General features: G+C 67.6%; 49 protein-coding genes, 2 rRNA genes and 5 pseudogenes (1 of these 56 cut by a window edge). 30 read left to right on the top strand and 26 right to left on the bottom strand.

Going from position 1 to position 55000, the window contains the following annotated elements; genetic code table 11:
- A 23S ribosomal RNA gene (locus F1643_RS07085) occupies positions 1-2043 on the top strand; it begins 720 nt to the left of the window's first position.
- Positions 2044-2184: 141 nt separating this feature from the next.
- Positions 2185-2300: ribosomal RNA gene (rrf, locus tag F1643_RS07080) — 5S ribosomal RNA — on the top strand.
- A 116-nt stretch (positions 2301-2416) separates the two neighbouring features.
- Here rrf and F1643_RS07075 read toward each other — a convergent pair.
- From F1643_RS07075 to F1643_RS22495, 4 genes and pseudogenes are all read right to left on the bottom strand, one after another.
- Positions 2417-3988 (bottom strand): GMC family oxidoreductase, encoded by a 1572-nt coding sequence (locus tag F1643_RS07075; RefSeq protein ID WP_255542500.1) that lies wholly within the window; start codon positions 3986-3988, stop codon positions 2417-2419.
- Positions 3989-4042: 54 nt separating this feature from the next.
- A complete protein-coding gene (locus tag F1643_RS07070) occupies positions 4043-4597 on the bottom strand; it encodes a twin-arginine translocation signal domain-containing protein (protein ID WP_194912221.1) in 555 nt (184 codons plus the stop codon).
- Between the two features lie 44 nt (positions 4598-4641).
- Positions 4642-5039, bottom strand: a pseudogene (locus F1643_RS07065) (VOC family protein).
- Between the two features lie 32 nt (positions 5040-5071).
- Positions 5072-5326, bottom strand: a complete 255-nt coding sequence (locus F1643_RS22495) for a cytochrome c family protein (RefSeq protein WP_255542499.1) — start codon at positions 5324-5326, stop codon at positions 5072-5074.
- 776 nt (positions 5327-6102) lie between these two features.
- Here F1643_RS22495 and F1643_RS22490 point away from each other — a divergent pair.
- The 10 genes and pseudogenes from F1643_RS22490 to F1643_RS07025 form a co-directional block, all read left to right on the top strand.
- A pseudogene (locus tag F1643_RS22490) lies at positions 6103-6270 on the top strand (methane monooxygenase); the annotation flags it as partial.
- Positions 6271-6331: 61 nt separating this feature from the next.
- Entirely contained in the window at positions 6332-6973 is a 642-nt protein-coding gene (locus F1643_RS22485) for a hypothetical protein (protein ID WP_255542498.1), read from the top strand.
- Positions 6970-7656, top strand: a complete 687-nt coding sequence (locus F1643_RS22480; RefSeq protein WP_255542497.1) for a hypothetical protein — start codon at positions 6970-6972, stop codon at positions 7654-7656. Before F1643_RS22485 ends, F1643_RS22480 begins: the two co-directional genes overlap by 4 nt.
- A 119-nt stretch (positions 7657-7775) precedes the next feature.
- Entirely contained in the window at positions 7776-8834 is a 1059-nt protein-coding gene (locus tag F1643_RS07050; protein WP_194912220.1) for an NADH:ubiquinone reductase (Na(+)-transporting) subunit F, read from the top strand.
- Positions 8835-8866: 32 nt separating this feature from the next.
- Positions 8867-10000 (top strand): aromatic/alkene monooxygenase hydroxylase subunit beta, encoded by a 1134-nt coding sequence (locus F1643_RS07045; RefSeq protein WP_194912218.1) that lies wholly within the window; start codon positions 8867-8869, stop codon positions 9998-10000.
- A gap of 36 nt (positions 10001-10036) precedes the next feature.
- Positions 10037-10393, top strand: a complete 357-nt coding sequence (locus F1643_RS07040; RefSeq protein WP_085086548.1) for an MmoB/DmpM family protein — start codon at positions 10037-10039, stop codon at positions 10391-10393.
- A gap of 185 nt (positions 10394-10578) precedes the next feature.
- A pseudogene (gene groEL, locus F1643_RS07035) lies at positions 10579-11805 on the top strand (chaperonin GroEL); the annotation flags it as partial.
- A 127-nt stretch (positions 11806-11932) separates the two neighbouring features.
- Positions 11933-12235, top strand: coding sequence for a TCP-1/cpn60 chaperonin family protein (locus F1643_RS22475; protein WP_255542519.1), 303 nt, complete (start codon positions 11933-11935; stop codon positions 12233-12235).
- Between the two features lie 223 nt (positions 12236-12458).
- Positions 12459-14573 (top strand): sigma-54-dependent Fis family transcriptional regulator, encoded by a 2115-nt coding sequence (locus F1643_RS07030; protein WP_194912216.1) that lies wholly within the window; start codon positions 12459-12461, stop codon positions 14571-14573.
- 47 nt (positions 14574-14620) lie between these two features.
- Positions 14621-14992 (top strand): ribbon-helix-helix domain-containing protein, encoded by a 372-nt coding sequence (locus tag F1643_RS07025; RefSeq protein ID WP_194912214.1) that lies wholly within the window; start codon positions 14621-14623, stop codon positions 14990-14992.
- 20 nt (positions 14993-15012) lie between these two features.
- On the opposite strand, the gene F1643_RS22470 is transcribed toward F1643_RS07025, so the two are convergent.
- On the bottom strand, positions 15013-15624 hold the full coding sequence (locus F1643_RS22470) for a LysR substrate-binding domain-containing protein (RefSeq protein WP_255542496.1): 612 nt from the start codon (positions 15622-15624) through the stop codon (positions 15013-15015).
- 196 nt (positions 15625-15820) lie between these two features.
- A pseudogene (locus F1643_RS22465) lies at positions 15821-15973 on the bottom strand (LysR family transcriptional regulator); the annotation flags it as partial.
- Between the two features lie 216 nt (positions 15974-16189).
- Between F1643_RS22465 and F1643_RS24530 the strand changes: the two are divergent.
- The 11 genes and pseudogenes from F1643_RS24530 to F1643_RS22445 all read left to right on the top strand — a co-directional run bounded on the left by F1643_RS24530 (position 16190) and on the right by F1643_RS22445 (position 29765).
- A pseudogene (locus F1643_RS24530) lies at positions 16190-17579 on the top strand (form I ribulose bisphosphate carboxylase large subunit).
- A gap of 13 nt (positions 17580-17592) precedes the next feature.
- Positions 17593-18033 carry a ribulose bisphosphate carboxylase small subunit gene (locus F1643_RS07010; RefSeq protein WP_149228359.1) on the top strand — a complete coding sequence of 147 codons (441 nt, stop codon included), beginning with the start codon at positions 17593-17595 and terminating at the stop codon, positions 18031-18033.
- Positions 18023-18745, top strand: coding sequence for a ribulose-phosphate 3-epimerase (gene rpe, locus F1643_RS07005; RefSeq protein ID WP_194912211.1), 723 nt, complete (start codon positions 18023-18025; stop codon positions 18743-18745). The genes F1643_RS07010 and rpe overlap by 11 nt, the downstream gene beginning before the upstream one ends.
- Positions 18742-19674, top strand: a complete 933-nt coding sequence (gene cbbX, locus F1643_RS07000) for a CbbX protein (protein WP_194912210.1) — start codon at positions 18742-18744, stop codon at positions 19672-19674. Before rpe ends, cbbX begins: the two co-directional genes overlap by 4 nt.
- Positions 19675-19719: 45 nt before the next feature.
- Positions 19720-20832, top strand: a complete 1113-nt coding sequence (locus tag F1643_RS06995; protein ID WP_194912208.1) for a class 1 fructose-bisphosphatase — start codon at positions 19720-19722, stop codon at positions 20830-20832.
- Between the two features lie 14 nt (positions 20833-20846).
- Entirely contained in the window at positions 20847-21722 is an 876-nt protein-coding gene (locus F1643_RS06990) for a phosphoribulokinase (RefSeq protein ID WP_194912205.1), read from the top strand.
- 165 nt (positions 21723-21887) lie between these two features.
- Positions 21888-23951, top strand: coding sequence for a transketolase (gene tkt / locus F1643_RS06985; protein WP_206692385.1), 2064 nt, complete (start codon positions 21888-21890; stop codon positions 23949-23951).
- A 31-nt stretch (positions 23952-23982) separates the two neighbouring features.
- Complete coding sequence (fba, locus tag F1643_RS06980; RefSeq protein WP_194912203.1) at positions 23983-25020, top strand: class II fructose-bisphosphate aldolase; 1038 nt, start codon at positions 23983-23985, stop codon at positions 25018-25020.
- 176 nt (positions 25021-25196) lie between these two features.
- Positions 25197-26984: an NAD(P)H-dependent oxidoreductase subunit E gene (locus F1643_RS06975; protein ID WP_370540505.1), complete on the top strand. Its 1788-nt coding sequence runs from the start codon at positions 25197-25199 to the stop codon at positions 26982-26984.
- Between the two features lie 10 nt (positions 26985-26994).
- Positions 26995-28134: a 2Fe-2S iron-sulfur cluster-binding protein gene (locus F1643_RS22450; RefSeq protein WP_255542492.1), complete on the top strand. Its 1140-nt coding sequence runs from the start codon at positions 26995-26997 to the stop codon at positions 28132-28134.
- On the top strand, positions 28044-29765 hold the full coding sequence (locus tag F1643_RS22445; protein WP_255542518.1) for a molybdopterin oxidoreductase family protein: 1722 nt from the start codon (positions 28044-28046) through the stop codon (positions 29763-29765). Before F1643_RS22450 ends, F1643_RS22445 begins: the two co-directional genes overlap by 91 nt.
- On the opposite strand, the gene F1643_RS06965 is transcribed toward F1643_RS22445, so the two are convergent.
- The 6 genes from F1643_RS06965 to F1643_RS06940 are packed head-to-tail and all read right to left on the bottom strand — an operon-like array spanning position 29725 to position 34041.
- The gene (locus F1643_RS06965) at positions 29725-30462 is read right to left on the bottom strand and encodes a (5-formylfuran-3-yl)methyl phosphate synthase (RefSeq protein ID WP_194912202.1); all 738 of its coding nucleotides are present in this window, start codon (positions 30460-30462) and stop codon (positions 29725-29727) included. The two genes, F1643_RS22445 and F1643_RS06965, sit on opposite strands and share 41 nt — an antisense overlap.
- Complete coding sequence (locus F1643_RS06960) at positions 30459-31043, bottom strand: DUF447 domain-containing protein (RefSeq protein WP_194912200.1); 585 nt, start codon at positions 31041-31043, stop codon at positions 30459-30461. The genes F1643_RS06965 and F1643_RS06960 overlap by 4 nt, the downstream gene beginning before the upstream one ends.
- A gap of 3 nt (positions 31044-31046) precedes the next feature.
- Positions 31047-32432: a DUF6513 domain-containing protein gene (locus F1643_RS06955; protein ID WP_194912199.1), complete on the bottom strand. Its 1386-nt coding sequence runs from the start codon at positions 32430-32432 to the stop codon at positions 31047-31049.
- On the bottom strand, positions 32408-33070 hold the full coding sequence (locus tag F1643_RS06950) for an aspartate/glutamate/uridylate kinase (RefSeq protein ID WP_194912196.1): 663 nt from the start codon (positions 33068-33070) through the stop codon (positions 32408-32410). The genes F1643_RS06955 and F1643_RS06950 overlap by 25 nt, the downstream gene beginning before the upstream one ends.
- Positions 33067-33507: a dihydroneopterin aldolase gene (locus F1643_RS06945; RefSeq protein WP_194912194.1), complete on the bottom strand. Its 441-nt coding sequence runs from the start codon at positions 33505-33507 to the stop codon at positions 33067-33069. The genes F1643_RS06950 and F1643_RS06945 overlap by 4 nt, the downstream gene beginning before the upstream one ends.
- Positions 33508-33552: 45 nt before the next feature.
- A complete protein-coding gene (locus F1643_RS06940; RefSeq protein ID WP_194912192.1) occupies positions 33553-34041 on the bottom strand; it encodes a DUF3280 domain-containing protein in 489 nt (162 codons plus the stop codon).
- A gap of 99 nt (positions 34042-34140) precedes the next feature.
- On the opposite strand from F1643_RS06940, the gene F1643_RS06935 reads away from it, so the two are divergent.
- Positions 34141-34779 (top strand): hypothetical protein, encoded by a 639-nt coding sequence (locus F1643_RS06935; protein WP_255542491.1) that lies wholly within the window; start codon positions 34141-34143, stop codon positions 34777-34779.
- Positions 34780-34787: 8 nt separating this feature from the next.
- Here the strand turns inward: F1643_RS06935 and F1643_RS06930 are convergent, their stop codons facing one another.
- From F1643_RS06930 to F1643_RS06910, 5 genes are all read right to left on the bottom strand, one after another.
- The gene (locus tag F1643_RS06930) at positions 34788-36194 is read right to left on the bottom strand and encodes a quinoprotein dehydrogenase-associated putative ABC transporter substrate-binding protein (RefSeq protein ID WP_194912189.1); all 1407 of its coding nucleotides are present in this window, start codon (positions 36192-36194) and stop codon (positions 34788-34790) included.
- Between the two features lie 7 nt (positions 36195-36201).
- A complete protein-coding gene (locus F1643_RS06925; protein WP_194912186.1) occupies positions 36202-36753 on the bottom strand; it encodes a c-type cytochrome in 552 nt (183 codons plus the stop codon).
- A 99-nt stretch (positions 36754-36852) separates the two neighbouring features.
- Positions 36853-38679, bottom strand: coding sequence for a methanol/ethanol family PQQ-dependent dehydrogenase (locus F1643_RS06920; RefSeq protein WP_194912184.1), 1827 nt, complete (start codon positions 38677-38679; stop codon positions 36853-36855).
- A gap of 409 nt (positions 38680-39088) precedes the next feature.
- Positions 39089-39904 (bottom strand): ABC transporter permease, encoded by an 816-nt coding sequence (locus tag F1643_RS06915; protein WP_194912183.1) that lies wholly within the window; start codon positions 39902-39904, stop codon positions 39089-39091.
- Positions 39901-40704: an ABC transporter ATP-binding protein gene (locus F1643_RS06910; RefSeq protein ID WP_194912181.1), complete on the bottom strand. Its 804-nt coding sequence runs from the start codon at positions 40702-40704 to the stop codon at positions 39901-39903. Before F1643_RS06910 ends, F1643_RS06915 begins: the two co-directional genes overlap by 4 nt.
- Positions 40705-40895: 191 nt before the next feature.
- Here F1643_RS06910 and F1643_RS06905 point away from each other — a divergent pair, with 191 nt between their 5' ends.
- From F1643_RS06905 to F1643_RS06895, 3 genes are read left to right on the top strand one after another with little or no spacing between them, the layout of a single operon-like run.
- A complete protein-coding gene (locus F1643_RS06905) occupies positions 40896-42035 on the top strand; it encodes an ATP-grasp domain-containing protein (RefSeq protein WP_370540510.1) in 1140 nt (379 codons plus the stop codon).
- Positions 42032-42940 carry a RimK family alpha-L-glutamate ligase gene (locus F1643_RS06900; RefSeq protein ID WP_194912178.1) on the top strand — a complete coding sequence of 303 codons (909 nt, stop codon included), beginning with the start codon at positions 42032-42034 and terminating at the stop codon, positions 42938-42940. The genes F1643_RS06905 and F1643_RS06900 overlap by 4 nt, the downstream gene beginning before the upstream one ends.
- Positions 42937-43773 carry a dihydrofolate reductase family protein gene (locus tag F1643_RS06895; RefSeq protein WP_194912176.1) on the top strand — a complete coding sequence of 279 codons (837 nt, stop codon included), beginning with the start codon at positions 42937-42939 and terminating at the stop codon, positions 43771-43773. The genes F1643_RS06900 and F1643_RS06895 overlap by 4 nt, the downstream gene beginning before the upstream one ends.
- Before the next feature lie 47 nt (positions 43774-43820).
- Here the strand turns inward: F1643_RS06895 and pqqA are convergent, their stop codons facing one another.
- From pqqA to F1643_RS06850, 9 genes are all read right to left on the bottom strand, one after another.
- Complete coding sequence (gene pqqA / locus F1643_RS06890) at positions 43821-43901, bottom strand: pyrroloquinoline quinone precursor peptide PqqA (protein WP_111068801.1); 81 nt, start codon at positions 43899-43901, stop codon at positions 43821-43823.
- A gap of 445 nt (positions 43902-44346) precedes the next feature.
- A complete protein-coding gene (gene fae / locus F1643_RS06885; RefSeq protein ID WP_310116912.1) occupies positions 44347-44874 on the bottom strand; it encodes a formaldehyde-activating enzyme in 528 nt (175 codons plus the stop codon).
- 308 nt (positions 44875-45182) lie between these two features.
- Positions 45183-45605 carry a hypothetical protein gene (locus tag F1643_RS06880; RefSeq protein ID WP_194912174.1) on the bottom strand — a complete coding sequence of 141 codons (423 nt, stop codon included), beginning with the start codon at positions 45603-45605 and terminating at the stop codon, positions 45183-45185.
- A gap of 108 nt (positions 45606-45713) precedes the next feature.
- Positions 45714-46685 carry a PQQ-dependent catabolism-associated beta-propeller protein gene (locus F1643_RS06875; protein ID WP_194912172.1) on the bottom strand — a complete coding sequence of 324 codons (972 nt, stop codon included), beginning with the start codon at positions 46683-46685 and terminating at the stop codon, positions 45714-45716.
- A gap of 16 nt (positions 46686-46701) precedes the next feature.
- On the bottom strand, positions 46702-47862 hold the full coding sequence (locus F1643_RS06870) for an ABC transporter substrate-binding protein (RefSeq protein ID WP_255542489.1): 1161 nt from the start codon (positions 47860-47862) through the stop codon (positions 46702-46704).
- Positions 47863-47938: 76 nt separating this feature from the next.
- Positions 47939-48694 carry a formylmethanofuran dehydrogenase subunit C gene (locus F1643_RS06865; protein WP_194912167.1) on the bottom strand — a complete coding sequence of 252 codons (756 nt, stop codon included), beginning with the start codon at positions 48692-48694 and terminating at the stop codon, positions 47939-47941.
- Positions 48691-49602, bottom strand: coding sequence for a formylmethanofuran--tetrahydromethanopterin N-formyltransferase (gene fhcD / locus F1643_RS06860; RefSeq protein ID WP_194912165.1), 912 nt, complete (start codon positions 49600-49602; stop codon positions 48691-48693). The genes F1643_RS06865 and fhcD overlap by 4 nt, the downstream gene beginning before the upstream one ends.
- Positions 49602-51269 carry a formylmethanofuran dehydrogenase subunit A gene (locus tag F1643_RS06855; protein ID WP_194912163.1) on the bottom strand — a complete coding sequence of 556 codons (1668 nt, stop codon included), beginning with the start codon at positions 51267-51269 and terminating at the stop codon, positions 49602-49604. The genes fhcD and F1643_RS06855 overlap by 1 nt, the downstream gene beginning before the upstream one ends.
- Positions 51263-52531 (bottom strand): formylmethanofuran dehydrogenase, encoded by a 1269-nt coding sequence (locus tag F1643_RS06850; RefSeq protein WP_194912160.1) that lies wholly within the window; start codon positions 52529-52531, stop codon positions 51263-51265. The genes F1643_RS06855 and F1643_RS06850 overlap by 7 nt, the downstream gene beginning before the upstream one ends.
- Before the next feature lie 340 nt (positions 52532-52871).
- On the opposite strand from F1643_RS06850, the gene F1643_RS22440 reads away from it, so the two are divergent.
- The 3 genes from F1643_RS22440 to F1643_RS06840 are packed head-to-tail and all read left to right on the top strand — an operon-like array spanning position 52872 to position 54824.
- Positions 52872-53354, top strand: a complete 483-nt coding sequence (locus F1643_RS22440; protein ID WP_255542488.1) for a hypothetical protein — start codon at positions 52872-52874, stop codon at positions 53352-53354.
- Entirely contained in the window at positions 53306-53887 is a 582-nt protein-coding gene (locus F1643_RS22435; RefSeq protein WP_370540504.1) for a hypothetical protein, read from the top strand. Before F1643_RS22440 ends, F1643_RS22435 begins: the two co-directional genes overlap by 49 nt.
- A gap of 31 nt (positions 53888-53918) precedes the next feature.
- Positions 53919-54824, top strand: coding sequence for an NAD(P)-dependent methylenetetrahydromethanopterin dehydrogenase (locus F1643_RS06840; protein ID WP_194912158.1), 906 nt, complete (start codon positions 53919-53921; stop codon positions 54822-54824).
- Positions 54825-55000 lie beyond the last annotated feature (176 nt).

Here is a 55000-nt window from a genome sequence, read left to right as displayed (position 1 = left end):
CGCACTGGAGGACCGAACTCACGCCTGTTGAAAAAGTCGGAGATGACCTGTGGCTAGGGGTGAAAGGCCAATCAAATCAGGAAATAGCTGGTTCTCCGCGAAAGCTATTTAGGTAGCGCGTCGGATATCACCTGCGGGGGTAGAGCACTGGATGGGCTAGGGGGGCGCGAGCCTTACCAAACCTAACCAAACTCCGAATACCGCAGAGTGCAGTCCGGCAGACAGACGGTGGGTGCTAAGGTCCATCGTCGAGAGGGAAACAGCCCAGACCGCCAGCTAAGGTCCCCAAATCACGGCTAAGTGGGAAAGGATGTGGGAAGGCCATGACAACCAGGAGGTTGGCTTAGAAGCAGCCATCCTTTAAAGAAAGCGTAATAGCTCACTGGTCTAGTTAAGCCGGCCTGCGCCGAAAATGTATCGGGGCTCAAGCCGTGTACCGAAGCTGCGGATGCGATCCTTGTGATCGCGTGGTAGCGGAGCGTTCCGTAAGCCTGCGAAGGGTGTCCGTGAGGCCGCCTGGAGGTATCGGAAGTGAGAATGCTGACATGAGTAGCGACAAACAGTGTGAGAAACACTGTCGCCGAAAGTCCAAGGGTTCCTGCGCAAGGTTAATCCACGCAGGGTGAGCCGGCCCCTAAGGCGAGGCCGAAAGGCGTAGTCGATGGGAACCACGTTAATAGTCGTGGGCCTGGCGGAGGTGACGGATCGGAAAGCGTGTATGTCCTTATCGGATTGGACATGCTGTGGACCGGTTCCAGGAAACAGCCCCGCCGTATAGACCGTACCCCAAACCGACACAGGTGGACTGGTAGAGTATACCCAGGCGCTTGAGAGAATGGTGTTGAAGGAACTCGGCAAATTGCCCTCGTAACTTCGGAAGAAGAGGGCCCTATGGGTGGGCAACCACCTGTGGGGGGCACAGACCAGGGGGTAGCGACTGTTTACTAAAAACACAGGGCTCTGCGAAGCCACACAAGGCGACGTATAGGGTCTGACGCCTGCCCGGTGCCGGAAGGTTAAGAGGAGAGGTGCAAGCCTTGAATTGAAGCCCCGGTAAACGGCGGCCGTAACTATAACGGTCCTAAGGTAGCGAAATTCCTTGTCGGGTAAGTTCCGACCTGCACGAATGGCGTAACGACTTCCCCGCTGTCTCCAACACCAACTCAGCGAAATTGAACTCTCCGTGAAGATGCGGAGTTCCCGCGGTCAGACGGAAAGACCCCGTGCACCTTTACTACAGCTTTGCAGTGGTGCTAGGGACTTCATGTGTAGGATAGGTGGGAGGCTTGGAAGCCCGGGCGCCAGCCCGGGTGGAGCCAACCTTGAAATACCACCCTTGAAGTCTCTGGCATCTAACCGTGGCCCGTGATCCGGGTCCGGGACCCTGCATGGCGGGTAGTTTGACTGGGGCGGTCGCCTCCCAAAGTGTAACGGAGGCGCGCGATGGTGGGCTCAGAGCGGTCGGAAATCGCTCGTCGAGTGCAATGGCATAAGCCCGCCTGACTGCAAGACTGACAAGTCGAGCAGAGACGAAAGTCGGCCATAGTGATCCGGTGGCTCCACGTGGACGGGCCATCGCTCAACGGATAAAAGGTACGCCGGGGATAACAGGCTGATGACTCCCAAGAGTCCATATCGACGGAGTCGTTTGGCACCTCGATGTCGGCTCATCACATCCTGGGGCTGGAGCAGGTCCCAAGGGTTCGGCTGTTCGCCGATTAAAGTGGTACGTGAGCTGGGTTTAGAACGTCGTGAGACAGTTCGGTCCCTATCTGCCGTGGGTGTCGGAGTTTTGCGAGGATCTGTCCCTAGTACGAGAGGACCGGGATGGACATACCTCTGGTGCACCGGTTGTCACGCCAGTGCATGGCCGGGTAGCTAAGTATGGACGGGATAACCGCTGAAAGCATCTAAGCGGGAAACCCACCTCTAAACCAGAGCTCCCTTGAGAGCCGTGACAGACCATCACGTCGATAGGAGGCATGTGGACGGGCAGCAATGCCTGAAGCTAAGCCTTACTAATCGCTCGATCGGCTTGATCTCGACCCCACAAACCGCGCCATGCGCAGCAGCAAGCCTGCTAAGGCACTGCTTGACGCAACGCCGCCGGTTCGATACATCCTCAATCACTTGCACTGAACAGCGATACGCTTCGGAAGAGCGTCGGTCTTTGAGCCTTGGTGACCTGGTGGTCATGGCGAGGTGTCAAACACCCGATCCCATCCCGAACTCGGCCGTGAAAAGCCTCCGCGCCAATGGTACTGCGTCTTAAGACGTGGGAGAGTAGGTCGCCGCCAGGTCACTCAGGCTCAAGAGACGCTCAAACCGAAGCTCAAATCGCCGGCATCTTCGCACATATCGGAAAACGCCCCGCCTCACATGAGACGAGGCGTTTTTTGTGTTTGCACCGTCTTCTTCAGATCTCCCGCTTCGTCATCTGATCGGCGATGTACTCCGCCTGCCGGATCGCCAGCGCGACGATGGTGAGGGTCGGGTTCTCCGAGGCTCCGCTGGTGAACTGGCTGCCGTCCGACACGAACAGGTTCTTGATGTCGTGTGCCTGTCCCCACTTGTTGACCACACCGTCCCGCGCATTCGCGCTCATCCGGTTGGTGCCGAGATTGTGGGTGGACGGGTAGGGCGGGGTATGGATGGTCCGGACAGCACCCACTGCGTCATAGACCGCCGCGCCGCGCCCATAGGCATGGGTGCGCATGGCGATGTCGTTGGGTGGTCGTCGAAATGCACGTTGGGAATGGGCAGGCCGAACTTGTCCTTTTCGGTCGCATGCAGGCTGACGCGGTTGGTCTCGCGGGGCATGTCCTCCCCCACCAGCCACATGCCGGCGATATGGTCGTAGGCGTCCATCGCCGAACTGAAATCGCGGGCCCCAGGCGCCGGGATCGAGAAAGGCGGCCATGAAGGGCACGCCGAGCGACAGGGTTTCCATCTCGTAGCCGCCGACGAAACCACGCCGTGGGTCAAAACGGGATTCGTCCTTGATGATGCCGGCCATGGTGGTGCCGCGGTACATGTGTACCGGCCGGTCGAACACCGCATAGACCGAACCGGTCATGTGCCGCATGTAGTTGCGCCCGACCTGACCGGAGGAGTTCGCCAGCCCGTCCGGGAACATCGTCGAGGCCGAATTCAGCAGCAGGCGCGGGCTTTCGATCGAGTTGCCGGCCACCGCGACGATGCGGGCCTTCTGCCGCTGGATGGCGCCGGTGCCGTCGGCATAGAGCACGGCGTTGACCCGACCCTTGGCGTCATGTTCCACCTTCAGGACCTGGGCGTTCGGCCGGACCTCCAGATTGCCGGTGGCCTCGCCCTTGGGGATCTCGGTGTAGAGGGTCGACCATTTCGCACCCGACTTGCAGCCCTGGAAACAGAAGCCGATCTGCTGGCAGGGTCCGCGGCCGTCGCGCGGCTTGCTGTTGATCGACATGTTGCCGGTGTGGAAATCGGTGTAGCCCAGCTTCTTGGCGCCGGCCGCCAGCACCTTGTAATTGTTGTTGCCGGGCAGGCGCGGGATGCCGTTGGTGCCGGGTCGTGCCATCTTGAACTCGGCCTTGGCGTAGTAGGGCTCCATCTCCGCCAGCGTCACCGGCCAGTCGAGCAGGTTGGCCCCCTCCACCTCGCCATAGGTCGTGCGCGCCTTGAACTCGTGCTCCTGGAAGCGGAGCGAAGCGCCGGCCCAATGGACGGTGGAGCCGCCGACCGCCTTGACGATCCAGGCCGGCAGGTTGGGAAAGTCCTTCGCCACCCGCCAGGCACCGGACGTGGTGCGCTTGTCCAGCCAGGAGATCTGCGAAAAGCTCTTCCACTCGTCGTTCACGAAATCCTGGATCTCGTGGCGTCCGCCGGCCTCCAGGCAGACGACCTTGATCCCCTTCTGGGCCAGTTCGTTCGACAGCGTGCCGCCGCCGGCACCCGATCCGATCACCACCACGACGCCGTCGTCGTCCAATGAGAATTTCGCAGCCATGTCTCGATCCTCCCCGTTGCGGGCTTTTGTGGGCGTTCATTGAGGCTGGTCGCGTCAGGCGTCCTTGATCCAATCGAGATCGTCGAACCCGCGGTGGATGTAGCCGCCATATTCGGCGGATGCCCCTTCGTAGCCGAGCTTCGCCCACACCTCCGGCTGGTTGTAGAGAGCGACAACCATGTCGCCGCGGACCTTGCGGAAGAACGGGGTGGTTTCGATGGATTTGAGCACCGTGACGCGGTCCGCCTCGGCCGGAATGGCGGCGTAGGAGGCGTTGTGCAGCTTGCGCGCGGCGGCATCGAGTGCCACGGCGCCTTCATTGAGCTGGCCGGCCAGCGTAGCGTCCTTGGCAGCCTCCTGGTCCATGGAGGCAAGCGCCTTCTCGTAATAGGCGTCGCCCAGCCGGTCGTGCGGATAGAGGTCGCGCACCATCACCAGAAGCGTTCTGGCCGCGTCGGGCTTGATCGCCGTGAGCGCATCGGCCCAGGCCGGCGCTGCCGCGATGGACACGACACCGCTGGAGACCGCGCCCGCCGCCGCCACCGAAGCGGCCGAGGTTTTGAGGAAATTCCGCCTGTTGAACCGTATCCGTTTGTCGAGAACGCGCATGATCGACGTCTCCTTCCCAAGGGGTTTGTTCTTGTCGTCAAAACTCAGCGGTAGCGGCCGTGGCGTTGCAGGACCTCGGTCTTGTAGCCGTCCGGATCGGTGACGAAGAAAAAAGCGGGCGAGCAGCGCGCCGCCGGGGGCGAACTCCTTCACCGGTGTTACCGGAAAGCCCAAGGCCGACAGCCGGGCATGCTCCCGCTCCAGATCGCCCACCGCGACCGCCATGTGGCCGTAGCCGTCGCCATGGGTGTAGGGGGGTGGTGCGGTCGTGGTTGACGGTCAATTCCAGTTCGAAATCGTTCTCCGCATTGCGCAGGTAGATCAGCGTGAAGCCGTCGAAGGCCAGCCGCTCGGCCGGCTCCAGCCCGAAGGCCTTCGCGTAGAAGTCCAGCGACCGCTGTTCGTCGAGGACGCGCACCATCATGTGGATGATCTTGGCCATGATGCTTCCTGCGATGTCGTTGTAGGGCCGGGTCAGCGGGTTGCGCTGGCTTCCAGGAAATTGACGATGCTCTTGCGGACGCTGCCGTCGTCCTGCCTGTAATTCATGTAGCTGCCGGGGAGGAACTCGTTCGAGTTCGCCAGCCAGCGCTCCAGATGGCCGGCGTCCCAGGCGAAGCCGGCGCCGCGCAGCGCGTCGGAATACTCGAAGCCGGCCGCCGAGCCGGCCTTGCGGCCGATGACGCCAAACAGCGGCGGCCCGGCGCGCGGTCCGTCGCCCTTCTTCACCGTTATGGCAGGCTCCGGCATTGCTGCCGGAACAGCGTCTCGCCTTCCGCCGCGCGGATTTCCGCGTGAAGGGAGAGACCGGTATGGACAGCAGGAGCAGCAGCATCACCCAGCGGTGCGGCGACAGTTTCGCGTGCATCGCATGCCTCATCTTTCAAAAACCCTCCCGATGCGTGGGAGGCGCCTACGCTTGTCTTTGCCGGACCAAGTGGCCGGGGCGGCGCCGTTGACTGGGAACAGCAAGCGTCATGCCATCTTGCGGGCGGTTGCCGGGAGCTTGGTGGCCGGACGTTTTCCCGGGGGGTGCCGGGTATCGAGTGTCCCGACTGTTTCGTTTTGAGACACCTGCCGCGACAGATCGTCTCATGATGGGACAGTGCGCTATACGAACGTTCTTTAAAATCGGTTTGCCGCCGCCGATTGCCGGCTTGGCATGGCCGTTGCTTTATAGGGTCGACGGTGCAGCCGCCCCCGTTCGGCGGACACAATCGGCCTGAAGCCGGACGATCTCGGAAATCACGCCATCGGCATCCCGTAGGCCGGCCGGCACGACTTTGCCCGGCAGCCATTCGCCCGGCACCGGCGAACGACGCGATCCTTCAGGCCCGATCCTTTAGCCAGACCATCGGAACACCATCATCAAAATCATGGGAGAGACGACATGCCGGATGGATTGACGCTGAACAAGATCACCGCCCAGAAAGGCATCGGCATCGGCGAGGCGGCGCGCCGCGTCGCCGAATCTCGGCTGGACGCCGTCCTACGTCAAGGAGGCGATGGCCTTCCCGACCGACTACAAGATTTCCAAGGCGCCGCGCGACCCGATGAAGCAGGTCCTGCGCTCCTACTTCCCGATGCAGGAGGAGAAGGACAACCGCGTCTACGGCGCGCTGGATGCTGCGCTGCGCGGCGACATGTTCCGCAATGTGGAGCCGCGCTGGATCGAGTGGATGAAGCTGTTCCTGGCGATCATTCCCTTCCCGGAAATCTCGGCGGGCGCGGTCGATGGCGACGCTGGGCCAGCTGGCGCCGGGCGACGACCTGCGCACCGGCTTCACCATGCAGATGATCGACGAATTCCGGCACTCGACGATCCAGATGAACCTCAAGAAATGGTACATGGAGAACTACATCGACCCGGCCGGCTTCGACATCACCGAGAAAGCCTTCGGCAAATGCTACGCCACCACCATCGGCCGGCAGTTCGGTGAGGCTTTCCTGACCGGCGACGCCATCACAGCGTCGAACATCTATTTGCAGGTGGTGGCCGAGACCGCCTTCACCAACACGCTGTTCGTCGCCATGCCGTCTGAGGCGGCGCGCAACGGCGACTATGCCCTGCCCACCGTGTTCCTGTCGGTGCAGAGCGACGAATCCCGCCACATCGGCAACGGCCATTCCCATGCTGATGTCGGTGCTGAAGGAGCCGGACAACCATCTGCTGCTGGAACGCGACATCCGCTATTCCTTCTGGCAGAACCACATGATCGTCGATGCCGCAATCGGCACGATCATCGAATACGGCACCAAGAATCGCGACAAGAACAAGGAATCCTACGCCGAGCTGTGGCACCGCTGGATATTCGAGGATTACTACCGCACCTACATGCTGCCGCTGGAGAAGTACGGGATCAAGATCCACCATGACGACGTTCACGAGGCCTTTCGACAGCATCGTCAAGAAAAATTACGTCCACAAGATCGCCCAGTTCTTCTCGGCCGGCTGGTGGGCCAATTTCTGGCGCATCGAGGCGATGACCGAGCGCGACTTCGAATGGTTCGAGAGCAAGTATCCGGGCTGGTACGACGAGTTCGGCGTCTGGTGGGAAAATTACGCCAAGCTCAGCAAGCCCGGCAGCGTGCCGATCACCTTCGCCGACACCGGCTACGTCTATCCGCACCGCTGCTGGTCGAGCCTGGTGCCCTGCGTGATCCGCGAGGATTTCCAGGTCGATGAGGTCGACGGCGAGCTTTACACCTACGCCTCCGAGGTCGACCGCTGGACCCACAAGGAGGCGTTCGCCGCCGAATACCAGGGTCGCCCGACCCCGGCGATGGGCCGTTTCTCCGGCCGGCGCCAGTGGGAGGAGGTCTATGACGGCTGGGACCTCGCCGACGCCATCCAGGACATGGGCTTCGTCCGCCCCGACGGGAAGACGCTGGTCGCCCAGCCGCATCTGTCCTTCGAGGAGAAGGACATGTGGACGCTGGACCATGTGCGCGGCCATACCATCCGCAGCCCGCTGCTGGCGCTGCGCGAGATGACGCCGCAACAGCGTCAGACGCATGTCGAGGACTACCGCAAGGGCTTCAAGATCCGCCGGGTCTGATCCCCCGCCCATTCACTCGGGCCTGCCCCCCTTTCCGGCCCCCCTTTCCGGGTGGAGAGGGGGAACGGGGATCCCCTGCGGACATCACAGGCGGACATCACCGCGGAGATCGACAGACCATGACCGCACAAGCGCTGCACAACAGTCCGGCCGTCCACACGGTGCGGCTGGAGCCGGTCGGCATCGAAATGGAGGTCGCGGAGGGGGAAACCATCCTCGACGCGGCCTTTCGCCAGGGCGTCTCGCTGATGCATGGCTGCAAGGAGGGGCAATGCTCCGCCTGCAAATGCCTGCTGATCGACGGCGACGTGGAGATGCTGAAATACTCCACTTTCGCGCTCTCCGATCCGGAGCGCGACAGCAACCACATCCTGCTCTGCCGTTCGCTGGCCTACAGCGACGTGGCGGTGGAACTGCTGAACTACGACGAGGATCTGCTGTCCCGCTCCATCCCGGTGAAGGACTTCAACGCGCGGCTGGCGGCGGTGGAGCCGCTGACCCACGACATCGTTGCCATCGCGCTGGAACTGGACCAGCCGATGAAGTTCTGGGCCGGGCAATATGCCGACATCACGCTGCCCGGGATCGGCCTCACCCGGTCCTTCTCGATGGGCAACCCGCCGGCGGACGGCAGCCGGCTGGAGTTCATCATCAAGAAATACCCGGACGGCGCCTTCTCGCGCCAGCTGGACGGCGGCCTGTCGGTCGGCGACCGGGTGAGCGTCCGCGGTCCCTACGGCACCTGCTTCCGCCGCGAGGGGCGGGACGGGCCGATGATCCTGGTCGGCGGCGGGTCGGGAATGGCGCCGCTGCTGTCGATCCTGCGCGATCAGGCGGCCAGCGGCGAGACGCGGCCGGTGCGCCTCTTCTACGGCGCCCGCAGCCGCCGGGACCTGTTCCACCTCGACCAGTTCGAGGAGTTCGCCCGCAGCCTGCCGGACTTCGCCTTCATCCCCGCCCTGTCCCATGCGGAGGAGGGCGACGGTTGGACCGGCGAGACCGGCTTCATCCACGAGGTGCTGCGCCGGCATCTGTCCGAGATGGCGGAGGTGGAGGAGGCGGATGTCTTCTCCTGCGGGCCGCCGCCGATGATCGACGCGGTGCTGCCGGTCCTGCAGATGGCCGGCGTCGATTCCGCGCGCGTCTATTTCGACAAATTCACCCCCGCCACCCGCTGAGCCGGGATTTCGCAAATACGGGAGGAAAGACGATGACCATGCAGGAAACCGAAACGAAATCCGCCGCCGCCGGGGCCAAGGCCTTTCCGGGTTCCGACAGCCGCCGCTACAACTACTTCGAGCCGAAGGGCCGCAAGGCGACCCATTACGAGGACGTGACGGTCGACGTCCAGCCCGATCCGGAGCGCTATCTGCTCCAGAACTGGATCATCTCCTTCGGCGACGGCACGCCCACATATTCCAAGGACTGGACGGTGCTGAAATGCACGGACTGGCACGGCTTCCGCGCGCCCGACCAGGAATGGGAACGCACCCATTACCAGCGCCAGTCCACCATCGTCGGCATGATCCAGAACGTGGTGGAGAATGCGCGCCGCGCCGGTGCGCCCCAGCGCTTCGACAAGGCCTGGGTCGCCGTACTGCAGAACCATGTCGGTGCCTTCAAGCATGCCGAATATGGGCTGGGCACCGCGCTGATGCGGGCGCAGCGCTACGGCTACACCCAGATGGTCAACAACGCCATCCTGACCAACGCCTCCTACAAGCTGCGCTTCGCCCAGGACCTGACGCTCTATCTGGCCGAGGTCGGCAGCGACATCGGAGGATTCGATCTCGACGCCGGCAAGGCGCACTGGCTGGACGACCCGATCTGGCAGCCCTGCCGCGAGGCGGTGGAGCATATCCGCGCCGCCACCGACTTCCTGGAGCAGTATTTCGCCGTCAATCTCGTCTTCGAACCGCTGGTGGGCGAGCTGTTCCGCAGCGGCTTCGTCATGCAGGTGGCCGCGGCGCAGAACGATTTCTCGACCCCGTCGGTCATTTCGGCGGCGGAGGCCGACTATGAACGCAACCTTGCCAACGCGGTGGAGCTGTTCGCCCTGCTGCTGCGCGACGCGGCGCACGGGCAGGACAACCGGACCATGCTGCAGAGCTGGTTCACCCATCATGCCGGCCTGGCGGTGAAGGCGGCGCTGCAGCTTCAGCCGCTGTGGTCGCTGCCGCGGGTCAAGGCGGCGAGCTTCGCGGATGCCTTCGAGCGGGCGCGCAACCGCGTCGCCGTCATCGGGCGCGAGATCGGCATCGACGCCGACCTGCCGGCCCTGCCGCCGGTCGAGGTCGGGCAGCCCGCCGCCCCGGCCGCGGTTTCTGATGCCGCGGCCGAGTGATCCTTCCCGCATCTCCGCCACAAGAGGATGAAAACCATGAGCGTCACCACCGTGCAGCAGCTTTTCAAGCCGCTGAAGGACATCACCCAGGACGGCACCATCTCGCACCAGTGCGGCGTGACGATGAACGACAGCGTCGAGGCGCGCTGCATCGCCGAGGTGATGGAGAGCAAGCCCGGCATCACCGTCACCTACCTGCCGGCGATGATCCGGATCGACGGCGAGGGCAAGATCGAGTTCAAGATGAGCGAGATCGGTGAAGCGCTCGGCCGCGAGATGACCCCGCATATCTTCGAAATTTCCACCTCCACCCACTATGGCCGCATGGTCATGATCGACGAGGACACCGTCGTCCTCTTCGGCAACATGGATGACGCGCTGGCGTACGAGTGATTTCTCCCTCTCCCGTCCCGGGAGAGGGAAGGGGCCCACCGCGAAGCGGTGGGAAGGGTGAGGGGTCAGGCACGAAGCCATGCGCTTCCGGTTCCTTGGATCACCCCTCACCCTCCCCACTGCGTGGGTCCCCTCCCTCTCCGGGGCGGGAGAGGGCGTTTTTATCCAAATCCGCAAAATCAAGAATGGGAGGAAAAGAGACCATGCCGAAGATGATGCTGCACCGTGCCGAGGCGCGGGCCGCGCTTGCCCGTGGGGTGGGCAAGCTGGCGCTGGCGGTGCGCGGCACGCTGGGGCCGAAGGGGACGAACGCGATCATCGACCGCCCCATCGGCACGCCGATGATCTCCCGCGACGGCGTCAGCATCGCCGCCGAGATCGAGTTGCCCTGCCGCTTCGAGAACATGGGCGCACAGGTGGTGCGCGAGGTGTCGAAGCAGACCAACGACGTGGCCGGCGACGGCACAACCACCGCCACCGTGCTGGCCGACGCGCTGATCCAGGACGGCGTCGCCGTGCTGGCTGACGGCCATGGTTCGGTGGAATTGGTGGAGGGGATGGAGCGCGCCTGCGGCTTCGTCGTCGACCGGCTGCGCGGCATGGCCCGGCCGCTGGAGGACCATGCCCAGCTGGAGCAGGTGGCGACGGTCGCGGCGACCGACCCGGCGCTCGGCCGGCTGGTGGCGGACGCCTTGCGCCGGGTGGGGGTTGAGGGGGTGATCGACATCGAATATGGCCAGCCCGGCGCGCCGACCGCGCTGCATGTGCTGGAGGGCATGGTGCTGGACCGCGGATTCCTGTCGCACCACATGGCGACCGAGCCCACCGGCCAGACCGCGGTGCTGGAACGGCCCTACATCCTGATCACCGACCACAAGATCACCGATCCGGAGCCGGTCCTGCGCCTGGTCGACCGCATCGCCGCCGGGCATCGCCCGCTGCTGATCATGGCCGACAGCGTGGCGCCGGAGGTGGTGGCTGCCCTGATGGAACTGCGCCGCGACGTCCGCGCCACGGTGGTGGCGATCAATCCGCCGGAATTCGGCCATTGGCGCACGGCGACGATGGAGGACATCGCGATCCTGACCGGTGGGCGCGTGATTGCCCGTGACCTCGGCGGGCGCCTCGACAGCGTGACGGTGGAGGATCTGGGCGGCGCCGACCGCATCGAGGTGTCCGCCGGCCGCACCACCCTCCTGCGCGGCCACGGCAATCCGGACACGCTGGCGGCCCGCCGCGCCCTGGTGCAGCGCCAGTGGGAGGAGGCGCCGCCCAACATCGAACGCGACAAGCTGTCCCAGCGGCTGGCGAAGCTGACGCATGGAACCGCCCTGATCGAGGTCGGCGGCGCCACCCCGGTTGAGCAGAAGCGCACCGCCCAGCTTCTGGAGGATTCGCTCGCCGCCGCCCGTGCGGCGCTGGAGGAGGGGGTGCTGCCCGGCGGCGGCACCGCGCTGGCCCGCATCGCCCGCTGCTCGACCGGCTGGCCACGGATGTGGGGAGGGCGAGCGCGCAGGGATAAGGCTGGTGCAGCGGGCGATGCTGCAGCCGCTGGTCTGCATCGCGGAGAATGGCGGACTGGACGGGGCAGGCATCGCCGCGCGCCTCGCCGAGCTTCCCGACGGCACCGGGTTCGATGCGCGCACCGGCCGGTTCGGCGACCTGTTCGCCGCCGGCATCATCGATCCGGCCAAGGTCACCACGCTGGCCCTACTGAACGCGGTGTCGGTCGCCAAGCTGGTCCTGACCACCCACACCCTGGTCGCCGACATTCCCGACGACGTCGATCCCACGGCAGGCCCTGCCCGTGGCGGCGGGATGGAGCGCTACGGGCGCGCCTGATCCGGATCCGGCGGCAGGAAACCTCCACCTTCGGGGAAAGTGACAGGGAAAAAAGCCATAGAGTATTCCGCTACTACCGCTCCTGCTTCGGTTCGGCTTATGGTTTCTTATACGAACAATCTGACGAGCGGCGGATCGGGGCAGGCCTCCGCTTTCGGACCGAAGGACAATCGGCGCACGGGCAATAAAACAGCAAAAGACGCCGGGAAGCAGGGAGGGGACAGTGTTGGCCAATGAAGAGGTCGCCATCGGCCGCTCGGCCGTTGCGTCATCCGGTCCGGCGTTCCATGCGCTGGCCAAGAGTGAACGGGACGGCGAACGGGCGACGATGAAGGCGTGGGAGGACTTCGTTTCCGGATCGCGGCAGGAAAACCTGCCGGTCCGCGACGTGGTCATCCGGTCCTGGGCGCGGTGCCAGAGCTTTCTGGTCGATGCGCGGGCGGACGCGGCGCCGGTTGTCGGCGCCGACCATGTCGAGGCCCTGAGGAGGGAGAACCGCGAACTCCTGCAGGCCGCAGCCACCACGCTGGCGGAGGCGGCGGATCTTCTGGCCGGGACGCGGACGGTGATGCTGATCACCGATGCCAACGGCGTGGTGCTGGAGGCGGCGGGCGACCGGGCGACGCTGAATGCGGCACGCGACATCAGCCTGGGCTGCGGCGGCCATTGGAGCGAGAGCAGCGCCGGGACCAACGGCATCGGCACGGCGCTGGCGTCCAAGACGCCGGTGCTGGTCCAGGCGGCCGAGCATTACTGCGCCGGCATCAAGGGGTGGAGCTGCGCCGGGGCACCGATCCACGATCCGCTGGATGGGTCGGTCGTCGGGCTGCTCGACATTTCCGGACTGAAGCAGGGATTCAGTGCCCAGGCGCTGGCACTGGCGGTGGTGGCCGCCCGGCAGGTGGAATGGAACCTCGCCCGCCAGACCGAGGCGGAACATGTCCGGCTGCTGGAAGCCTGCCTGGAGGACAGCCAGAAATATGCCGGAGAGGGACTGATCGCTCTGGATGCGCGGGGCCGCCTGCTCTACGCCAGCCGCAAGGCGGCGCATCTGCTGAAGGCCAGCCTCGGGTCCGACCTGCCTCAGCTCAGCCGCGGAACGAAGCTGCCCATCGTCGGGATCGCCGGCACGGCGGCGGCCAATCCGGCGGAGGGCCAACTGCCCGTGCCCGCCGACTGGGTCCGGCCCCTGATGCTCGACGGCGAGCGGCGGGGCACGCTGCTGGTCATTCCCCGCGCAGCCTCCTGCCGCCTGCCCGCCGGCCGACGCACGGCGTCCGACGAGACCGACCATGCGCGGTCGCGTTTCGGCGAGATCGTCGGGGGCAGCGACAGCCTGCGCGCGGTGATCGGCCAGGGGGAGCGGCTGGCGCCCCTGCCGGTCCCCATCCTGATCGAGGGCGAGACCGGCGTCGGCAAGGAACTGTTCGCGCGGGCCATCCACGGCCACAGCGCGGTGGCCGGCGGTCCCTTCATCCCCTTCAACTGCGGGGCCGTGTCGCGCGAGATGCTGGGCAGCGAGCTGTTCGGCTATGTGCGCGGCGCCTTCACCGGGGCTGCGGCGGAGGGACGGACCGGACGTTTCGAACTGGCCGACGGCGGCACGCTGTGCCTGGACGAAGTGGGCGAACTGCCGCTCGACCTTCAGCCCTATCTGCTGCGGGTGCTGGAGGAGGGAGTGCTGTACCGCATCGGCGACAGCACGCCGCGCCGGGTGTCGGTCCGGCTGCTCGCCATGACCAACCGGAACCTGCGCCACGAGGTGGCCGCCGGCCGCTTCCGCCGCGACCTGTATCACCGCCTCGCCGTCACCGCGCTACGGGTGCCGCCGTTGCGGGAACGGCAGGGAGACGTGCCGCGCCTGATCGCCCATTTCAACGATCTGCTGGCCGACCGGCACGGGCGGGATCCGGTTCGGTTCACGGCGGCGGCGCTGGACCGGCTGTATCGCTATGACTGGCCGGGCAATGTCCGGGAGCTGAGGAATCTGGTGGAACGCGCGGTCCTGCTGTCCACCGGCGGAATGGTGGACGTCGGCGATCTTCCCGAAGAATTGCGGGACGCCTGCGGCGGCGTGGACGCGGAGGGTTGGCCCCTGCCGGGTCCGCCGATGGCGATGCCTGCGTCTCCCGCCCTGCCGGCCATGTCCCCGCCGGCCATGTCCCTGACGGTGACGGAGCAGCGGACCATCGAGGACGTGATCGCCGCCACCGGCGGGAACCTGTCGGACGCCGCCGCGGTGCTGGGCATCTCGCGCAGCACCCTGTACCGCAAGCTGAGCCAGCACGGCATCCGGCGCGAGGCCATCGGCAAGGGAATGGGCGGCGGTCGTGCCTGACCCCGCCTGCCGCAGGACAGCGTAACCGCTCCAGGGAGGGCCGGTGCATGTGCCAGATCTTCGTCAACACCGACCCCATCCTGTACGAGGCGCGGTCCCGCTCGGTCCGCATCCATGGCATGGTGACCAGCATCCGGTTGGAGAACCTGTTCTGGAACGTCCTCGCCGACATTGCGGCGGAGCAGGGGATCACCACCAACCGCCTGATCGTCACTCTGCATGACGAGGTCGTGGAGGTCCATGGCGCGGTCCAGAACCTCGCCTCCTTCCTGCGTGTCAGCTGCGTGCGCTATCTGACCATGGCTCCCGCCTCCGTATCCGAGGCTGGCGGGCAGGCGAGGATTGCGGTTCCCGCATCGGATGGCGGTGCGTCCGTCCTTGCCTTCCAGCGGGACCGGCGGCTGCCCGATGACGTGTGAGGCTGCCGCCGGCCGGCATGTCAGCCGCCGGATGCGAGCGCCCGATGGCCGGCTTGGATGCTGTCGATGATCGCCTGCCCGCGCTCCAACAGATAGCTGCGCAGCTGCGCGTGCACCGGCAGCAGCGGCAGGCTGCGGCGATGGGCGATGTACCAGGACCGCATCAGCGGCAGCCCCTCCACCTTCAACTCCCGCAGCATCCCCAGCGCCAGTTCCAGGTCCACGGTGTGGCGCGACAGCAAGGCGACGCCGATGCCGGCCATGACCGCCTGCTTGATCGTCTCGTTGCTGCTGGAGGTCATGACGATGCGCGGTAAGAAACCCTGGCCGTGGAAATAGGCGTCGGTCAGCGCCCGCGTGCCGGCGCCTTCCTCCCGCGCGATGAAGCCGCTGTCGGCCAGATCGGACAGGCGCAGGGACGGGGCGTCGGCGAGCGGGTGGGTGGGCGCGCAGATGATGATGCTGGGATGGCGGGCGAAGGGTTCCGCCAGCAGTTCCTCCGCGTCCAGCGGGCGGCCCATGATGGCGAGATCGACCTCGCCCTTGGCGACCATCGCATTCACCTCCCGCCGGTTGCCGTCCTGGAGATGGATCGACACGCCCGGTCGCTCCGCCTGGAAACGGGAGACCATGTGCGGAGCGATGTATTTGGCGGTGCTGACCAGCCCGATGGTGGACGTTGCCGCCGGTCACCCCCTTCAGCGCCTGCATCCGCCGGTCGGCATTGTCCAACGCCTGGAGGATCAACGTCGCATGGCCCAGCAGGTCGCGCCCGGCCTCCGTCAGCACGACGCCGCGGCCCACCCGCTCGAACAGCGGGAAGCCGCAATGCCCCTCGACCTGCTTGATTTGGAACGAGACCGCGCCGGGCGTCAGGCCGAACTGCTCCGCCACGCGGGCGAAGGACAGGCTGCGGGCGGCGGCGGTGAAGATCTGCAGCTGGCGCAGCGTGGCGTGCTGGATGGTCAACGGCCGCCCCATTCATCAGGAATCCCTATCCATACTGTGCTGTGTATTTGAATTTTCCTCAATAGTACGTGGGGCTAACGTTTTCATCGGAACGAACCGAACGCCACCGGCGAGGTGAAGACGATGAACTACGTATCGACGACTCTTCCTACGGATCGGACGGCCGCCGATGGGGTGGTCAGCGACCCGAAGGCCCGCTACCGGCCGGGCGTGCTGAAGTACCGCCAGATGGGCTATTGGGAACCCGACCACGAACCGAAGGACACCGACGTTCTCGCCGTCTTCCGCATCACGCCGCAGGACGGCGTCGATCCGGAGGAAGCGGCGGCGGCGGTCGCCGGCGAAAGCTCCACCGCCACCTGGACCGTGGTGTGGACCGACCGCCTGACCGACTGCGAGCGCTATCGCGCGAAGGCCTTCCGCGTCGATCCGGTGCCCGGCACGCCGGGACAATATTTCGCCTACATCGCCTATGAACTCGACCTGTTCGAGGAAGGCTCGATCGCCAACCTCACCGCGTCGATCATCGGCAACGTCTTCGGCTTCAAGCCGCTGAAGGGGCTGCGGCTGGAGGACATGCGGATCCCGGTCGCCTATCTGAAGACCTTCCAGGGGCCGGCGACCGGCATCGTGGTGGAGCGCGAGCGGCTGAACAATTTCGGCCGTCCGCTGCTGGGCGCCACAATGAAGCCGAAGCTGGGCCTGTCCGGCCGCAATTATGGCCGCGTGGTGTACGAGGCGTTGAAGGGCGGGCTCGACTTCACCAAGGACGACGAGAACATCAACTCGCAGCCCTTCATGCATTGGCGCGACCGCTTCCTCTACTGCATGGAAGGGGTCAACCGCGCCATCGCCGAGACCGGGGAGATCAAGGGCACCTACCTGAACGTCACCGGCGCCACCATGGAGGACATGTACGAGCGCGCCGAGTTCGCCAAGGAACTGGCAGCGTCATCGTCATGATCGATCTGGTGATCGCTACACCGCCATCCAGTCGATGGCGAAATGGGCGCGGCGCAACGACATGATCCTGCACCTGCACCGCGCCGGCCATTCCACCTACACCCGGCAGAAGAGCCATGGCGTGTCCTTCCGCGTCATCGCCAAGTGGATGCGCATGGCCGGCGTCGACCACATCCATGCCGGCACCGTCGTCGGCAAGCTGGAGGGCGACCCCAACGTCATCCGCGGCATCTACGACACCTGCCGCGAGACCCATGTCCCGCAGAACCTGCAGCACGGCATCTTCTTCGACCAGCCCTGGGCCGGTCTGAAGCGGGTGATGCCGGTGGCGTCGGGCGGCATCCATGCCGGGCAGATGCACCAGTTGCTGACCTACCTGGGCGAGGACGTGATCCTGCAGTTCGGGGGCGGCACCATCGGCCATCCCGACGGCATCCAGGCCGGCGCCACCGCCAACCGCGTCGCGCTGGAAGTGATGGTCAAGGCCCGCAACGAAGGCCGCGACATCTGGAACGAGGGGCCGGAGATCCTGCGCGACGCCGCCCGCTGGTGCGCCCCGCTGCGCGCCGCGCTCGACACCTGGAAGGACGTCACCTTCGACTACGCCTCCACCGACAGCGTCGATTACGTCCCCACCCCCACCGCGGCGATGTGAAGGAGCGATTCCCATGCGTCTTACCCAGGGCCAGTTCTCCTTCCTGCCGGATTTGACGGACGAGGAGATCACCAAGCAGGTGCAGTACGCCCTCGACCAGGGCTGGGCCGTGGCGGTGGAGTTCACCGACGACCCGCACCCGCGCAACAGCTATTGGACGATGTGGGGCAACCCCATGTTCGACCTGCGCGACGCCAAGGGCGTCATGATGGAGATCGACGCCTGCCGCACCGCCCATCCCGAGCAGTACGTCAAGGTCCTCGCCTTCGACAGTTCCTATGGGTTCGAGACGGTGCGCATGTCCTACCTGATCAACCGTCCGGCCGTGGAGCCCGGTTTCGAGCTGCTGCGGTCGGAGGGGCCGGGGCGGCGCATCGGCTACACGGTACGCAGCTATGCCACCGGCCGTCCCTCGGGCGAGCGCTACGGCGGGGAGGCGCGTCATGGGGCGTGAGCTGGGAGAGGGCTACTGCCTCGCCCCGTCGATCCTCTCCGCCGACTTCGCCCGGCTGGGCGAGGAGGTGGAGCGGGTGGTGGAGGCGGGTTGCGAGGTCGTCCATGTCGACGTGATGGACAACCATTACGTCCCCAACCTGACCATCGGTCCGCTGGTCTGCGCCGCCATCCGGCCGCGCACCCGTGCGATCATCGATGTCCATCTGATGGTGCGGCCGGTCGATGCGCTGGTGCCGCTGTTCGCCAAGGCCGGCGCCGACATCGTCAGCTTCCACCCCGAGGCGTCCGACCATCCCGACCGCACCCTGGCACTGATCCGCGAGCAGGGCTGCCGCGCCGGGCTGGCGCTGAACCCGGCGACACCGCTGGCGCATCTGGACCATGTGATGGACCGGCTGGACCTGATCCTCGTCATGTCGGTCAATCCCGGCTTCGGCGGGCAGTCCTTCATCCCGTCCGCCTTCGAGAAGATCGCCGAGGTCCGCCGGCGCATCGACCGGCACCGCGAGCGCACCGGCCGCGCCATCCGGCTGGAGGTGGACGGCGGCATCAAGCCCGACAACATCCGCGCCATCGCCGATGCCGGCGCCGACATCTTCGTCGCCGGGTCCGCCATCTTCGGCGATGCCGACGCCGACGGCGGCTATCGCGGCGTGGTCGGGCGAATGCGCGCCGCGCTGATGGCCGAACCGGAATGGAGGGCGGCATGAGCGACGCGGCCGACCTTCTCGCCCCGGAAACCGCCCCGGAAACCCGTGACCAGCCGCCCGACGCGCCGTCCGTCGATCTCGACGCGCTCTACCGCGAGTCCGGCATCGGGGAGATGCTGGCGGGGATGGACCGTGAGCTGGTCGGGCTGACGCCGGTGAAGACCCGCATCCGCGAGATCGCCGCCCTGCTGCTGGTGGAGCGCGCCCGCCGCAGCATCGGCCTTCGGGCGGAGCCGCCGTCGCTTCACATGTGCTTCACCGGCAATCCCGGCACCGGCAAGACGACGGTGGCGCGCCGCATGGCCGGGCTTCTCCATGGGCTGGGCTATATCCGGCGCGACCATGTGGTCAGCGTCACCCGCGACGATCTGGTCGGCCAGTACATCGGCCACACCGCGCCGAAGACGAAGGAAGTGCTGAAGCGCGCCATGGGCGGCGTGCTGTTCATCGACGAGGCCTATTACCTCTACCGGCCGGAGAACGAGCGCGATTACGGGCAGGAAGCCATCGAAATCCTGCTGCAGGTGATGGAGGACAACCGCGACGATCTGGTCGTGATCCTCGCCGGCTACCGCGACCGCATGGAGGTCTTCTTCCGCTCCAACCCCGGCATGGCGTCGCGCATCGCCCACCATGTCGATTTCCCCGACTACGAGGCAGCGGAACTGCTGGAGATCGCCCGGCTGATGACGGAGGGCATGCAGTACCGCCTGGCGCCGGAAGCCGAGCGGGCGATGGGCGACTACATCCGCCGCCGCATGGCCCAGCCGCGCTTCGCCAACGCCCGCTCCATCCGCAACGCGCTGGACCGCGCCCGCCTGCGTCAGGCCAACCGCCTGTTCGAGGCGCGCGGCAATGCCATCGCCGCCAATGACCTGCTGACCATCGCCGAGGAGGACATCCGCCGGAGCCGTGTCTTCACACAATAGGCCCGCAAAAAGCCGGCCGGACAAAACACGAGAGAGGGGGAACCGATGCCGCACCGTCACACGACCTTCAGCAAATTCATCATCGAGGACCAGCGCCGCCGTGGCGGGGCCGACACCGACCTGACCGCGCTGCTCAACGACGTGCAGACCGCGTGCAAGTTCATCGCCAGCGCCGCCGCCCGCGGGTCGCTGACGCCGTCCGCCGGCCAGCCGGCCGCACCGGCGCCCGAACCCGGCGTCAACGTCCATGGCGAGACGCAGAAGCCGCTGGACCTGATCGCCAACGAGATCATGCTGCGCACCTGCGAGTATGGCGGCAAGCTCTGCGGCATGGCGTCGGAGGAGATGGAGGAGCCCTACCGCATCCCCCGTGAATATCCGCGCGGCCGCTATCTGCTGGCCTTCGATCCGCTGGACGGCTCGTCGAACGTGGACGTCAACCTGACGGTCGGCACCATCTTCTCCATCCTCAAGGCGCCCGACGGTGTCGACGAGCCGGAGGTGGAGCATTTTCTCCAGCCCGGCACCCGGCAGGTGGCGGCGGGCTTCGCCCTCTATGGCCCGGCCGACATGATCATCGCCACCTTCGGCGAGGGCGTGCACGGATTCACGCTCGACCGCGAGATCGGCGCCTACACCCTGACCCATCCCGACATGCGCATCCCCGACCATGTCTGCGAATTCGCCATCAACAGCTCCAACGCCCGCTTCTGGGAACCGCCGGTGCGCCAGTATGTCGAGGAGTGCATAAAGGGGAGCTCCGGCCCGCGCGAGGCGGATTTCAACATGCGCTGGATCGCGTCGCTGGTGGCGGAAGTCTACCGCATCCTGATCCGCGGCGGCGTCTTCCTCTATCCGCGCGACGCCCGCCCCACCCACAAGCCGGGGCGGCTGCGCCTTCTCTACGAGGCTAACCCTATCGCGATGCTGGTGGAGCAGGCGGGCGGAGCGGCCAGCACCGGGCGACAGCGGATTCTCGACATCAAGCCGATGGCCCTGCACCAGCGGGTGCCGGTGATCCTGGGATCGAAGGCGGAGGTGGAGCGGCTGGTCGCCTATCACGCCGCCTATGACAGGGGGGAGGAGCTGGCCTTCCACGCCCCGCTGTTCGGCAGCCGGTCGCTGTTCCTGGCGCCCGAATCCGCGGCGCTCGGTTGAGGGAGGAACGCACAATGTCGGCCCGTCATCCGATCATCGTCGTCACCGGCTCTTCCGGTGCCGGGACCACCACCGTCACCCGCACCTTCCAGCAGATCTTCCGCCGCGAAGGCATCGCCGCCGCCATCGTCGAGGGCGACAGCTTCCACCGCTACGACCGCCGGGAGATGCGCGCCAAGGTCGCCGAGGCGCAGGAGGAACCCCATTCGACCTTCAGCCATTTCGGCCCCGACGCCAACCTGTTCGAGGAGCTGGACGACCTGTTCCGCAGCTATGGCGAGACCGGCGGCGGCCGGACCCGCAAGTACCTGCATGACGAGAAGGAGGCCGAACCCTACGGCCAGGACCCCGGCACCTTCACGCCCTGGGAACAGATCGAGCCCGGCACCGACCTGCTGTTCTACGAGGGGCTGCACGGCTGCGTGCGCACCGAGCGCGTCGATCTCGCCCGCCATGCCGACCTGAAGATCGGTGTCGTTCCCATCGTGAACCTGGAGTGGATCCAGAAGATCCACCGCGACCGCAACCTGCGCGGCTATTCGGAGGAAGCCATCGTCGACACCATCCTGCGGCGGATGCCGGACTATGTGAAATACATCTGCCCGCAGTTCAGCAGCACCGACGTGAATTTCCAGCGCGTGCCCACGGTGGACACCAGCAACCCCTTCATCGCCCGCGACATCCCGACCTCGGACGAAAGCATGCTGGTCATCCGCTTCACCCGGCCGAAGGGCATCGACTTCCCCTATCTGCTGTCGATGCTGAAGGACAGCTTCATGACCCGGCCCAACACCATCGTCTGTCCGGGCGACAAGATGGCGCTGGCGATGCAGCTGATTTTTACGCCGATGATCTGGCAGCTGGTCGACCGCAAGAAGAAGGCGTTCTGAGGGGGGCTCATCTCTTCGGTCGTCATTCCCGCGAAGGCGGGAATCCAAACTTTGCAGGTCCTTGCATTGGAAGCTCTGGATCCCCGCCTTCGCGGGGATGACGCCGAGAGGACGGCCGCTCCGTACCGCCAAGCAAAAACACCCACCAGGGGAAGGACACCAACCATGAACGCGTCGATGACCGCGGCCGTCGAGGTCCGCGAACAGGACCGGCTTGCCTTGCCACCCGACACACCCGACCGTGGCTCCGGACGCCGCCTGCTGGCAAACGCCCTGCGCATTCTCGCCATCGATGCGGTGGAGGCCGCGAACTCCGGCCATCCCGGCATGCCGATGGGGATGGCCGACATCGCCGAGGCGCTGTGGCGGCGCCATCTGCGCCACAATCCGGCCGATCCGCGCTGGCCCGACCGCGACCGCTTCGTGCTGTCGAACGGGCACGGCTCGATGCTGCTCTACGCGCTGCTGCACCTGACCGGCTACGACCTGCCGATGGAGGAGCTGCGGCGCTTCCGGCAGCTCGGCTCGCGCACGCCGGGGCATCCGGAATACGGGCTGACGCCGGGGGTGGAGACGACCACGGGGCCGCTGGGGCAGGGCCTTGCCAATGCCGTCGGCATGACCTTGGCCGAACGGCTGCTGGGGGCGGAGTTCAACCGGCCGGGGCACCGGATCGTCGACCACAGGACCTTTTGCTTCGTCGGCGACGGCTGCCTGATGGAGGGGATCAGCCACGAGGCCTGCTCGCTGGCCGGTACGCTCGGGCTGGAAAAGCTGGTGGTCTTCTACGACGACAACGGCATTTCCATCGACGGGCCCGTCACCGGCTGGTTCACCGATGACACGGCGCAGCGGTTCGAAGCCTATGGCTGGCGGGTGATCCGCGAGGTCGACGGTCACGACGCCTACGCGCTGGACACCGCAATCGACGAGGCGCTGGCCCCCTGCGGCAAGCCGACGCTGATCTGCTGCCGGACGGTGATCGGCCATGGCTCCCCCAACCGGGCCGGCTCGGCCGAGGCGCATGGCGCACCACTGGGCTCGGCGGAAGTCGCCGCGACCAGGGCCTCGCTCGGCTGGACCTCCCCGCCCTTCGAGCTGCCGGAGGAGGTGCGTGCCGGCTGGGACGCCCGGCGGCGCGGTGCGGCGATGCAGGCCGATTGGCAGGCGCGCTTCGATGCCTATGCCGGCTCCCACCCGCAACTCTCAGCCGAGTTCCTACGGCGCATGCGCGGCGACCTGCCGGAGGGGTTTGCCGAATCCGCCGACGCCTGGATCGCCGCCGTCGCGGAGCGGGCGGAGCCGATGGCGTCGCGCAAGGCGTCCCAGCAGGCGATCGGCGCGCTGGCTGACTTGCTGCCGGAACTGCTGGGCGGATCGGCCGACCTCACCGGCTCCAATCTCACCGACTGGCGGGGGAGCGGCGGGCGCCACCTGCATTACGGGGTGCGGGAATTCGGCATGGCCGCGGTGATGAACGGCATCGCGCTGCATGGCGGCTTTCTGCCCTTCGGTGGCACCTTTCTGGCCTTCTCCGACTATTCCCGCAACGGCCTGCGCCTGTCGGCGCTGATGGGGCTGCGCGTGGTCCATGTCTTCACCCATGACGGCATCGGCCTGGGCGAGGACGGCCCCACCCACCAGCCGGTGGAGCATGCCGCCAGCCTGCGCCTGATGCCGAACCTCGACGTCTGGCGCCCCTGCGATGCCCTGGAAACCGCCGTCGCGTGGCGGGCCGCGGTGGAGCGGGCGGAGGGGCCGACCGCGCTGCTGCTGTCGCGCCAGACCCTGCCGGCCCAAGGAACAGGCCGGACCGGTACGGACCGCGCCCGCGATGCCGTTCGCGGCGGCTATGTGCTGGCCGACGACGAACGCCCTGACGTGGCGCTGATCGCCACCGGGTCTGAGGTCGCCATCGCCATGGAGGCGCGGCGGCTGCTCGCCGGCCGGGGTGTTGCCGCCCGCGTCGTTTCTATGCCTTGCTGCGAGGTCTTCGACCGGCAGGACCCCGAATGGCGAAGCAGAGTGCTGCCGGACGACATTCCCCGGCTGGCGGTGGAGGCCGGGGCGACCGGGCTGTGGCGCGCCCATGTCGGGCTGGGCGGCGACGTGGTCGGCCTCGACCGCTACGGCGAATCCGCCCCCGCCGCCGATCTCTACCGCCATTTCGGCATCACTGCGGAGGCGGTGGCGGACCGCGCCCAACGCCTCTGCTCCCCCCAGTCCTGAATCCTGTGCCCTGAACCGGAGACCTCCCCCGATGGCCCTGATCTCCCTCCGACAGCTCCTCGACCATGCGGCCGACCATGGCTATGGCGTGCCGGCCTTCAACATCAACACCATGGAGCAGATCCAGGCGATCATGCAGGCGGCGGACGATTGCGCCAGCCCGGTGATCCTGCAGGCGTCCGCCGGCGCGCGCAAATATGCCGGCGAGCCGTTCCTGCGCCACATGGTCCAGGCGGCTGTGGAGATGTGGCCGCACATTCCCATCTGCCTGCACCAGGACCATGGCGCCAGCCCGGCCGTCTGCCAGCAAGCCATCCGCTCCGGCTTCACCAGCGTGATGATGGACGGCTCGCTGCTGGACGACATGAAGACGCCGGCCGGCTACGACTACAACATCCGCGTGACACGGCAGGTGGTGGAGCAGGCGCACGCCGTCGGCGTCTCGGTGGAGGGCGAACTGGGCTGCCTCGGCTCGCTGGAGACCGGCCGGGCGGGGGAGGAGGACGGGTCCGGCGCCGCCGGCACGCTGTCGCGCGACCAGCTGCTGACCGATCCGGACCAGGCGGCGGATTTCGTGGCGCGGACGGGGGTGGATGCGCTGGCCATCGCCATCGGCACCAGCCACGGCGCCTACAAGTTCAGCCGCCGCCCGGACGGCGAGGTGCTGGCCATCGGCCGCATCCGCGCCATCCACGACCGCATCCCCGACACCCATCTGGTGATGCACGGCTCCTCCAGCGTGCCGCAGGAATGGCTGGAGATCATCCGTGCCCATGGCGGCAGCATCCGCGAGACCTACGGCGTCCCGGTCGAGGAAATCCGCGAAGGCATCCGCAACGGTGTGCGCAAGGTCAACATCGACACCGACATCCGCCTCGCCATGAGCGGCAGCCTGCGCCGCGCGATGATGACCCGGCCCGAGGAGTTCGACCCCCGCAAGTTCCTGGCCGAAGCGACAAAGGCCGCCCGCGCCCTCTGCCGCGAGCGGTTCGAGGCCTTCGGCTCGGCAGGGCAGGCGGACAGGATCGCCCCGCTTCCGCTGGAACGCATGGCCGCCCGCGCCGCCTGATTCCCCAACAATCCCAACACCCCATCCGACATTCCCATCCAGCGGAAGGCGGGGATGATTTAGGATGCTGACTTTCAGCAAAGGATGCGTTACCGTGGCATCTGGTATACGAGACACCAGGAACTCGGATCGCGACACCCAGAAGCGCGGACCATCCAGCAGAGGCCAGAAACGCCGTGACCGCATTCCCTCCGATCATCAGCGCCAAGCCGCCGGGCGGCGTTCCTGCCCGCAGTATCCATCCCGGCTCCGGTCGCCGCAAGACGCGCGACCAGCAGAAGGGCCGTCAGGTCGATCCCGTCAGCCTTGAGGAGGTGCGGGCGCTTCTCGGCGACCGCTCCCGTCAGGCGGACCTGCTGATCGAGCACCTCCACCTGCTGCAGGACCATTATCGCTGCCTGCATGCCCGTCACCTCGCCGCCCTGGCGAAGGAGATGAAGCTGGCGCTGGTCGAGGTGTTCGAGGTGGCGTCCTTCTACGCCCACTTCGACATTGTGATGGACGGCGAACCGGCGCCGCCCAAGCTTACCATCCGCGTCTGCGATTCGCTGAGCTGCGCGCTCGCCGGGGCGGAACAGCTGCATGAGGCGCTGAAGGCCGGCGTCGACGAGCGCGAGGTCCGGGTCGTGCGCGCGCCCTGCATGGGCGGCTGCAACAACGCGCCCGTCGTGGCGATCGGCCATGCCCCGCACGAGAACGCGACCGTCGAGAGCGTGCTGGATGCGGTGGCCCATGGCCATATCCACCCGGACATTCCCGACTATCTCGGCTTCGACGAGTATATCCGCGGCGGCGGATACAAGATGCTGGCCGAATGCCTGGACGGTGCGCGCGACGTCGATCAGGTGCTGAAGATGCTGGAGGATTCCAGCATCCGCGGCCTGGGCGGCGCCGGCTTCCCCACCGGCCTGAAATGGCGCTATGTCCGGGCGGAGTCGGGGCCGCGCATGATGGCCATCAACGGCGACGAGGGCGAGCCCGGCACCTTCAAGGACCGCTTCCATCTGGAGCGCGACCCGCATCGCTTCCTGGAGGGGATGCTCATCGGTGCCTGGACGGCCGAGGCGACGGACGTCTACATCTATCTGCGCGACGAATACCCGCAATGCCGGGAAATCCTGTTGCGCGAGATCCCCAAGGTCGAGGCCGCCGGTCTCGCCCGTCACACCCGCATCCATCTGCGGCGCGGTGCCGGCGCCTATATCTGCGGCGAAGAGTCGGCGATGCTGGAGAGCATCGAGGGCAAGCGCGGACTGCCGCGCCACAAGCCGCCCTTCCCGTCGGTGGTCGGCCTGTTCGGCCGCCCGACCCTGATCAACAACATCGAGACGGTGTTCTGGGTCCGCGAGATCCTGGAGAAGGGCGGCTCCTGGTTCGCCAGCCACGGCATGAACGGGCGCAAGGGGCTGCGCACCTTCTCGGTCTCCGGCCGGGTGAAGGAACCGGGGGTCAAGCTGGCACCGGCCGGCATCACGCTGCAGGAACTGATCGACCAGTATTGCGGCGGCATGGCCGAGGGCCACACGCTGAAGGGCTATCTGCCCGGCGGCCCGTCGGGCGGCATCCTGCCGGCGTCGATGGCGAACATTCCGCTCGATTTCGGCACGCTGGAACCGCACGGCTCCTTCATCGGCTCGGCCGCCGTCGTCGTGCTGTCCGACAAGGACAACATGCGCGACGTGGCGCTCAACCTGCTGAAGTTCTTCGAGGATGAGAGCTGCGGCCAGTGCACGCCCTGCCGGGTCGGCACCGAGAAGGCCGTGCGCCTGATCAGCGAGCCCGAATGGGACGAGGAACTGCTGACGGCACTCGCCAGCGTGATGGGCGATGCCTCGATCTGCGGCCTGGGGCAGGCGGCGATGAACCCGATCAAGCTGGTGATGAAGCATTTCCGCGAAGACTTCGTGTCGCGCCAGGGCACGGCCCCGAGTATCGCCCAGGGCGCAACCGGATCGCAGGGGTAAGGAGACCGACATGTCCCACGGCATCACGTTCACCCTGGACGGCACCGAGGTCGAGGCACGCAACGGCGAGACGATCTGGCAGGTCGCCACGCGCCTGGGCACCGAAATCCCGCACCTCTGCCACCGGCCGGAACCGGGATACCGCCCGGACGGCAACTGCCGCGCCTGCATGGTGGAGATCGAGGGGGAGCGCGTGCTCGCCGCCTCCTGCATCCGCAAGCCCAAGCCCGGCATGACCGTGCGCACCGCGTCGGAGCGGGCCAAGTCGTCGCGCAAGCTGGTCTTCGAACTGCTGCTGGCCGACCAGCCGGAGCGGGAGACCGCGCACGACCCCAACTCCACCTTCTGGAAATGGACCGACAAGGTCGAGATCGCCGGCAGCCGCTTCCCCACCGTGGACCGGCCGAACAAGACCGACGACATGTCGCACCCGGCGATGGCGGTCCAGCTCGACGCCTGCATCCACTGCAACCTGTGCGTCCGCGCCTGCCGCGAGGTCCAGGTCAACGACGTCATCGGCATGGCGGCGCGCGGGCATCTGGAGAAGATCGTCTTCGATTTCGACGACCCGATGGGCCAGTCCACCTGCGTCGCCTGCGGCGAATGCGTGCAGGCCTGCCCGACCGGCGCGCTGATGCCGGCGACATTGGTGGACGAGAAGGGCGTCTTCACCAACGCGCCCGACCGCGAGGTGGACTCGGTCTGCCCCTATTGCGGCGTCGGCTGCCAGCTGACCTACAAGATCAAGGACAACAGGATCGTCGCCGTCGACGGCCGCGACGGCCCGTCGAACCAGAACCGGCTCTGCGTCAAGGGCCGCTTCGGCTTCGACTACGCCCATCACGGCGACCGCCTGACCGTGCCGCTGATCCGCAGGCAAGGCGTGTCGAAGCACGACGTCGACATCGACCCGATGAACCCCTTCACCCATTTCCGCGAGGCGACCTGGGAGGAGGCGCTGTCCGCCGCGGCCGGCGGCCTGCGCAAGATCCGCGACGAGCGCGGCGGCAACGCGCTGGCCGGCTTCGGATCGGCCAAGGGTCGAACGAGGAGGCGTACCTGTTCCAGAAGCTGGTCCGCACCGGCTTCGGCACCAACAACGTCGACCACTGCACCCGGCTTTGCCATGCCTCGTCGGTGGCGGCGCTGATCGAGGGCGTCGGGTCGGGGGCGGTGTCGGCCCCGTTCATGGCGGCGGAGGATGCCGAGGTCATCGTCATCATCGGCGCCAACCCGACGGAGAACCATCCCGTCGCCGCGACCTTCTTCAAGAACGCGGCGGAGCGCGGGGCGAAGCTGATCGTCATGGATCCGCGCGGGCTCGCCATGGCGCGACACGCCACGCACATGCTGCAGTTCACGCCGGGCCGCGACGTGTCGATGCTCAACGCCATCCTCCACACCATCATCGCGGAGGGGCTGTACGACCGCCAGTATGTCCAGGCCAACACCGAGGATTTCGAGGCGCTGGCCGAGACGGTCAAGGACTACCCGCCGGAGGAGATGGAGAAGGTCTGCGGCATTCCGGCCGCCACCCTGCGCACGGTGGCGCGGCTGTTCGCGCGGTCGAAGGCGTCGATCATCTTCTGGGGCATGGGCGTGTCGCAGCACATCCACGGCACCGACAACAGCCGCTGCCTGATCGCGCTGTCGCTGGTCACCGGCCAGATCGGCCGCCCCGGCACCGGCCTGCACCCGCTGCGCGGCCAGAACAACGTCCAGGGCGCGTCCGACGCCGGCCTGATCCCGATGTTCTACCCCGACTACAAGTCGGTCGAGGATCCGGAGGTGCAGTCCTTCTACGAGAATTACTGGGGCACCAAGCTGGACGGCAAGCGCGGCCTGACCGTGGTCGAGATCATGGACGCCGTCCATGACGGCCGGATCAGGGGGCTCTACATCGAGGGCGAGAACCCGGCGATGTCCGACCCCGACGTGACGCACGCCCGCGAGGCGCTGGCCATGCTGGACCATCTGGTGGTGCAGGACATCTTCCTGACCGAGACCGCCAAATACGCCGACGTGGTGCTGCCGGCCTCGGCTTGGCCGGAGAAGGACGGCACGGTCATCAACACCAACCGGCAGGTCCAGATGGGCCGCGCGGCGGTGCCGCTGCCGGGCGAGGCACGCCAGGATCTGTGGATCATCCAGGACATGGCGCGCGGGCTCGGCCTGAACTGGAACTACACCCATGTGTCGGAGGTGTTCGCGGAGATGGTCGGCGCCATGCCGTCGCTCGCCAACATCACCTGGGAGCGGGTGGAGCGCGAGGGCTCCGTCACCTATCCGGTGGACGGGCCGGACCAGCCCGGCCACGACATCGTCTTCGGCAACGGCTTCCCGACCAAGACCGGGCGCGGTCGCTTCGTGCCGGCGCGGCCGATCAACCCGGCGGAGACGCCCGACCTCGATTATCCGCTGGTGCTCACCACCGGCCGCCAGCTTGAGCACTGGCACACCGGATCGATGACCCGGCGGTCGAGCGTGCTGGACGCGGTGGAACCGGAGGCGGTCGCCTATGTCTCCCCGCACGACCTGACCCGTGCCGGGATGAGGACCGGCGACTACATGCTGGTGTCGAGCCGGCGCGGCACGATCCGGCTGAAGGCCCGCATCGACGACCGCATGCCGGTCGGTCTGGTCTTCATCCCCTTCGCCTACGCGGAAGCGGCGGCGAATGTGCTGACCAACCCGCAGCTCGATCCCTTCGGCAAGATCCCGGAGTTCAAATACTGCGCGATCAAGATCGAGAAGGCGGAGATGGCCGAGGCGGCGGAGTAGCGCCAGGAAGACCGGCAAAGGCGGTGGCGACCCGCGCCACCGCCTGCGGGTCGATGCCCGCGGTGCGCTCCCCGCCGCAGAGCGCGCCGCGGAAACCGAGGTAATCGGGCGACAGGGCCGAGAGGGCCGGGATGTCTGCAACCCGCAGCGACCCGGCCAGCCCGGTCAGCAGCCCATGCGCTCGTGCGCAGCACACGAACGCGGATAGATTCGCATCGTGCCAGTGGTGGCGCAGCCCGTGGCGCTTGCCGGCGGTGTCCAGCATCGCCCCGCGAAAGCCGGCGGATGCCAGCCGGTCGACGGGCAGGCAGCCGGGGTCCGGCGGCCAAAGGTCGGCGAAGAGCACGGCGACCAGTTGCACCCCTTCCGCCGCCAGCGGAGCCAGCGCGTCGATGCAGCGGTCGGGCGCTCCATCGGGCGCGAAGCCGATCTTGACGAAGTCCACGCCGGTCCCGGCGACCCGGCGCGCTGCAGGCTCGACGATCTCGGGCCGCATCGGATGGTCGCCGATGGTCGCGCTCAGCCGCGGGCGTCCGGGCAGGGCCGCTAGTTCGCGCACCGTCGCGGTGATGTCGTCCACCGCCCAAGCCCCCAGTGCCCCGGCGGCGGGATCCTTCAGGTCCAGGATGTCGGGCGCTGCCGGCAGGATCAGAGGGATTTCTGCCGCATCGGCGACGCTGGCCAGCCAACCGGTCATGAGTTCTCCCCTCCGCGGTGGGCGGCGATCCGCTCCATCAGCCAGTCCCAGGCTTCCAACTCACGCGGGCCGGCGGTCTTGCCGATGGCGATGGACAGGTACTCGACTTCCCGCTCGATCTTGTCGGCGGGCAGCATGTGCAGGCGGCTGACCAGGATGGCCGCCTCGATCACCGCCGCCTGCGCCCGATTGTGGCCACGGAAAGGGGCATGTGTCACGGCATGGATGGTGCGGCAGTGGAAGCGCGGGCGGACCGGGTCGTCCTCCACCTCGGCCACCACGATCTCCTCATGAGACAGGCAGTCGGCGAGACGCGGGGCATCGACCCGCTCCGCCGCAGCGGTCGGCCAGTCGCGCCGCCGCCCGCTGATGCAGCCGGAGAAGACCCGCACATCGTCGGTGTGGTTCACCACCGCGCAGCGCCGTGCAAGCAGATTGTCCAGCGTCCGCGACGGCCGGAACGGCGCCAGGATGAAGCTTTCCCCGTCGCCGGCCGGCTCCACCGTCACCCCCATCGGCGCCACATGGGGCTGCCCGTCGGCGCCGGTGGTGGTGATGATGGTTTCGCGGATCAGGGGCATGGTTCAGCCGCCTCGCTTGGTCGGGCCGGTGGCGTGGAATCCGGTGGGGTCGTCCTTCGGCTCGTCCGTCGCCACTCCCCAGCGCAATTCGCTGTCCTGGGCATAGCGCTTGCCGAGTTGCCACGCGATCTGCGCCCGCGCCAGTTCCACCCCCAGATAAAAGGCATGGCCGGTATCGGTTCCAAGATCGAGCTTCGGAAACAGGTCGAACGGATCGGTGGAGCGGTGGTGGCCGTCGCGATTGTAGAGATGGATGCCCTCAGCGCTGACCTCCACCCGGTAATTGGGATCGCGGATCTGCGCCGCGGTCTCGGCGATCAGAGCGGCGTCGCGGACGAAGGGCCGGCGGTCACGCAGGCACAGTAGGCCGGTGCCGAAACCGCGCGGCATGCTGTGCGCTGCGCGGGCGGCGAAGAACTGGCGCCGTGCCGCGTCGAACTCGCGGATGGCGCGCCGGCAATGCGGGCTGACCTGCACCGCCAGGACATTGCCGATGCGCAGTTCCGAGACCACCCCCATCAGCACGGCGGTGATGCCGGAGGTGTCGGCGTCGGTCAACTCGGTCACATTGCCGATGCCCATCAGGATCTCGGCGTCGGGCCAGCGCTCCCGCACGGTGCGGTAGCGCAGCAGAGAGTCGGTGAAGCCGTGGTGGATCGGCTCCAGGATCGGATCGATCAGGAAGCGCCGTCCGCGGCGGGTCATGGCGTCGACGGCGCGTCCGAGGCTGTCGAGATCCGGCGGGGTGGTCGGGATCAGCACCGGCACCGCATCGCCCTCGTCGGCGAGGTGGACCGTTTCCTCCGTCAGGCTGAGCAGATAGTCGGCACCTGACCTCGTGGCGCGGAGCAGTTCGTCGACATTCAGGGAATCGACGCTGACGGCAAAGCCCGCATCGTGCAGGGCGCCGATCGCCTCCTCCAGATGGGGAAAGGGCGTGTCGGGCAGGCAGCCGAGGTCGATGACGTCGGCGCCATCGGCGCGAAGCTCCGCCGCCTTGGCGAGGATGGCGGCGGTGTCGCGCGACGGCGCGTCCACGATCTCGGCGAAGATGCGGGTGTCGTGGCGGCTGAGGTCGAGCGGGCGGGCCTGCCGCTGGAAGTATTGGGGCAGATCCTCCAACTCGTCGGGGCCGCGTTCGACCTCCGTACCGAAATGTGCGGCGAGGGCGGCGAGATCGCCGCGGAACCGGCCCGGCAGCAGGATCAGGTCGGCCCCGTGCGCGGAGTCCAGCCGCCGCAGCACGATCTCGGTGGTGGCGAGCGCCGCGACCTTGACGCCGAGATTGACGATGGTCGCCGCGAAGGGCAAGGGGGCGAGCGAGTCCAGAACCTGACGCAAGCGGTTCTCGGCCAGGGAGCCGGTCAGGAATAGGATGTGCCGGGCCATGCCGCCTCCCGTTCCCGCTCCACCCACAGCCGGATGCCGGCCGGCGGACCGCCGCGCAGTTCCGCCACGAACAGTGGCAGGTCGTCCCGGCCGACGCAGCGGACCTCTGCCGACAGCCGCTCCATGCGTCCGGGCAGGACCGGGTCGATCACGCCGGCCCGCGCCAGCGCCCGCGCATCCGCCGTTCCCGGCGGCAGCGGCGCCGATTTCACCAGCACCAGCCGCTCCGCTCGCAGCCGTTCGGCCAGCCATGCCGCCAACGTGTCGGAGGTGACGTCCCAGCTCTCCTCCACATCCGCGTCGACCGACAGCGTCGCCGGCAGCCAAACCGCCGTTGCCTGCGCTTCCGCCAAATCGGCCATGGTCCGTGCCGGCTGCAGCCCCGGCTCAAGGTCGAGCAGCGCCAGCCCATATTGTTCCATGCCCAGGATCGCCATCCGGTGCGCCGCGGATGCGCCATAGCCCAGCACCGGCTGCGCATCGCGGACCGCATCGGCGAACGGACCGCCGCCGGGAACGATGACGATGTGCCGAGCCCGCTCCGCCGCCAGCGCGGCGAGCCAGGGGTGCAGGGCAGGGCCGTTCCACAGGCTGCCGCCCAGCTTGACGACCCAAGTGGCAGGCCAAATCCCACTCATCGCGACTGCTCCCGCGCGCCGGTCAGCACCACGCCGACGCCGGCCGCCTGGGGCACGATCTCCAGCTTTTCCACCTGGACCCGGGCGAAGACCGCTTCCGGCGGCGACAGGCAAAGGGCAAGCAGCTTTTCGGCCAGGACCTCCAGCAACTGGATGTGCGGACTCTGCTGGAAGGCCTCGACACCCTGGATCAAATATTCGTAGGAGACGACGGCGTCGAGATCGTCGACGAAGGGGCGGTTCGGCACCTCGACCGTGACGGTCAGGCTAACTCGTACGCGCTGGGTGCGGGTCTTCTCGTGGTCCCAGACGCCGATGTGGAAATCCCCGACATAGTCGCGCAGCACGAGGTCGTAGCGGCGCATGACGGCCCTGGCGGGCGGCGGCCGCAGGACGTTCATGATGGTGATGTAGCCGCTCTGTGAATCGTCCGGCATCTTTTGCGTCCTCCCCGCCGCCTGTCCTTCCTGGAGCCGCCCAACTCACCGCTTGGCCGGCGCATGCTCCGCCAGCCGGTGTTCGACCAGCCAGGCGACGCCGCGCGACCAGGCTGCGGCATTGTCGCCGCGGATGTCGCCGCGCGCCGTCGTCACCGCTTGGCCGGTGCCGACATCCTCGACCGCCACGGCGATCCACAGGATCAGGCTGCTGACCTTGCGGACCACGCCGAACACGACCAGATCGGCACCGGCGGCGCGTGCGATGTCGGTCTCGCAGCCGTTGCAGGTCCGTATTTGAGTGCCCGGCGGCACCAGCTCTGCCGTGGTCGCGTCGTCGATCACGTCATAGCCCTTGGCGTCCAGCGCCCGGCGCAGTTCCGCGCTGACCCGCTTCAGACGCTCCGCATGCTCGGCCGACCGGGGTTCGCCGCTGCTGTCCTCAAGCTCCAGATCGAGCACCAGCGTCCGCGCCGATGCGGTTGCGGCGCCCGTGACGCCCGGTGCCAGACCGAGGACGAGCCCTGCGATCATAGCGGCTCCGAACTTCCTCCCCGCATGATCCATCGGGCTTCCCCTTTTGCGCAGCGGTTCCGATTGCACCGGATCGTTGGTGTTGCCATCATTCTCGGCATGCATCGATTTTCTTCCATCTCCACTGCGGCTCTGGCCGCGGCACTGATCGCAGGCTTGCCCGCCCTTGCGGCAGCCCAACCGGCTTCTTCGGCTCAGAAGAATCCCGATTGGCCCTGCCCGCAGGTTCTGGTGCCGGCCCTGTCGCCGGCTTCGGTCTGGGACGGCCCGTCGATCGACGGGCTGGGGGACGAGTGGCAGCGCGATGCGGCAATCGCCACCCTGGTGCGGCGTGCGGCCGACGACGGCATCGACCCTGCCAGCCTGGAGCCCGAAGCGACCTCGCTGGCCGGCCCGGTGCGGAAGGGGGCGGAGCAGGAGCATGACCGCAAGCTCGCGCTGGTCTTCGCCGGCACCTTCCAGACGCTGGACCGCCAGCGCACCGCCGCCATCGCGTCCATCGAGCGCTATGCCCAGCATCAACGGGCCCTGCGCGAGCGCATCGCCGCCGCCCTGCGCGACCTCGACGCCGCATCGGGCGATGCTGCCCATGCGCAGGAGATCAAGGCCGCCATCGCCTGGGATCGCCGCATCCTCGACGACCGCCGCCGGGCGCAGACCGCGGTGTGCGAGCAGCCGGCCCGCATCGAACAGCGGCTCGGCCAGATCGCGCGCATGCTGTCGGCGCTTCTGTCCTGAGGCAGCACTCAGTTCGCCACCTTGGGTTCGGGTTCGACCGTGACGAGTTCGCGGCCTGCGGCCGTCCAGCCATCGGTGCCGGCCGGGTACCATTTGACCGCCTGATATCCGAGCGCCACCGCGCGTTTGGCGGCATTCCAGCTCATCCAGCAGTCCGGCTGGCAGAACACCACCAGCGGACGCTTGCGGTCGCCCGCGGTCAGCGCCTCCAGGCTGGTGCGGAAATAGGCATCCTGATCGGCCGATGGAGTGCCGTAGCCGACATTCGGCAGCCAGTGGGCTCCCGGCAGGCTGCGGTGCGGCGGCGGGACCCAGCGGCTTCCCGGTGCCAGCCCTTCGGGCTTCGGAGGCATCGGCAGGACATCGACCAGGACGGCGCCGGCCTTCGCCAGCCGCTCGACCTCCTCCGGTCCCACCGTCTCGGCGCCGCGCAGGGCCGGCGGGGTGGGTGCGCGGTAGTCGGCCATGCGGTAGCCGTCCGGTTCCGGCACCGCTGCTCCAGGCGTCGCCGCCTCAACCGTCGCCGCCTCAACCGTCGCCGCCTCAACCGTCGCCGCCTCAACCGTCGCCGCCTCAACCGTCGCCTTTGCCGACGCCGCCCGGATCGACCCGTCGGCGTTGGCGAGCGGGACATGGTAGTCGGCGAGGATGCGGTCGATATCGCCCTGGCGGCGGACGATGAAGTCGTTCAGCCAGTGACGCCAGTCCGGCTCGTCCGGGCGGATGCCCATGGAAATCATGTATTGGAAGGGCGAAGCGCCCGGCTCGTCCTTCAAGGGCACGACCGCCAGCGGCACGGACTGCCGGGCGGCGAAGAAACCGGCGATGGGACCCCAGACGATGGCCGCGTCGGTGCGGGCCGCCGCGACATCCTCCACCGCCTGCTGGGCCGGGTGGTGGGCGCGCGTGTCGGTGTCGAGCTGGTAGGGTTCCAGGTTGGTCAGCCCGTGGCGCAGCATCACCGCGGACGGCGGCGTGCGGGCGACGACGCCGATGCGGGCCCCCTGCAGCGACGGATCGGTCAGCGTCCTGGCCGTGATACCGGAATCCTTGCGGTAGATCAGCGCGTAGGTGGACCGGTAATAGGGGTTGGTGTTCTGCATCAGCTCTTCGCCGACCGCCGTCCCCATCACCAGATCGCATTGCCGGGTGCGCAGCGTGTTGCGGACGAAACCGATGGTCTGCGGCCACCAGGTGAAGGCCAGCGGTACATTGAGCTCGTCCGCGATCAGCTTGGCGATCCGGTTCTCGAACCCCTCCTGCCGGTCGTTGGAGAAGGGAAGCAGGTTGCCGTCGGCGCAGACGCGCAGAACCTCCGTCGGAATGCCTTCCGCAGCAAAGGCGGAGTTGCCGGCGGGTGCCGCCGCACAGAGCACGGCGGCCAGCATCAAGGAAAGAACGGGCCGGCGGATCATGCCGGACTCACGATGCAGACTTGAACCGTTCGGGCCGGCCGCGACCGACCTTTTCGTCGGAACGCGCCTTCAGATACCTGTAGATGTCGGCGAGATTGGTCATCACGTTGGGATCGGTGCCGAAGGTTGGCATCACCCGGTCGCCGGTGGCCCCCATGTTGGTGCGGCCGTTGGTCACCACGTCGGTGAACTGCCAGTAGTCCATCCGTTTCAGCGAGTCGGTCAGGGCCGGGGCGAAGGACGATCCAAGCCCGTCCGGTCCATGGCACACATGGCAGGCGGAGGCATAGCGCCGGTAGCCGTTGTAGGTTCCCTGGTCCACCTTGCCGTCCCGCACGGCATAGAGCGGCACCCCTTCGTCGTCCACCAGTTCCTCGGGCTCGGCGATCTTCGCTTCCTGCGGTGCGCTCCCGCTCGCGGGTGCTTTGGTCGTCTGGTCTTGTGTCGGCTGGTTCTGCGCCGGCTTCTGGGCGGCATCCTGCTGGCCGAACGCGCTGCCGAGGGCCACCGTCGCGGTGAACCCAACAGCGGCGCACAGCCCGATCAGGTATTTGGGCATCTCACTGTCTCTCCCCACTGCCTTTGTTCGTGTCCTGCCATCAGCGTGAAAAAAGGCTTGGCGCCGGCCCCGTTCCGGGACGGCGCCAAGCCTTGGCCGTTACTGGTTGTCCGGGAGGGCGAAGACGGTCAGCGTTCCGCCGAGCTGGGTGTATTCGCCCAGCGACTTGTGCGCGCCGACGGCGCCGAGGCCTTCCTGTTCGCCGGTCAGCCCGGCGGCCAGCCCGATGCCCGCCCAGCCGCCGACACCCGACAGCACGGCGATGTACTGCTTGCCCTTGTGCGTGTAGGTGTTGACGTTGCCGATGATGCCGGACGACGTCTTGAAGTTGTAGAGATCCTTGCCGTCACGCAGGTCGAAGGCCTTCAGATAGCCCTCCAGCGTGCCGTAGAAGCCGACGCCGCCCTTGGTCGTCAGGGCACCGCTCCAAACCGCGAAGCGTTCCGGCTTCGACCAGACGACCTTGCCGGCTGCCGGGTCCCAGGCGATGAAGTTGCCCATGCCGCCGTGGGAGTTCGGGGCCGGATACATGCTGAGCGTCGCGCCGACATAGGGCTGTCCGGCCGAATACTCCACCTTGAACGGCTCGTAATCCATGCAGATGTGGTTCGTCGGCACATAGAGCAGGCCGCTGTCCGGCGAGTAGGAGGCCGGCTGCTGGTCCTTCGACCCCAGCGCCGCCGGGCACACACCGGTGGTGTTGGTGTCCTCGCCCTGGGCGAAGGTGCTGTACTTGTCGACGACCTTGGGCCGGCCGGTCGTCATGTCGATCTCGGTCGCCCAGTTGACGGTCGGATCGAACTTCTTCGCGACGAGAAGCTCGCCGGTGTTGCGGTCCAGCGTGTAGCCGAAACCGTTGCGGTCCATGTTGACCAGGACCTTGCGCTGCTGGCCGCCGATGTTGATGTCGGCCAGGATGTTCTCGTTCACGCCGTCATAGTCCCACTCGTCGAACGGCGTCTTCTGGAACACCCACTTCGCCTGTCCGGTATCGGCATCGCGGGCGAAGATGGTCATCGACCATTTGTTGTCGCTCTTGGCCCGGTCCTTGTCGACGGCGCGCTGCGCCGGGTTCCAGGTGCCGGGGTTGCCGGTGCCGTAATAGATCAGGTTCAGGTCGGGATCGTAGGTGTACCAGCCCCAGGTGGTGCCGCCGCCGATCTTCCACTGGTCGGCCGGCCAGGTCTTGATGCCGAGGTCGGGCTCGCCGATCGGCTTGCCCATCATCAGCGTCTTCTGCGGGTCGATCATCACGTCCTTGTCGGCACCGGTCGAATAGGCCCGCCACACCATCTTGCCGGAATTGATGTCGTAGGCCGTCAGATGGCCGCGGACGCCGAACTCGCCGCCGCTGATGCCGACATAGACCTTGTCCTTGACGACCAGCGGCGACGCGGTCAGCGTCTCGCCCTTGCTGGCGTCGCCGTTCTTGGCCGACCACAGCACCTTGCCGGTCTGCGCGTCCAGCGCCACCAGCGTGTTGTCGGCCTGACCCAGGAAGACCTTATTGCCGGCCACCGCGACGCCGCGGGTGACGGTATCGCAGCACATCACGGGGATGACGGACGAATCCTGCTTGGGTTCGTACTTCCACTTGATGCGGCCGTTGTCGTTCAGGTCGAGCGCATAGACGATGTTGGGGAAGGGCGTCGATATGTACATCGTGTCGCCGATCACCACGGGGCCACCCTCGTGCCCGCGCAGAACGCCGGTGGAGAACTGCCAGACCGGCCTGAGGTTCTTCACGTTCTCACGGGTGATCTGGTCGAGCGTGCTGTAGCGCTGGCCGGCATAATTGCCGAGCTGCATCGCCCAGTTGGCCGGATCCTTCTGATTCTTCAGGGTGTCTTCGTTGGCATAGGCGACCGTGGCGGTGGCCGCCTGGATCGCGGCGGTGACGAGCAGACAGCGCACAAAGGGGTTCATCTGTTTCCTCCCGTTTTTTTAGGGGTGGTCCGTGGTCCCAGGGACTGTGCGGCGACAGGCGGCGTCGGCGGTGAAGCGGTCTTTCGAGAGGGCGGTCTCCCTCCATCGTTGGCGCGTGATGTCGATCAGGCGGCGTCGGCGGTGCATCCGCACCCAAAGTTCCGAATCACAATGCTTCCGGCATCCAGGCGTGCCGGTATCAAGTGCCGGAGCACGGCCCTTGGCGGGGTTCTAAACTGCCCTGCATTATGTTGGTGATGCTGACAATCAGTTTGCTCAAATAAAGATAGGCTGTGAAGATTATTTTCCGCCGCCGTTCGAAAGTTTTTGAACGAAGCGAAATAGTGGATAGTTCTATCCGTAAGCGGTAATCCGAGCAGTGAAAGCGGTCTAGCTTGCGCTCGCGCGATCAGGCTTGTTCCGCCGGTCCGCCCCGTCTCGCCCAGAATCCGCGGCCGGGATCGTAGGCCAGCACCGCAGCGCCGAGGAACAGCGCGAGGCAGCCGGCCACCCACAGCAGGGCCGTGACGTCGACTCGGAGATACAGGCTGAAGCGGATCAGCTCCACCGCCTGGGTGAAGGGGTTGTAGGCGGCGATCAGGTACAGGGCCGGGCTGCCCTCCCGGATCCGCCAGAGCGGGTAGAGGGCGGAGGACGCGAAGAACATCGGGAAGATGACGAAGTTCATCACCCCGGCGAAATTCTCCAGCTGCTTGACGAAGGACGACAGGAGCAGGCCCAGCGCCCCCAGCATCAGCCCGCTCAGCACCAGCGCCGGCAGGACGGCGAGGTATCCCAGCGGCGGCGGCTCCACTCCCCACATCCATGCGATGCCGAGGAAGACATAGACCTGTGCGATGGACACCGCGACGCCGGCCAGCAGCTTGGCGACCAGCAGGTACCAGCGCGGCAGCGGGCTGACCAGCAGAGTGCGCATGCTGCCCATTTCGCGGTCGTAGACCATCGACAGGGAGTTCTGCATGCCGTTGAACAGCTGGATCATCGCGACCAGTCCGGGAACGACATATTCGTCGTAGAGGATGTAGGTCTCGTAGGGCGGGATGATCGACACGCCCAGAACGGCGCGGAAGCCCACGGCGAAGATCGCCAGCCAGACCAGCGGCCGGACCAGCGCGGCGAAGAAGCGCTCGCGCTGGTGCAGGAATCGCAGGCCTTCGCGGACGATGATGCTGCGCAGGCAGTACCAGTAGGTGGCGGCGCTCATGTCCGGCGCTCCCCCGCCGTCAGGGCGGCGAAGGCGGCGGGCAAGCCGGCCGTGCCGGTTTCGGCGCAGACCGCGCGGACGCTGCCGGAGGCGCGCAGCCGGCCCTGGTGCAGCACGACGACGGAGTCCTCGTCCGCCGCCTCGTCCATCAGGTGGGTAGCCCACAGAACCGCCAGCCCCTCGTCGCGGCAGAGCGCGCGGACATGCGCGAGGATGTGGCGGCGCGAGTCCACGTCGAGCCCGACCGTCGGTTCGTCGAGAAGCAGCAGGCTGGGGCGGTGCAGCAGGGCGCGGGCGATCTCCACCCGGCGGCGCTGCCCGCCGGACAGGGCGCGCACCTTGTCGTCGGCGCGGTCGGACAGGCCGATGCGGGCCAACTCCTCGCGCACGCGGGCTTCGCAGTCCGATGGCCGCATGCCGTGCAGGCCGCCATGGTAGCGCAGGTTCTGCCGAGCGGTGAGGTCGAGGTCGAGCGTCGGCTGCTGGAACACCACCCCGATGCGCTCCAGCGCGCGGGTCGGCTGGCGCCGCAGGTCGAAGCCGAAGATGCGGATGTCGCCGCTGCGGCTGGAATAGAGCCGGGTGATCAGCGAGAACAGCGTGGTCTTTCCCGCGCCGTTCAGCCCCAGCAGCATGGTGAAGCCAGCCGGCGGAACGGTGAAAGACACATGGTCGAGTGCCACGCGCTTGCCGAAGCTGTGGCTCAGATCCTCCACGGACAGAGCGGCCACGGACGGGGCGGCGGATTCGTGAATTGCGGAAATCGACGGAGACTCCGGAAGCACCACGGCCTCGAACATCCTGTCTTCCCCAACTGTCTTCCCCAACGGCCTTTCCAACTGTCTTCCCATGGGCCGCACCCCCGTCTTCACCCGAATGGGCACCGGATGGGCGGCATGCGCCGTTGTTCGGAAGGGTGATTGCAAAGATGGCTTTGCCGCATGATTGTTGGGATTGCGGATGAATGTTCAAGGCGCTTTCGCGCCGGGACGTGAGCTTGACCCCGACCATACTCCCGAAGAGTGACGTCCTGGTGGTGGCGCTGTCGGCGCGGGCCCTGGCGGCCAGCGCGCGGCGCAGCGGACTGGGCGTCGTGGCCCTCGACCTGTTCGCCGATTCGGACACCGCGGCCGTGGCCGACCGCTGTCTCGCCCTGCCGTCAAGGCGGCTGCGCATTCCCGGCCCGGCCATGCGGCGCTCCCTGGCGGCGTCCGATCTGCGCGGGGTGCCGCTGGTCTATGGCGCCGGGCTCGAGGACAGGCCGGAGCTGCTGGCGGCGCTGGAGCGCGACCGGCCGGTCCTCGGCAACGCCGCGGGCACGGTGGCAAGGCTGAAGGACCCGTTCGCCTTCGCCGCTCTGCTCGCACGCCTCGGCATTCCGCATCCGGAAATCGCCATGTCGCCGCCGGATGATGGCGGGGGATGGCTGATGAAGCGCGCCGGTGCCAGCGGCGGCGGCCACATCCGGCCGCGGGGGCGGCGCGTACCGGCCGGACATTACCTCCAGTGCCGCATGCCTGGGCGTCCGGTGTCCCTGCTGTTTCTCGCCGATGGCCGGCGCGTGCTGCCGATAGGGTTCAGCCGGCAATGGGTGGCTCCCACGCCCCGCCAGCCCTTTCGCTATGGCGGCGCGGTCGGCCCACTGCCGGTGCCGTGGATGCGCGAAGGGCTCGCCACGGCCATGACCGATGCCATTTCGCGGATCGCTGCGGAGGTCGGGCTGGTCGGGCTCAACAGCGCCGATTTCCTGGTCGGGCCGGGGGGCTGGTGCCTGTTGGAGATCAACCCGCGGCCGGGGGCGACGCTGGACCTGTTCGACCGTGCGCCGATGCCGGGCCTGCTGGGCCTGCACATGGCCGCCTGCTCCGGGGAGTTGCCGCAGGCTCTGCCATCCATGGCCGGCTGCCGTGCCGCAATGGTCGTCTACGCGCGGACGCCGATCCAGTTGGACGGCCGCATGCGCTGGCCTGACTGGACCGCCGACCGTCCTTGTACACCGGCCCATATCCCGGTGGGTGCGCCGATCTGCACCGTGCTCGCAGACGCCGCCAATCCGGTGGAGGCCCGTCGCCTTGCCGGCCGGCGCGCGCGGGAGCTTTTCCGGCGGCACGCACTGGCGGAGGCGGCATGAGCGGCGTGGTCGCCCTGTTCACCGATGGTGCCGACTGGCACGCGGCAAGGCTGGAACAGGCGATGACGCGCCGCGGCGTCGAATGCCGCCGCGTGCCGCTGAGCGCCTGCGGCTTCGCCATCGGGCGGACGGCGACGGGGTTGCTGCTGCCGGGATTTGGCGATGCGCTGCCGGCGGGGGCCTTCGTGCGGGTGGTCGGGCAGGGCAGCTTCGAGCAGGTGACGCTGCGGCTGGGCGTGCTTCATGCCCTCGACCGGCTGGGGGTGCCCGTCTACAACTCCGCCCGCGCCATCGAGCGTTGCGTGGACAAGAGCACCACCAGCTTCCTGCTGGCCCAAGCCGGACTGCCGACGCCGCCCTCCGTCACCGTGCAGGATGTCGCGACGGCCCGCGCGGTGGTGGAGGCTTGGCCCGACTGCGTGCTGAAGCCGCTGTTCGGCGCCCAGGGCCGCGGTCTGCGCCGCCTGCCGCGGCCGGATGACGTGCCGGAGTCCGAGGCCGTGGCCGGCGTCTATTACCTGCAGCCCTTCGTGCCGCCCCGCCGCGAGGCCGAGTGGCGCGACTGCCGGGTGTTCGTGGTGGGAGGGCGCGCGGTGGCGGCGATGATCCGCCATGGCCGCAGCTGGATCACGAACGTCCATCGGGGGGGACGCTGTGAAGCCCTGGCGCCGGAAGGCGCGGTTGCCGAACTGGCGGTGCGTGCCGCGGCGGCGGTCGGTGCCGACTATGCCGGGGTCGATCTGATTTCCGCCCCCCACGACGTAGGGCAATGGCTGGTTCTGGAGGTGAATTCGATGCCCGCATGGCAGGGGCTTCAAACGGTCAGCGACGCCGACATCGCCGATGCGCTGGCAGCGGATTTTGTCGCCCGTGTCGAGGCAGCCGCATCGCGAGGGCCGCAATGACCGCCCGCATGCTGCGGCTGTTTCCCGGCCCGCCGGAAGACATGGCGCTCGACGGCGCCTATCTCGCCCACCGCCTGAATGAGCGGGGAAGTGCAGCGAGCCCGTTCGTCTATGCCAGCTTCGTCGCCAGCCTGGACGGGCGCATCGCCCTGCGCGACCCCGCCACCGGGGAAAGCCGGCTGCCCTCCGGATTGGTCAGCGGCAACGACTTCCGGCTGTTCCTGGAACTCCAGGCGCAGGCGGACTGCATGGTCACCCATGGCGGCTATTTGCGCGATCTGGCGGCCGGAAGGCTGGACAATGTGCTGCAGGTGGGGACGCAGGAGGCGACGCGGGATCTCGCGCGATGGCGCGCCGACAACGGTCTGGCGCCACAGCCGACCCTGGTCGTCGCCAGTGCGAGCCTGGATTTCCCGATGCCGGACTCCCCGACCCGCCATGGCCAGCGTGTCGTCATTGCCACCGGTGCCGCGGCGCCGGCCGAGCGCATCGCGCAGTGGCGTGCCGCCGGCCATGAGGTGCTGATTGTCGGGGCGGGAGCGTCGGTGGAAGGCGCGCCGCTGGCCGATGAACTTGGCCGGCAGGGGCTGTGCAGCATCTATCTGCTGACGGGGCCGCGGATGCTCGACGCCATGCTGCGGGACCGCAGGCTGTCGCGCCTGTACCTGACCACAGCCCATCGGCTGCTCGGTGGCGAGAGCTTCCACAGCATGCTGGCCGGGCCGGAACTGGGCGATGCCGGCCGGCTGCGGCTCTGCGCGCTGCATTACGACGCCAGCGCGCCGGACGGCACCGGGCAGTTCTTCGCCCATTTCGAGCCGCGGCCGGCCTGAGTGGCCGAAGTGAACGATTCTTTTCGAGTGGGAACGTTCCGTGCCGGTTACAGGCCGGCGCAGGCGTAGGCGTTGATCTCCGTGCCGACCCGGATTTCGGCGGTCTTCGGTTTGCGCCAGGTTTTCATGTCCGTTTCCTCCGCTGGGATGGGCAGACCGGCATGATTGCCATGAAGCCCATTAGGAAATGGTACCGGTGATGTCCCGGCGCCACCATCACCCGAATGGATAGAGAAGTGAGAATTTAGGCTAGTTCTTTGTGCGATGCGAAATGAACTGCGCGACCGTGCCTCTTTGGAATTGGAATAAATCAACGCATTAAGCGCTGATATGGCGTAATCCCGTGTTGGTTCTTTATTTGGAACAAATATTTCCCTCGGTCCGGGCTCCGCACCCAGCCTGGATTTGGCGCGCAGGGCTAGACGTAAAATGATTCAACGACAGAAGGTATTCGGTCCTTTGTTCGCTGCTCCGCTCAAGCAAGGCTTAAGGTGGCAACCATCTCCACCATTGCAAAAGCCCCTCTCCCGCGAGGGAGAGGAGCTTTCAAGGAGAGCGGAACGCGGTGAAAAATCAGGCGGCGAACGGGTGCTTCGCGATGTCCTTCTGGTTCATCAGATCCTTGGCGGTGGGATAGCCGGACACCGCGCGCTCGATGGCTTCCTTGGTGGCGCGGTAGTTGTAATCCTGGATCTTGGCGTTGTCCTTCGCCTCCCAATGGATGAAGACGCCGACGCAGATGAAGATGTTATCGATCTCGTCCTGCGGGATGGTGCCCTCGGCCACGCAGTCGGCGACCGCCTTGGCCACTCCGTGCTGGGCCGGGCCGAACATCTGGACCGCCTGTTCCGCACCCTTGATCGTGACCTTGTTGAACAGGATGGTCGAGGGTTTGCACTGAAGATTGGGGGCGATGACCGCCAGCAGGCTGGTGAAGCCGTCCTTGTTGTTGGTCAGCGCGTTGCAGAAGGCGGTCTCCGCGGCACTGCCGCGCGGCCCCATGATCAGGTCGATGTGGGCCACCTCGTTCCCGTCGCCGACCAGCGACTCACCTACCAGCACGCGATTGATTTTCGGGGATGACCCCTGCCACATGCCCATCGCCGTTTTCTCCCATGTTTTTGAAAATCATTGGAGGACCGCCGCAGTCATGCGGTCACGCCGGTCAGTTCGACCCAGGCTGATCGCCGGTAACGCGGCGTCTGGATTGTCTGAGAGTTCCGGCGTCGGTCACGGTGGGCATTATGCCAGTTTGTTTGTTTGTACAACAAACTCACAAAAGGGTTCCGGAGTACCTTGAAATCGCAGCCGCCGTCTTCGTGCCGCACCAGTCTCGACCGGGAAGGCATGACCGTTCGGTGGTTGCTACCCCATCTTTGCGGCGGCTGCGATCTGTGGGCGGGATGGCGTCACTGCTGTCCTTGCTTGTCGGTCGATCCGGTCTTTCCGCCCGACCCGCCCTGCGTCACCGGGTCACCGCCGATGGTGCCCTGCCGCTGCTGCTGGAGCGACGTGTCGGGCAGTTGTCCGGTCGGCGCGGCACTGCCGCCCCCGGTGGTCGAGCCGCTGGCAGAACCGCTGGCAGAACCATTGGACGTGCCGGAACTGCCCTGGGGCACCGGAGCGCCGCCGATGGCACCCTGGCGCTGGCCGGGCAGGGAGTCCGAAGGCAATTGCCCCTCGGTGGCCGCCGGGGCGTTCTGGGTGCTGGTGCCGGTGGTGGATTGGGCGGAAGCCGATGGGGCCATGGCCGCCACGCCGAGGATGCCGGCGCCGACCACGGCCGCACAGGCCAAGGCGCGCACCGGGCCGTTGGAGAGCTTCATTGTCATGATTACACCTCCCTAGGGCCGGGCCGTCGCCGACAGCCGCCGCCGCACCCGGCCTTCCCCTCAACCGGGCGCTGCGGTCGCGGGTTCCGCGATGTCGTCACCCACCCATCATGGCTTGACCACGACCCCCCAGGGTGCGCCGCCGACCGCGATGCTCTTGATGACCTTGTTGCGCTCCAGATCGATCACCGAAAGGTCGTTGCTGATGCCGTTGGTGGTGTAGAGCCGCTTTTCGTCCGGCGAGAAGGCAAGGTTCCAGACGCGCTGGCCGACCAGGAAGTACCGCTTCACCTCGAAGCTCTCGGTGTCGATCTCGGCGATCCGGTTGGCGGGGCCGAGCGCCACGAAGGCGCGCTTGCCGTCGCGGGTCATCTGGATGCCGACCGCCTGGATCGCCTCGCGCCGGACGCCGGTGACCTCGAAGCGGATTTTCTTCACCACCTTGCGGGTGCCTGCGTCGATGACGCTGACCGTGCCGCCGATCTCGCTGGACACCCAGACATGCTTGCCGTCGTCGCTGAACCGGGCGACGCGCGGCCGGCTGTCGACCAGAACGTTGCCGACGACGGCGCGTTTCTCGGTGTCGATGAAATGCGCCATGTTGGTGGTTTCGGACGTGTTGACCAGAATCTTGCCGTCCGGACTGATGCCCATGCCTTCCGGCTCCACCCCGACCTGGATGTTGCCGATCGCCTTGCGGCTGGGGATGTCGATGATGGTCACCATGTTGTCGTCCTCGTTGGCGACATACAGCCGGTTGCCATCGGGGGAGAGGACGAACAGTTCCGGATCGGGGCCGGAGGGCAGGGAATGGATCACCTTGCCGCTGGCGATGTCCACCACGTCGACGCGGTTGTCGTCGCCGGCGCAGACATAGAGCTGCGTCCCGTCGCCGCTCAGCGTGATGCCGCGCGGACGGCGCCCGACATTGATCTTGTTGGTGATCTGCAGGCTGTCGCCGTCGACCACGGCGATCTGGTTGTCCTTCTCGTTGGACACGAAAATGGTTTCGGCCAGCACCGGCTCGGCGATCAGGGCCGGGGCGGCGAGGAACAGCATGGTGCACAGTAAGGAACGCATGGGATGGTCCGCCTCTTCAACGGTTGAAACGGCATTTGCTTTCCGGCGCGTCGTCGCCGAGCGTATCGAGGGGCGTCACGGGGTGCAGGAACCCCTCCTGGGGCGACACCGAAACCAGCATGCGCGGCCCGGCGATCAGGATGGGCTGGCGCATCTGGCCGTCCCATTTGCGGAAGGACAGGGCTTCGCCCTTGAAGCCGGCCAGTTCGAAGTCGGGGCTGTGCAGATAGGCGACGAGGTCGTCGAAGCCGGCGCCGCCGGTCCGGGCCGCCGCCTCTCCCACGCTGCGCACCGCCAGCCAGGCGGCGTAGTCGCGCGGCAGCATCCAGCGGTCGGCCAGCTTCTCGAACCGGCTTTGCAACTGGGTGCCGCCCCACTGCTCGTTCACCCGCGACCAGGCGGTGGCGGTCAGGCCCTGGGTGCCGGCCACCGGTCGGGGATGCCAGGTGCGACCGTCGAGGTAGTCGCCGAAATTCCCCGCTTCGTCGGCGACGACCAGCACGTCGTAGTCCGGTCCCTGGGTGGCGAGCGGGATGTCGGACTGGATGGTGGTGACGCCGGTGTCGGTGCGGCGGTTGCCGGTGTCGAAGGTCCAGCCCTTCTCGGCGACGATCCGGCCGCCGAAGCGCTTGGCGGCGCGGCGCACCGCATCGGCATAGAGCGCGTCGCCGGGGTCGCGGCCGGTCAGCAGGCTCCAGCCCGTCCATTTCTTCCAGGCGAGATACTGCGCCAAAGCATCGGCCAGCATGCGCCGGCTGGCGGCGGTGTGAAGGATGTTGGCCCGGCACTGCTCGTTGCGCAATGCATCGTCGGGCGCGCGGGCGTTGAACAGCAGCATCGACCGGGCTTCCGGCCGGTCTGCGATGGCGAGCAGCGCGTCGCCCGGCAGGTCTGCGACGACGAAGCGCACCCCCTCGTCCGCCAGCGCCTTCAGCCCGGCGGCGATGTCGCCGTCCTGGGGCAGGATCTGTTCCACCAGCCGGTAGCTCTGGTTCAGGAACATGCCGGTCGAGTTGTTGTCGGCCAGGGCCAGACGCGCACCCTGAAGACCCTCGTCGGTCGCCACCGGTTCGAGGAAGCTGGCCGGCGTGCGCGGGTCCTCCTGCCGGGTGAGGTAGCCGATCAGAATGGACTGTCCGGCGGCATCCTGGGCCAATGCCGCCCCCGCGGGCGCCATAAGCAGAAGCCCGGCAAGCGGTAGGGTGGCGATGAGACGCCTTCGTCCCGTGGTCTTCGATAAGTCGGTGCGTCGCCTAGACAACGGCCAGAATCTCACCTCTTCCTCCTTCCGCAAGATCGCCGATGAAGCGATGGGCGCGGGTGGTGCCCGCGCGCTCGAACCAGCTTCCGGTGCCCTCCAGCGCCCGGCGCAGCAGGTGCAGGAACAGCCAGTCCCGTGTGCCGCCATCGGCGAAGCCATCGGGCGCCGCACTCGCCGGCCGGCCCAGCAGCAGCGTGCCGCGCCGCATGCCGAAGCCCGGATGCGGACCGCAGCCGCCACCGACCGCGAGCGTCCCGGCGACCATGAAGGCGGCGGCATAGGCGCCGGCCCGGCCGTCCACGACGACGATCCCGCGCCGCATCCGCTCGCCCGTCCGGTCCCCGGCATCGCCGCCGACGCCGATCAGCCCGCCGCGCATTCCCAGGGGCAGGCCGGGCAGCACCCCGCCCAGGCTGTCGCCGGCATTGCCGTCGATGCGCAGCAGGCCGCCGGCCATGCCCGCACCGGCATGGTTGCCGACATCGCCCGCGACCAGGATGCGGCCCGACGCCATGCCGGCACCGACCCGGTGCAGGATTGCGCTGCCCGGCCGGATCAGCAGTCCCTCCGCCGCGTCGCCGGACGACAGCTCGAACAGGTCGCCCAGCCGCGCCGACCCGCCGCCGCAAGGCAGCGGCAACTGCGCGATGGCCTCAGCCGTCAGTCCGGCGAGCCGCTCCGGCAGAAGCGCGGACATGTCCACCGTCATGCCGGCGTCGCCGCGATAGGTCAGGGACAGGCCGCTCATGCCATCACCTCGTGCAGATGGAAGTGATGCGGGCCCAGCTTGCCGCCGTAGTTCCCGGCGGTGATCGCAATCACGCCCGCGGCCGTCCCGCCGGCCACGCATGCCGCGATGCCCGCCCGCATGCCGGCGCGGATGGCGGCCTCGTCGGTGCCGTCCAGCACCAGTTCCAGCACCGCCTCGACATCGGGCGACAGCAGCGTCTCGGGTTCGACCGCCCGCAGGGTCGGGCAGAAGCGGGTGTTGGTGGAGGCGACCAGCGCCTTGTATTTCGAGCCGACCTTGGAGCCCGAGCGCACCACCCCGCCGGGGAAGGGCAGGATGATGCCGGGCAGCGGCCGGATCGCCGCGACCGCCGCCTCCGCCGCGGCAAGGCATTGGCGGTGGCTGGCGGCCAGGATCAGGAAATTGCCGCCGCCGATGCCCTTCGCCACGGCGACGCTGTCCTCGCAGACGAACTCGCCGTCCATCACCGGCAGGCGCCAGAAGCGGCGGTCGCCGAACTTCTTGGAGATCTGATGCCCGTCGCCGAAATAGCGCAGGCCGCCGCCGAGCGGGATGCGCTTGGCGCCGTTGAGGAGCCCGGCATAGCAGGCCGAGCCCGGCGAGGTCATGACGCATTGCCCGACCCGGTTGACGACATGCTTGGCGAGGTCGGCGGTCGACATGCCGAAGATCATCACCGCGGCGCCGGGACGGCTGTCCGGCGTCTCCTCCGGCGTCAGCAGCCGTTCCACCGCCGCTTCGCAGCCGCAGCCGATGACCGAGGTGGCGAAGCCGGTCAGGCTGGAGGTCGCCGCATCGACCCAGGCGGGCGTGTCGGCGGTGACGACCAGCCGCGTGTAGGTCATCGGAAAGGCCTCGGCGAAGGTGTCCTCGATGCGCACGCCGTTGATCCGCTGCTCCGCCATCACGGCACCTCCCGCCGCCGGCAGGGGTGGAGGAGGGGGCCGGCGCCGCGGCGGATCTCCTCGTCGCGGATGCGGAAATGCTTGAGGGACAAGCCGAGGCGCTCGTCGAAATGGCGGGCGATGCGGCGCTCGATCAGGTCGTCGAAGCCGGGACGGACGACATGGGTGCAGCCCTGGGCCATCGCCACCAGCGTCCCGTCGCGCACCACCAGCCGGCCGCTCTTGAAGACGAGGTCGGGCCGCTCGAACATGGCGCGGCGGTCGGGCCGGTCGGTGTAGACGGTGACGTCGGCGGAGGCACCGGGCGCCAGATGGCCGCGGTCGGCAAGGCCGAGGATGCGGGACGGGGCCGCACGGGTCATGACCGCGATCTCCGCCAGCGTGTATTCGCGGGTGATGGAGCCCAGCGTGGTGTGGGCCGGCGCGTCGGGGTGGATTTCCGCCAGCTTGGCCAGCCGGTAATCGCGGTCCATCAGCAGCCGGATCAGTTCCGGATAGAAGGTGAAGGGCGCGCCGTTGGGATGGTCGGTGGTCAGGAACACCCGCCAGGGATCGTCCAGCAGCAGGAACAGTTCCAGCCCGATCGCCCATTGCAGCGCGTTGACATAGGAGGTGTCGCGATAGCGGAACGGCACCACGCCGCAGCCGGCATCGCATTCGATGTCCATCGCCAGCCATTTGCGCGGGTGGGCCAGCGGTGCGGTGTGGCGCTGCGCCATGGTGTCGGCCGACGCGGTCACCGTCTGCCCGAACATCACCTGCCCGATGTCCACCGACAGGGTCGGCGTCCGGTTCACCGCTTCCGCCAGCGCCGCGGCGCCGGAGGAGAATTTGCGGTCACCCTCCGTGTCGTAGCTGTGGAACTGGATGTGCGTCATATGCATCGGCAGGCCGGACGCCGCCCGGATGGTGTCGAGCGTCGTGGCGACGTTGCCGGGAACGCCCAGGTTGCAGCCATGGACATGCAGCGGGTGGGGCAGCCCCAGCTCGTACACCGCGCGGGCCAGCACGGTCAGGACGCTGCGCGGAGTGACGCCGTAATAGGGTCCGGGCTCGTCCAGATCGAGGCTGCGGGCGTTGAACTTGAAGGCGTTGATGCCGCCGGGATTGACCACCTTGACGGCAAGGCTCTGGGTCGCCGTCAGCATCCAGGCGACATAGTCGTTGATCGCGGCCTGCCCGGCATTGGTGGCGATCAGGTCGAGCAGGAAGTCGTCGCTGCCCAGAACCAGATAGCCGCCGGTGTCGATATAGGGGATGTCGCCCATTTCCATGTGCGCATGCCGCGCGTTGGAGCCCAGCATCGCCGGCTCGAAGGCGGCGGTGAATCCCATCTCGATATAGCGGGCGCCGGTGGTGTGGGTGGAGGGGGTGGCGATGCCGCTTCCCCCGCCGCAGCCGCAGGCGCTGCCGGCGAAGCGGTGGTGTTCGTGCTCCTCCCCCATCAGCAGGCGGGCGAGGTTGACCTTGCCGCCGGCGATGTGGCTGTGGATGTCGATGGCGCCGGCCATCACCACCTTGCCCGTCAGGTCGTAGGTGGCGTCGGGCGTGGCGCCCGGTCCCGGATCGGCGGCGATGCGGTCGTCGCGCAGCCAGAGGTCGGCGGCCTCGCCATGCCGGCCGTTGGCCGGGTCGAACAGCCGTCCGCCGGCAAGCTTCGTCAGCATCCGGCAGCCTCCTGGGTCTCGGCGGATTGCTCCATCTCCGCCATGATCCGGCCGATCACGTCGGCGACGCTGGGCAGGCCGCGGTCGATCAGCGCGCCCGCATGCAAGGCCACCACGCTGTCGGCGCGGAACACGTCGCCGGCATGGTCGATGCCCGGCGTTCCCACCGGAATGAACAGTGCCGGTTCGGGCGTGATGGCCGTCTCCGGCGTCGCCAGCATGATGACGCTGCCGCCGGTACTGAACTCTGGCTCTTCGGGCCGAAAGGCGGAGATCCACAGCGTCACGTCGGCATCGCGCAGGCGCGACCGCCAGTCAAACCTGTCCGGATCGTGGAAGGGCGCGCCCGCCTCGAAGCCGGTGCGCAGGGGAAAGCCGGTGCGCCAAGTGCAGGCCTGGTTGGCGCCGATCAGGTTGTCGGCGCCGGACAGCGGCAAGCCGGCGCAGCGCGTCGTGCCGTCCACGGTGCGGACCAGCCGGACCAGCGCTTCGACGGTCAGGTCCGGCTGAGGTCCGTCGAACAACCCCGCCGCCCACACCACCACCGCATAGCGCGCCGCCCGCAACCGGGCCGCCAGTTCCGCCATTCGGGGATCCTCCGCCGCTCCCCGGCCGGCCAATGCCGTCCTCAGCCGGGTGACCAGGGTGGCGAGGTCGGGCTGCGGGTCGGTGTCCATGCCGCGCGTCTCGATCTGGCCGGCAAGGCACTGCACGGTCTCGGGCAGCGGTTCCCCGCCCAGGAAGACGACGCTCCGCCCCCCGCCGGGGACGAAGGCCGGCGCCGGTGCCACCCAGCGTTCCCACAGGCGCGGGAAGGCGGCGGCCGGATCCGGCCCGACGACCAGGACGAGGTCGCAGCGGTTGCGCAACTCCGCCAGCGTGGTCACCGACCAGCCGAAGCGTCGCAGAACCGCAAGATTGCGGAACAGGGCGTCGGACCGCTCATGGTCCACCGTCGCACCGATGCGTGCGGCGAGCGTCAATGCGGCGAGCACGCCGTCGACATCGGCGGCCAGCCCGGCGATCAGCGGCGCACGGGCGGCGCCCAGCAGCCGCGCCGCCTCGGCGACGGCTTGGTCCATGGGAACCTGGGTGCCGGCCATGCGGGCGTCCGTTGCCACCGCCATGGGCCGGCGGAACAGCCGGTCGGCCTGCGGGCAGCCGCTGGGCCGGGGGGCGATGCCGGAATCGTCCTGGTCGATCCCGATGTCGCCGCATCCCAGGCCGCAGAACGGACAGAGGATTTCGGGGTGGAAGGTCATGGCCCCCCAATCGCCTGAGCGGAGAATGAACCGCGGAGAATGAACCCGGATGCGCAGTCGACCGCATAGGCCGCAGGAACTATTGCCGGCGGCCTATGCGGAGGATTTCAGATGAGCAGTCGTCTTCGCCGGCAACCGTCCAAGCATCGGCCCCGATACGGAACACGCGATGCTTGGACATGGTCGGCCCCGGACATGCCGTTCGGTCCGTTCATGACCAGTTTCCTCCCCGGAAATCCGCACCCCATTCGGATTACTGCGCGCAGATACTCGTTCGCGCTACGGACAATTTTGTTCGTAACGCTAACATTGTGCCGGGACCCGCGCAAAGGGAATGCAGATGAGCCATCAGCGCAATCGGATAGGGGAGGTGCGGGTCCATGCGCCCGCGCGCCTGCATGCCGGCTTCGTCGACCTCAATGGCGGGCTCGGGCGCCGTTTCGGCAGCCTGGGCATCGCCATCGACCGGCCGGCCATCACCCTGTGCGTCCGTCCGGCCGACCGGCTGACCGTCGACGGCCCGTCTGCCGAGCGCGTCCGCCGCAGCATAGAACGGCTGGGCCGGGAGGCCGGACTTTCCGACATGGTCGCCGTGACGGTGGAGGAAGCGATCCCGGCCCATGTCGGGCTCGGCTCCGGCACCCAGACCGACCTTGCCGTTGCGGCGGCGCTGGTCTGCCTGGAGGGGCGCCGCACCGCCGCCCGCGATCTGGCCCGCGCTCTGGAGCGGGGGCGCGGTCCGGCATCGGGCTGGCGGCCTTCGAGCAGGGCGGGGTGCTGCTGGACGGCGGCCGGGGCGGGCTGGATGCGGCGCCCCCGCTGATCGCGCGGGCCGAGTTTCCCGACGACTGGCGCATCCTGCTTCTGCTCCATCGCGGCGGGCATGGGCTGCACGGGGCGCCGGAGGTGGAAGCTTTCCGGCGGCTGCCGCCCTTTCCGCCGGATGCCGCGGCGCATCTCTGCCGGCTGATGCTGATGGTGGCGCTCCCGGCCCTGGCGGAGCGCGACGTGGAGGCTTTCGGCCGGGCCATCGGAGAGCTTCAGCGCACGGTCGGCGATCATTTCGCCCCGGCCCAGGGTGGGCGCTTCACCAGCCCGCTGGTGGCGGAGGTGCTGGCATGGCTGGAGGCGCAGGGGATCGCCGGCGTCGGCCAAAGCTCCTGGGGGCCGACCTGCTTCGCCATCGTCGGCGATGCCGCGTCGGCGGAGCGGCTGGCCGGCGAGATGCGCGACCGTTGGGCCGGTTCGCCGCTGGAGGTCATGGTCTGCCGCGGGCGGAACGTCGGCGCGACGGTGGAGAACATGAGCGCCGGGACGGGCTTCATGCCTGCGGTCCGGCGGGCGGCCGGTGAATAGGCGGCCGGTGAACAACTGAAGGGAGGCAGGCATGAGCGCCCCTTACGTGCTGCACATGATCACGCCGCTGGCGAATGTCAGCCCGTTCGACGTCAACATGGCGGTGGATGCCGGCATCGACACGGTGGTCCCCTATACGGGTATCGAAACCGCGCAGGTCGAGGCCCTGACGCAGGACGCCATGTTCTCCCGCGATCCGAAGAATGCGGCGCGCACCGGCCTGTTCATCGGCGGGCGCGATGCGGCGATGGCGCTGGATATGCTCGACGTGGCCCGCAAGGCGATGTTCCCGCCCTTCCAAATCTCGGTCTTCGCCGATCCGTCCGGCGCCTTCACCACCGCCGCCGCCATGGTCGCGGTGGTGGAGCGCGCCCTGCGGCGGGCCGGGCTGGACGGCCTCACCGGGCTGGACGTTCAGGTCTATGGCGCGACCGGCGTGGTCGGCGGCATCGCCGGCCTGATCGCCGCGCAGGCCGGCGGCAGGGTCACCCTGGTCAGCCACCGCGGTGTGTCGGCCGTGCAGGGCAAGGCGGAGGAGTTCGGGCGCCGCTATGGCGTGACGCTCTCCTGTGCCGACACGGCGAGCGCCGGCAAGGCGGAGCTTCTGGAGCGTGCGGAGGTCGTTCTGGCCTGCGGCAAGGCGGGCATAACCGTGCTGTCTGCCGAGGATCTGCGTGCGGCCAAGCGCCTGCGGGTGGCGGCCGACATCAACGCCGTGCCGCCGGCCGGGGTCGAGGGCGTCGGCGTGCAGGACGACGGGGTTGCCTTGCCGACCGCATCCGGTGCCGTCGGCATCGGCGCGCTCGCCATCGGCAACGTCAAGTTCAAGGTCCAGCACCATCTGCTGGAGCGGATGCAGACCGGCGGCACCGCCGTCTCCTTCGATTTCCAGGACGCCATGGTCGCGGCGCGGACCATCGCCGGAAAGGCTTCGTGATGCAGGATCGCCCAGCCTGTCGGCCCTGGCCGCCCCGCTCGCCGCTGCCCTGGTCGCCGACGCGGCACGATTGCGGATCGGCATCGACCGGGGTTGCCGGCGCGACCATCGTCGATGGCGGGATCGCCCGGCCCGGCGGGCTGGAGGCCGGACGCCGCATCGCCGAGCTGTGCAAT

Source organism: Azospirillum sp. INR13 (genome assembly GCF_015390205.1).
GTDB lineage: Bacteria > Pseudomonadota > Alphaproteobacteria > Azospirillales > Azospirillaceae > Azospirillum.
This window is presented reverse-complemented; position numbering and strand designations above follow the sequence as displayed.

Coding starts and splice junctions, on each gene's coding strand:
- F1643_RS06900 (WP_194912178.1), top strand. CDS start 42,032: ATGAGCGGCGTGGTCGCCCTGTTCACCGATGGTGCCGACTGGCACGCG.
- cbbX (WP_194912210.1), top strand. CDS start 18,742: ATGAGCGACGCGGCCGACCTTCTCGCCCCGGAAACCGCCCCGGAAACC.
- F1643_RS07045 (WP_194912218.1), top strand. CDS start 8,867: ATGACCATGCAGGAAACCGAAACGAAATCCGCCGCCGCCGGGGCCAAG.
- F1643_RS06940 (WP_194912192.1), bottom strand. CDS start 34,041: ATGATCGCAGGGCTCGTCCTCGGTCTGGCACCGGGCGTCACGGGCGCC.
- F1643_RS06965 (WP_194912202.1), bottom strand. CDS start 30,462: ATGACCGGTTGGCTGGCCAGCGTCGCCGATGCGGCAGAAATCCCTCTG.
- F1643_RS06950 (WP_194912196.1), bottom strand. CDS start 33,070: ATGAGTGGGATTTGGCCTGCCACTTGGGTCGTCAAGCTGGGCGGCAGC.
- F1643_RS22440 (WP_255542488.1), top strand. CDS start 52,872: ATGAGCCATCAGCGCAATCGGATAGGGGAGGTGCGGGTCCATGCGCCC.
- F1643_RS06995 (WP_194912208.1), top strand. CDS start 19,720: ATGCCGCACCGTCACACGACCTTCAGCAAATTCATCATCGAGGACCAG.
- F1643_RS22475 (WP_255542519.1), top strand. CDS start 11,933: ATGCTGCAGCCGCTGGTCTGCATCGCGGAGAATGGCGGACTGGACGGG.
- pqqA (WP_111068801.1), bottom strand. CDS start 43,901: ATGAAAACCTGGCGCAAACCGAAGACCGCCGAAATCCGGGTCGGCACG.
- F1643_RS06955 (WP_194912199.1), bottom strand. CDS start 32,432: ATGGCCCGGCACATCCTATTCCTGACCGGCTCCCTGGCCGAGAACCGC.
- F1643_RS06930 (WP_194912189.1), bottom strand. CDS start 36,194: ATGATCCGCCGGCCCGTTCTTTCCTTGATGCTGGCCGCCGTGCTCTGT.
- F1643_RS06840 (WP_194912158.1), top strand. CDS start 53,919: ATGAGCGCCCCTTACGTGCTGCACATGATCACGCCGCTGGCGAATGTC.
- tkt (WP_206692385.1), top strand. CDS start 21,888: ATGAACGCGTCGATGACCGCGGCCGTCGAGGTCCGCGAACAGGACCGG.
- F1643_RS06935 (WP_255542491.1), top strand. CDS start 34,141: ATGCATCGATTTTCTTCCATCTCCACTGCGGCTCTGGCCGCGGCACTG.
- F1643_RS22480 (WP_255542497.1), top strand. CDS start 6,970: ATGACGACGTTCACGAGGCCTTTCGACAGCATCGTCAAGAAAAATTAC.
- F1643_RS06850 (WP_194912160.1), bottom strand. CDS start 52,531: ATGACCTTCCACCCCGAAATCCTCTGTCCGTTCTGCGGCCTGGGATGC.
- F1643_RS07025 (WP_194912214.1), top strand. CDS start 14,621: ATGTGCCAGATCTTCGTCAACACCGACCCCATCCTGTACGAGGCGCGG.
- F1643_RS06870 (WP_255542489.1), bottom strand. CDS start 47,862: ATGGCGCCCGCGGGGGCGGCATTGGCCCAGGATGCCGCCGGACAGTCC.
- F1643_RS06855 (WP_194912163.1), bottom strand. CDS start 51,269: ATGCTGACGAAGCTTGCCGGCGGACGGCTGTTCGACCCGGCCAACGGC.
- F1643_RS06880 (WP_194912174.1), bottom strand. CDS start 45,605: ATGACAATGAAGCTCTCCAACGGCCCGGTGCGCGCCTTGGCCTGTGCG.
- F1643_RS07075 (WP_255542500.1), bottom strand. CDS start 3,988: ATGGCTGCGAAATTCTCATTGGACGACGACGGCGTCGTGGTGGTGATC.
- F1643_RS06865 (WP_194912167.1), bottom strand. CDS start 48,694: ATGAGCGGCCTGTCCCTGACCTATCGCGGCGACGCCGGCATGACGGTG.
- F1643_RS06990 (WP_194912205.1), top strand. CDS start 20,847: ATGTCGGCCCGTCATCCGATCATCGTCGTCACCGGCTCTTCCGGTGCC.
- F1643_RS22470 (WP_255542496.1), bottom strand. CDS start 15,624: ATGGTCTCCCGTTTCCAGGCGGAGCGACCGGGCGTGTCGATCCATCTC.
- F1643_RS07040 (WP_085086548.1), top strand. CDS start 10,037: ATGAGCGTCACCACCGTGCAGCAGCTTTTCAAGCCGCTGAAGGACATC.
- F1643_RS06925 (WP_194912186.1), bottom strand. CDS start 36,753: ATGCCCAAATACCTGATCGGGCTGTGCGCCGCTGTTGGGTTCACCGCG.
- rpe (WP_194912211.1), top strand. CDS start 18,023: ATGGGGCGTGAGCTGGGAGAGGGCTACTGCCTCGCCCCGTCGATCCTC.
- F1643_RS06920 (WP_194912184.1), bottom strand. CDS start 38,679: ATGAACCCCTTTGTGCGCTGTCTGCTCGTCACCGCCGCGATCCAGGCG.
- fae (WP_310116912.1), bottom strand. CDS start 44,874: ATGGGCATGTGGCAGGGGTCATCCCCGAAAATCAATCGCGTGCTGGTA.
- F1643_RS06910 (WP_194912181.1), bottom strand. CDS start 40,704: ATGTTCGAGGCCGTGGTGCTTCCGGAGTCTCCGTCGATTTCCGCAATT.
- F1643_RS06960 (WP_194912200.1), bottom strand. CDS start 31,043: ATGCCCCTGATCCGCGAAACCATCATCACCACCACCGGCGCCGACGGG.
- F1643_RS06945 (WP_194912194.1), bottom strand. CDS start 33,507: ATGCCGGACGATTCACAGAGCGGCTACATCACCATCATGAACGTCCTG.
- F1643_RS06875 (WP_194912172.1), bottom strand. CDS start 46,685: ATGCGTTCCTTACTGTGCACCATGCTGTTCCTCGCCGCCCCGGCCCTG.
- F1643_RS06915 (WP_194912183.1), bottom strand. CDS start 39,904: ATGAGCGCCGCCACCTACTGGTACTGCCTGCGCAGCATCATCGTCCGC.
- fhcD (WP_194912165.1), bottom strand. CDS start 49,602: ATGGCGGAGCAGCGGATCAACGGCGTGCGCATCGAGGACACCTTCGCC.
- F1643_RS06895 (WP_194912176.1), top strand. CDS start 42,937: ATGACCGCCCGCATGCTGCGGCTGTTTCCCGGCCCGCCGGAAGACATG.
- F1643_RS07070 (WP_194912221.1), bottom strand. CDS start 4,597: ATGCGCGTTCTCGACAAACGGATACGGTTCAACAGGCGGAATTTCCTC.
- F1643_RS07050 (WP_194912220.1), top strand. CDS start 7,776: ATGACCGCACAAGCGCTGCACAACAGTCCGGCCGTCCACACGGTGCGG.
- fba (WP_194912203.1), top strand. CDS start 23,983: ATGGCCCTGATCTCCCTCCGACAGCTCCTCGACCATGCGGCCGACCAT.
- F1643_RS07010 (WP_149228359.1), top strand. CDS start 17,593: ATGCGTCTTACCCAGGGCCAGTTCTCCTTCCTGCCGGATTTGACGGAC.
- F1643_RS22450 (WP_255542492.1), top strand. CDS start 26,995: ATGTCCCACGGCATCACGTTCACCCTGGACGGCACCGAGGTCGAGGCA.
- F1643_RS22485 (WP_255542498.1), top strand. CDS start 6,332: ATGGCGACGCTGGGCCAGCTGGCGCCGGGCGACGACCTGCGCACCGGC.